Consider the following 56,638-nt stretch of genomic DNA (forward strand, 5'->3'; position numbering starts at 1 on the left):
CGCCACGGGCCAGCAACAGCAGTTGGTCGAACTGGTCGTTTTTCCAGCCGGATTCATTCCACGGCGCTGTGGACTGGAAGAACTGCGAGAAGATCACGTCGGCGTTCGGGCGCGGGTTGATGTTGCCGAAGCTCAGCGGGTGCTTCATCCAGTGGTTGGACCAGTAGCCGTCGCTTGGCAGACGGTTGACGTTGAGGGTCAGACCGGCCTGTTTGGCGGACTGTTGCAGCAGCACGGCGATGTCCACCGAGCCGGTGGCAGCAGGCGATGCCGCCACGGCCATGGTGATCTTTTCCATGCCGGCTTTTTTGAGCAGGAATTTGGCTTTTTCCGGGTCGTAGGCGCGCTGTGGCAGGTCCGCGTTGAAGTAGCGCGAGCCTGGCGAGATTGGATGGTCGTTACCGACGCGGGCGTAGCCACGGAACACCGCCGATTTGACCTGTTCACGGTCCAGCAGGTACTTCATGGCCTCGGTGAATTCCGGGCTCTTGCCGGGCATCTGGTCCTGACGAATGATCAGGTCGGTGTAGTTGCCGGACGGTGCATCGACCACGCGGTGTTTGGCGCTGGCGGCAATACGCGTGGTGGAGCGCGGGTTGACCTCGTTGATCATGTGTACGTCGCCGGAGAGCAGCGCGTTGACCCGCGAGGGTTCGTCGGCGATGGCGATGAATTCGATTTCGTCCAGGTACGGCAGGCCCGGTTTCCAGTAGTTGGGGTTGCGCGCACTGACCGAGCGCACGCCAGGGTTGAATTCCTTGACGGTGAACGGCCCGGTACCGATGCCTTTGCTGAAATCGGTGGTGCCTTCGGGCACGATCAGCAGGTGCGAAACCGCGAGGATCGACGGCAGCTCGGCGTTTGGCGAGCTGAGGGTGATCTGCACTTCCAGCGGGCCGGTGGCTTTGATCTCGGAAAACTGCGCCATCAATGGCAGGACTTTCGAGCCGGTGGCCGGGTCCTTGTGGCGCGACAGGGAGAACACCACGTCGCCAGCGGTCAGCGCCTTGCCGTTGTGGAAGGTCACGCCCTGGCGCAGGGTCACTGTCCAAACCGTGGCGTTGTCGCTTTCGATCTTCTCGGCCAGCTCCATGTGCGGCACCAGATGGCTGTCGAAACGGGTCAGGCCGTTGTAGAACATGAAGTGACGCACGTAATCGGTAGACAGCGCGCCCTTGGCCGGATCCAGCGTATCGGCGGTAGAATTGGACATGCCGGCGACCCGGATACGGCCGCCCGGCTTGCCTTTGACAGGGGCATCCGCGTCATCGGCAAACACCTTACCGGCCGCGCCGAACAGGCTGGTGGAGCCGGCCGCGACCACACCTGCAACGCCCAGCATGCGTAGCGCATCGCGACGTGACAGACCGCGATTGAGTCCTTCGAAAACCCGCAGGCTGTCTTCACCTGTGATCAACGTGGAGTCGTTTTTTTTGTCAGTCATATCAGTTCTACCTGTCGAAAAGGGGAAATTCCGAATTGCTCACGGTTGGCCGGAGCGTCCTTCAAGCACACACGACGACGGTCAGACAAACACTCAGTGGCGGCTGTCCTGATAGCGGTAATACGCGCCTACCAGCGGCAGAAACCATGGCTTGCCGAAATGGCCGGGAATGGCTGGCCAGCTCAGGTCCTTCCAGGGATTGGCCTGTGCCTTGCCTTCCATGACTTCGGCCATCATCCGCCCCATGTGCACCGACATCTGTACACCGTGGCCGCTGTAACCCATCGAGTAGAAGACCCCGTTGTGTTCGCCTGCACGTGGCAGACGGTCGGAGGTCATGTCCACCAGCCCGCCCCAGCAGTAGTCGACCTTGACGTGTGCCAGTTGCGGAAACATCTGCACCATGGCCGCCTGCAACACCTTGCCGCTCTTGGCGTCGGAGCTGCTGTTGGACATGGCGAAGCGCGCGCGCCCGCCGAACAGCAGGCGGTTGTCCGGCGTGAGGCGGAAATAGTTGCCGATCAAACGGCTGGTCACGTAAGCGCGCTGGTGGGGGAACAGTTGGTCGATCAGCGCCTGCGGCAACACTTCAGTGACGATGACGAAGCTGCCGACCGGCACGATGCGCCGGCGATACCAGCCCAGCCCGCCATGCTGGCAGGCACCGGTCGCCAACAGCAGCTGTCCGGCCTGGATCGAGCCTTTCGAGGTGTTGACCACAAAGCCGCCACGGTTGGCTTTCCAGTCCTTTACCGTCGCGTTCTGATACACCCTTGCGCCATGACGCACTGCTGCGTCGGCGAGACCCACACCGAAGCGTCCGACATGCATCTGTATGCCGTTGCGCTGCAGCAGGCCACCGTGAAACTCGTTCGAATCGATTTCAGCGCGCAGGTCCTGAGCGGACAGCAGCTCGACGTCAGCATCGACTTCACGGCGGATCAGCTCGCAGGTGCGCGCCAGTCCTTCGTAATGTCCTGGCTTGGCCGCCAGCTTGAGCTTGCCGTTACGCTTGACGTCGCAGGCGATGTGTTCCTCGTCGATCACGCTCACGACGCTTTGCACCGCACTTTCGTAAGCCTTGTAATACTCGCGTGCCTGATCGGCACCCAGGGTTGCGCTCAACGACGCATAGTCCTGGGCCACGCCGGTATTGCACTGTCCGCCATTGCGGCCCGACGCTTCGCCGATCACCCGGCCCGCTTCCAGAACCACCACGCTGGCACCTTTCAAGGCCAATGCACGCGCCGCCGCAAGGCCGGTGAAACCGCCACCGACCACTACCACGTCAGCCTGCCCCTCCACTGCGCCGTCCTGTGCGCCGGTAAAGCCTGGAGCCGTATCGAGCCAGTAAGACTCACTGCGCATCTCGTTCCCCTTGTCACTCATCGAAGAGCACCTTGAAAAATGCCGGTGTCACGCGGGTTGCCTGGTTTACAGGCCGACCAGCCCGGCCAGTCCGCCGATATCGGGAATCTGGTGGTATTCGAAGCTGCTGTTGGCTGGCTGCTCATGGCCACGCGCCACGAATGCCTTGTTCCTGATCTTCATGTCATGCGCCGAGAACAGGTCGTAACGGAAGCTTGAAGACACATGCAAGATGTCTTCCGGGCCGCAACCCAGGTTGTCGAGCATGAATTCGAAAGCAGCCAGACGCGGTTTGTAGGCTTGGGCCTGTTCAGCGGTGAACACCTTGTGGAATGGCGCGCCGAGCTTTTCGACGTTGGACATGATCTGACTGTCGCTGGCGTTGGAGAAAATCACCAGCGGGATCTTGTCGGCGATTTTCGACAGGCCGGCGGGCACATCGGCGTGTGGGCCCCAGGTCGGCACGGCGTCGTAATACAGTTGGCCTTCTTCGCGGTATTCAACGTTCCAGCGCTTGCAGGTGCGCGCCAGTGCAACCTTGAGGATTTCGTCGTATGGCATCCAGTCACCCATGACCTGATCCAGACGATACGCCGAAAAATCCTTGACGAACTGATCCATCTGTTCAGCCGCAACGCGGTCGGCAAACAGCTCGCGCGTCATGGTGCCCATGTGGAAATTGGTCAACGTGCCGTAGCAGTCGAACGTAATGAATTTTGGTCGAAGAAAGCTCATTGTGTGCGGTCCTGAAAGTTCGTTGAGGTCATGGCATGACGAGCAGTCCGGCCTGATGTTCAGGGGCGGTGATGCACGCTGCAGCACAACCTCATTACAACACCGTGAAATCAGCAGATGGCGTTAAAAGTGATGGCTGCTTGATAGAAACCACCGTTTTGAGGTGCGCGCTCAGCAGACTTTGCGGGGCGCTCCAGCCTTGGGCAGAGCCCGGTTTTCGGCGCTTTTATGACCCTTTTCAGGGCGCTCGGGCTCAAACACGCGGGTTTGCGCCGCAGAAACTGCGCCGCGCCAGTGCCTGGCTGGCGACAAATGCCGGCAGCTATATAAAGAGCTTGAACACGGGGTAAAAACCCTAAGCATTTGCTGCCGGAGGCCCGGCCGATTTAAGCAGTAACTGTGGTCTGGCGAGCGGCGCTTTGTGGAATCTGCCGAATGCGCGCAGCCCTCTTGTCACCGCCCGCAGCAGGTGGGATACAACACGCCTGACGCATCCTTTTATTGCCTGTGCATCCTTCTGGACGGAGACACGTCATGCTCGCTCAGCAACGCCCCGACTTTGAATTTCGCCCCATGACCGCCGCCGACGTCGGCAACGCTCATGAGTTATCCATCGCCTTGAAGTGGCCGCATCGACTTGAAGACTGGGCCATGCTGCAACGTGTCGCCCAAGGCTTCGTCGCGGTACACAACGGGCGGTTGATCGGTAGTGCTTTCGCCTGTCATCAGGGCGAGTTTTCCACCATCGGTCTGGTGATCGTCAGTGACGATTACCAGGGCAAGGGCATTGGTCGCAAGCTGATGGAACTGGCGGTCGGCTGCGTCGCGCCCCGCACGGCGGTCCTCAACGCCACGCTGGCGGGTGCGCCGCTTTACGCGAAGATGGGGTTTGTCAGTTTTGGCGAGATCCAGCAGCGTCAGGGGCAGGCGCAACCGACCGACATCACCGAATTGAAGTCACAGGAACGTTGCCGCGGGCTGAGCGAGGCTGACCACCCTCGCGTGCTGGAACTGGCCAACGCCGGTTCGGGCATGGACCGCTCGGTGACGCTCGGCGATGTGCTGAACAACCTTGAGCACGCCGTCGGCATCGAGCGCGACGGCCAGTTGCAGGCCTTTGCCCTGCTGCGTCCGTTCGGCCGCGGCCTGTGCATCGGCCCTGTGGTCGCCCAGAGCGTTGACCAGGCCAGGCACATGATCGAGCAACTGCTGGCCCGCGTGCCTTATGCCTTCGTACGTATCGACATCCCGACCGACAGCGGCCTGGCCGACTGGCTGGAGGAAGCCGGCCTCAAGCGCGTCGACAGCGTGACCCGCATGAGCATGGGCGCAGTCCTGCAAGCCAGCCAGGGCGTGCGCCAGTTTGCGCTGATTACCCAGGCGATCGGCTGATCGCCCGTAAGCACCTCATCGTGCCAATGCTCTCGCAGAGCGTCACGAAATGCATTACCACGCAGAGCGCTCATCGTTATACATAAGTCTTGGAGAGCCCCGAATACGTGCTTTTCAGGCTTCTGCCCGCAGGGCGTAGGAGCGAACTTGTTCGCGAAGACAGGCGATCATACCGGCCCTTTCGCGAACAAGTTCGCTCCTACGGCCTCCGGCCAGAAGCAAAAGCGGATTTGTGTATAACGCCGAGTCTGGAGCGTGGGAACGATCATCAACGCTTCAACTTCAGGAGCCCGACCCGATGCCCCAACCCACTGTTTTGCTATTGGCCCGCGCTGACCTCAGCCCGGTAGACACCGAATTCACCACTGGCCCCATCGATGCGCATGACTCGCTCGATAATGAGCGTCGCACAGCGTTCATCGATGATCAGGGCATTGCGGCCGGCCTCGTGCATTTCGGCACGTCGCTGTCAGTGGCAGCCTACCCCTACACCGAAATGCTGGTGATGCATCGCGGGTCCGTCACCCTGACCTCCGGTACCGAGAGCCTCACGATCAAGACCGGTGAAAGTGCAGTGATCGGTCGCGGCACTCAAGTACGTATCGACGCGCAACCGGACAGCCTCTGGGCGTTCTGCGCGTCCACCCAGGCCAGCGGGCCAGACAAACCCGGCATCACCGCGCTCGACCGCCTGGCCATGCTCACGCCATCTTCACCACCAGACCCGGCGATCATGATCAGCGCGTTGCCGCAATGCCGCAGCAACAACCTCTTCGAAGACAGCGCCAGCACCCTGCGCATCGGCGTATGGGACTCCACCCCCTACGAACGCATCTCGCGGCCGCACAAGATCCATGAACTGATGAACCTGATCGAAGGCAGCGTCGAGCTGAGCCTGGAAAACGGCCCGAGCCTGACCGTGAATACCGGCGATACCGTATTCGTCGCACAGGGCGCGCCCTGCAAGTGGACCAGCACGGCGTATGTGCGCAAGTTTTATGCGGTGACGTGAAGTAGAACGACGTGCTGCTTCGCCCGACGACTCTATTCAGCATGGAGCCTGGAATGGAGCGATGGGAAAACGCTATGTGGATGAATACAACGAAACCGGCAGAAGCACCCAAACACTGGTGATGCTTCTCGCCCGCTACATTATTCTTTCAAACCCAGCACGTAGAACTTGCTGTCCACCGCGATCAACGGAAAGCTCGCTGGCAGATCTTCTTTGGTGATCTCCCGAAAGCCGTGCTTTTCATAGAAGCGATGCGCAGCGTGAAATTTGTCGGTCGTGCCCAGGAAAACTTCGCTAACGCCCTTGCGAGTTGATTCCTCGATCAGGCGCTCGAGCAGTCTGGCTGCAACGGAGAGTTCCCTGCCGCGAAACGGGGCGGCGACAAACATCTTGCGCAGTGCTGCCTGCCCTGCGCCGATGTCCCTGAGGCCGATGCTGCCGATGACCTGAGCGTCTTGTACAGCGACCCAGAAATCCCCTGTGCCGGTCTGGTAAAAGTCCGGAATCGCTTTCAGGTCAGGCTGGTCTTCGGCGGTGATGGGAATACCGAACTCTTCACGCTGGATCGGCAGAATCATCGCCGATACACCTGACTCGTCGCTCGGCACGAAACGCCGTATCTGAATCCCGTTTACGCCCACAACACACCTCCTGGCCATCGTCCTCAGTGGAAATCAGTATTCCAGACAAGCAAACGCCCCGACAAGTCGAGGCGTTTGCTTGAGCATTTTCGAGGGTCACACGGGCGTGTGACCCTGAAGATGTTTAATTACAACTTCGGACCCGCAGCCTTGATGGCGTCGCTCACGTCGAACTTCTTGAAGTTCTCCACGAACAGGCCAGCCAGTGCTTTTGCCGCTTCGTCGTAGGCAGCCTTGTCAGCCCAGGTGTTGCGTGGGTTGAGCAGGCCGGTATCGACGCCGGGTACCGACTTCGGTACGTCGAGGTTGATGGTGTCGAGGTGTTCGGTTTCGGCACCGATCAGTGCGCCGCTCTGGATCGCTGCGATCACGCCACGGGTGGTCGGGATGTTGAAGCGCTTGCCGACGCCGTAGCCACCGCCGGTCCAGCCGGTGTTGACCAGGTAGACCTTGGATTTGAAGCCGCGGATGCGCTTGATCAGCAGTTCTGCGTATTCGCCCGCCGGACGCGGGAAGAACGGTGCGCCGAAGCAGGTGGAGAAGGTGGACTTGATGCCCGAACCCGAACCCATTTCAGTCGAGCCGACCAGTGCGGTGTAACCCGACAGGAAGTGGTAGGCGGCCTGTTCTTCGCTGAGGATCGACACAGGCGGCAGTACGCCGGTCAGGTCGCAGGTCAGGAAGATAACGGCGTTCGGCTCGCCACCGAGGTTTTTCGGTGCGCGTTTTTCGATCAGTTCGCGCGGGTAGGCCGCACGGCTGTTCTGGGTCAGGCTGCTGTCGGCGTAGTCGGCTTTTTTGGTGACCGGGTCGAGTACGACGTTTTCCAGTACGGCGCCGTGCTGGATGGCTTTCCAGATGACCGGCTCGTTCTTCTCGGACAGGTCGATGCACTTGGCATAGCAACCGCCTTCGATGTTGAACACCACGCCTTCGCCCCAGCCGTGTTCGTCGTCACCGATCAGGTAACGGCTTTCGTCGGCGGACAGGGTGGTCTTGCCGGTGCCGGACAGACCGAAGAACAGGGTTACATCGCCCTCTTCGCCCATGTTGGCCGCGCAATGCATCGGCAGAACGTCGGACGCCGGGAGCAGGAAGTTCTGCACCGAGAACATGGCTTTCTTCATTTCGCCGGCATAACGCATGCCGGCGATCAGCACCTTGCGGGCTGCAAAGTTGATGATCACGGTGCCGTCGGAGTTGGTGCCGTCACGCTCAGGGTCGCAGACGAACCATGGCGCGTTCTGGATTTCCCACTCGTCCTTGCCAGCCGGGTTGTACTGTTCAGGGTTGATGAACAGGCAACGGCCGAACAGATTGTGCCACGCAGTCTCGGTGGTCATCTTGACTGGCAGGTAGTGCGCAGGATCGGAGCCTACATGAACGTGAGAAACGAAGCGCTCGCGCTCGGCGAGGTACGCGCCGACACGGTTCCACAGGGCGTCGAATTTCTCGGCCGGGAACTTGCGGTTGATCGGGCCCCAGGCGATGGCGTCCTGAGTGCTCGGCTCTTCAACGATGAAACGATCGACCGGCGAACGGCCAGTACGATGGCCTGTCTCCACAACCAGTGCGCCAGTATCGGAAAGTACGCCTTCTTTGCGGGCAAGGGCTTCCTTGACCAGTTCGTCGGTGCTCAGATCGGTGTACACAGCGTTGTTGGTTTGCGTCATGAGGTTCCCCGTCGGCCTGTGGCCGAGTGCTCCAAACGGTTTTGTAGTAAAAAAACAACCACTACTACAGCGTAAAAGTGGGCCGGATTATGCCAGAAATGCCCGGAAATGGTAGGACCCTCCTGTCAGAACAGCATTACAGGGGCCCACACCGTTTTCTGAGGCCCTTTACGCGATCATTAATGGCGCGTGTCAGATGGCGAATCGACACCGCCGCCAGCAAACAGCTGCGCGACGTCAGTGGCATCGAACAGATAGCGTTGGTTGCAGAACTGGCAGTCGATCTCGATCGTGCCGTTGTGCTCGATAACCAGTTGCTGCGCGTCCTCCAGCCCAAGGCTGGCCAGCGCATTGGCCGAGCGCTCACGCGAGCAACTGCAGCGAAAGCAGATGGGCTGCTCGTCGAACAGGCGAACCGGGTCTTCGTGATACAGGCGATGCAGGATGGTCTGGTTGTCCAGCCCGAGCATTTCCTCGGCCGTGAGGGTGTTGGCCAGGGTGATGACGTGCTCCCAGCTGGCGTCGCGCTCTTCCGGATCGGTGATCTGCGCGATGGGCAGCTGTTGCAGCAACAGACCGCGGGCGCGATGACCGTCGGCCTTGAGCCAGAAACGCGTGCCCAGCTGTTCGGACATCACGAAATAGTTGGAGAGGCTTTCCGACAGGTCGACGCCGTCGAGGGCAACGATGCCCTGATAGCGCTTGCCCTTGTTCGGGTCGATGGTCAATGCCAGCGAGCCATCGGGCATCAGGTCCTGCAGACCTGCGCCTGCTGTGACCAGTGCCTCGTCATAACGGGCAATGCCACGCAGTTCACGCTCGCTGGAGCACTCGACCATCAGCAACGGCACTGCGCCGCTGGAGCGTGCCTGCAGGATCAGCAGGCCGTCGAATTTGAGGGTGCCGACGAGCAGCGCGGCAGCCGCCATCAGTTCGCCAAGCAACTGCGCGACCGGCTCCGGGTAGGGATGCTTGGCGAGCACTTCGGCGTAGCTGCGCTCCAGGGCGACCAGTTCTCCGCGAACGTCGCTTTCGTCGAAGATGAAGCGTTGGGTGAAATCGATGTTCGGGAAATCATGCATAGGTAGGCAAGGTATCTGAAGTAATGACAATGGATGGCACGCGGCTGAAAAAGCGCCGTCCGGCACTCGAAAGCGCCGTGGGCCATGCGGATTGACCGGCATTTTAGGAGCTATGCGGTGCGCTTCCAAGCTGGATGGCACGTCGGACTGATAGCCGGAGCTGCCCGGTGCTGTGTTTCAGTCGTTGTTGTGGCTGGCGCGGAAGCCGAAAAGCTCCCGGCGTTGCTTCTTGGTCGGCTTTCCGTCAGTGGTCACACCCAGGTTGCCGGCCTTGCGCTGAGCCGCGGCATTCTCGCGCATGGCGATGCTCTCGGGTGTCTCGTGATACAGCGTCTGTGCCTCCGGTGCGCCACGCCGAACGACGGACAGCGCCTCGACCACTACGGTGCGGTCGTCGAAACCCATGCGAATCTGGAACTCGTCACCGATACGCGGCTCCTTGCCGGGCTTGCAACGCTCGCCGCGACAGTGCACCTTGCCGCTTTCGATAGCCGCTTTGGCCAGCGCACGGGTTTTGAAAAAGCGCGCAGCCCACAGCCATTTATCCAGGCGGACCTTATCGTCTTCTTCCATCTTTTGTGCCATTTGAATTCCTCATCCGTATGGCAGTCTGAACGTTATCCGGCTAATCAGGAAACGTGACGGCCTGCCGTTGCCGATCTGTCGCTATCAAGAACATGAAGTAACCGATCCTTGCTTGTCAAAATCCGCTATTCATCATTTTATGGCCCTGACCTCACATGGAGTGCGATGTGACAGACTTTCCAACCTCGTTGACCGCCCCCAAAAAGGGGTGTGAGGGCTGCACCGGCAGTCCGGAACTGGGCTTTTCGTTTGATTATGCCTACCAACCCATCGTCAACCTGCACGACCAGTCGATCTTTGCCCATGAAGCGCTGGTCCGGGGCCCGAATGGCGAGGGCGCAATGTCAGTCCTGAGTCAGGTCACCGACCAGAACCGCTATCGCTTCGATCAGACCTGCCGGACCACGGCCATCGCCGGCGCTGCGAAACTGGGCATGACCGAGCGTTTATCGATCAACTTTCTGCCAAATGCCGTGTATCGTCCCGAGCTGTGTATCCGCAGCACGCTGGAAGCGGCCAAGCGGCATGACTTTCCCATCGAGCGGTTGATTTTCGAGACCATCGAAAGCGAACATGTGTGCAGCAAAGGCCATTTGAGCAATATCCTGCGCGAGTACCGGGAGTTCGGCTTCATGACCGCCATCGATGACTTCGGCGCCGGGTATTCAGGCCTGACGCTGCTGGCCGATTTTCAACCCGACCTGATCAAACTCGACATGAACCTGGTACGCGATGTTCATCGCAATCGCGCGCGTCAGGCGATTGTTCGCGCGGTTGTCACAATGTGTTCGGACTTGGGGATTAAAGTCATCGCAGAAGGTATCGAACATATTGAAGAGCGGGATTTTCTGGCAGATTGCGGCATATCCCTGATGCAAGGCTATCTGTTCGCCAAACCCGCATTCAAAGCCCTGGCTCAGGTAGCCCCCGAGGCCTGGCAGAAGTCTTGAGAAGTACGGAATCGCATTGAAGACATTCGATCATCTGACAGTCATCGGCCTGCGCGAGTGGGTGGCGCTCCCCGACCTGGGGGTGGCAGGCCTGCGGGCAAAAATCGATACCGGTGCGAGCACGTCAAGCCTGCACGCCACGGAAATCGAACCTTTTGAACGCAATGGCCAGAAATGGGTGCGCTTCAACGCGCATCTGGGCACGGTGGTTCAGTTGCGGCATCGTCGCTGCGAAGCGCAACTGGTTGCCATGAAAACCATTAAAAGCTCCAACGGTCAGGCGCAGGTGCGTTATGTCATTCGCACCACGCTGGCCCTGGGTGATCGTATCTGGCCGGTGGAATTCACACTGGCCTGCCGCAAGTCGATGCGCTATCGACTGCTGCTGGGTTCCAAGGCTCTGATTGACGGCCAGCTGGTGGTCAATCCGGGCATAACTTACGTACAAGACAAGCCGGTGTTCCCGGCCTCTACTTCCTCAGGTGTTGCATGAAGATCGCTGTGCTTTCGCGTAATCCGCGTCTGTATTCCACCCGTCGTCTGGTCGAAGCTGGCATCGAGCGTGGCCATGAGATGGTGGTGATCGACACCCTGCGCGCCTATATGAACATCGCCAGCCACAAGCCGCAGATCCACTACCGCGGCAAACCTCTGGAGGGCTTCGATGCGGTGATCCCGCGCATCGGTGCTTCGGTGACTTTCTATGGCTGTGCGGTGTTGCGTCAGTTTGAAATGATGGGTGTGTTTCCGCTCAATGAATCGGTCGCCATTGCCCGCTCGCGGGACAAGCTGCGTTCGCTGCAACTCCTGTCACGCCGGGGGATCGGCTTGCCGGTCACCGGTTTCGCTCACTCGCCCGACGACATTCCCGACCTGATCCAGATGGTCAATGGCGCGCCGCTGGTCATCAAGGTGCTCGAAGGCACTCAGGGGATCGGCGTGGTGTTGTGCGAAACGGCCACGGCGGCCGAATCGGTGATCGAAGCCTTCATGGGCCTCAAGCAGGACATCATGGTTCAGGAATACATCAAGGAAGCAGGCGGTGCCGACATTCGCTGCTTTGTGGTCGGTGACAAGGTTATCGCCTCGATGAAGCGTCAGGCCAAACCGGGCGAGTTCCGCTCCAACCTGCACCGCGGTGGCAGCGCCAGCCTGATCAAGATCACGCCTGAAGAACGCATGACTGCATTGCGGGCAGCCAAGGTCATGGGACTGAGCGTGGCGGGTGTGGATATCCTGCGTTCCAATCACGGTCCTTTGGTGATGGAGGTCAACTCTTCGCCTGGCCTGGAAGGCATTGAAGTGACCACCAGCAAGGACGTGGCCGGGATGATCATCGGGTACCTGGAGAAAAACAGCGGCCCGCACATGACCCGTACCAAAGGAAAAGGCTGACGGGACTCATACCCGTTTCAATGGCTCTGGCTGGCGTCGCGTCTGCGGACGCCGTCCAGGGCATTCAGCTACCGTACATCAGGTAAACAGGCCTGCCAGTCGAGTCCTCGTTGCAGTATCCCGGCATTAGTCCCGCATCCCTCCGTTCAGCTTAAGGCGACGTAATAGCCAGCTTCGCGCCGAATAGCCATCCTCCCGCGCGACATAAATCAACACATTTCTCCCGTATTTGTATGCCGATCATGCATGAGGTAGTCGTTTACGGCATTAGACGTATACGCGCGCCATGGGAATAGTTGCGACTTTTTTCGCCTGCTACAGAGCTGGGATGCTCGTCTGCGGTGACCTTCTCGGGACATTTCCAAAGGGAGCTCCTGCCTCGAAACTGCTGTGAAAAAGCATGCTCGGTGCACGGGTTTTGGACTTGCCCAAGCCACTTTGAACAAGGGTAATAATATGAAGAAGGCAAAGCTGAGTCTGGCCTGGCAGATTCTGATCGGACTGGTACTGGGTATCGCTGTGGGGGCGCTACTCAATCATTTCAGCGCAGAAAAGGCCTGGTGGATCACCAACATCCTGCAGCCCGCAGGCGATATCTTCATTCGTCTGATCAAGATGATCGTTATTCCCATCGTTGTCGCCTCGCTGATCGTCGGCATCGCGGGCGTGGGCGATGCCAAGAAGCTGGGACGTATCGGTCTCAAGACCATTCTCTATTTTGAAGTCGTGACCACTATCGCGATTCTGGTGGGGCTGGTGCTGGCCAACGTGTTCCATCCGGGCACCGGCATCGACATGAGCACACTGGGCACCGTCGATATTTCCAAGTATCAGCAGACTACGGCTGAAGTTCAGCACGATCATGCGTTTATCGCGACCATTCTCAACCTGATCCCGTCCAACATCTTCGCCGCCATGGCGCGCGGCGAGATGTTGCCGATCATCTTCTTTTCGGTGTTGTTCGGCCTGGGGCTTTCCAGCCTGCAAGCCGAGGTCCGTGAACCGCTGGTGAAGCTGTTTCAGGGCGTCTCGGAGACCATGTTCAAGGTCACTCACATGATCATGAACTACGCGCCGATTGGTGTGTTTGCCCTGATTGCCGTGACTGTCGCCAACTTCGGCTTCGCCTCTCTGTTGCCGCTCGCCAAGCTGGTGATTCTGGTTTACGTGGCCATCGCCTTCTTCGCCTTCGTGGTGCTGGGGCTGATCGCTCGTGCATTCGGCTTTTCGGTCATCAGGCTGATGCGTATCTTCAAGGACGAGCTGATTCTGTCCTACTCCACGGCCAGCTCTGAAACCGTGCTGCCACGGGTGATCCAGAAGATGGAAGCCTATGGCGCACCGAAGGCGATTTGCAGTTTCGTGGTGCCCACGGGCTACTCGTTCAACCTTGACGGTTCGACGCTCTATCAGAGCATCGCAGCCATCTTCATCGCTCAGTTGTACGGCATCGACCTGTCGATTGGCGCGCAATTGATGCTGGTGCTGACCCTGATGGTCACCTCCAAAGGCATCGCGGGCGTACCGGGGGTTTCCTTCGTGGTACTGCTGGCGACCCTGGGCAGCGCCGGTATTCCACTGGAAGGCCTGGCGTTCATCGCCGGTGTCGACCGCATTATGGACATGGCGCGTACCGCTTTGAACGTGATCGGCAATGCGCTGGCAGTGCTGGTTATCTCGCGCTGGGAAGGCATGTATGACGATGCCAAGGGCGAGCGCTACTGGAACTCCCTGCCGCACTGGCGCAGCAAAGAGCCCGTGCCGATGGGGCAACCGACGGCGGACTGATCTTCGCTATGTGCTGACAAGCCCCGGACCTCCGGGGTTTGTTGTTTTCAGGTCGCCGGTTAGACTGCCTGCCTTACCTGAGGAGTGACCATGACCGACGACATCGATAATGACGAAGAAGACTTTGCTGCCTCGACGCTGATCGAAGCTATCGAAAACCAGATCGAAGCCGGTAACCCGCCCGCAGCCAGAGCGGTGTTCAACATGCTGACCCTGGTGAACTATGAGCGTGAAGATATTCTTGAAATGATGGCCCATGTGCTGGCCATCGAGATCGATGCCTTGCTGGAGCAGGACCGTCCGTTCGACACGCAATGGTATGAAGCAGCGCTGCGCGCCCTGCCCGACCTGCCGCCGGAAAAGTGATCCTGCGGTCAGAGCAGGCCAGCAAGATATATGCTGCAAACACTTCAGACGCTGACTACACTGCAAATGCCCCGCTGCCGCTTGATCCTCCGGGGCCACACGCCAAACCGGCTTTAACGGTCATCCAGAACCGACGAGCGCAGATCGGACACGTCGATTCCAGAGCACACCCGCCAGCCGGCGAGGTCGTATTACTACAAAAAGTCTGGAGTACCTATGTCGTATACCCCTGAGTTGGTTGCCGAACTGGAAATCCTTGCACTGTTCAATCTGGGAAACACCCAGGAAGGCCTCAAAGTCCACCATGTAGCGGCGCCCACGGCCGTTGCAGCCGCACAAAGACTCTTCGATAAAGGACTGACGACCCAGGTCGATGGCGGTTACCTGACCAGCCTCGGGCTCGAGGCCGCCCAGCATGCCCAATCCTTGCTGACCATCCTCAACGTCTCCAGGCAAGCCGCCTGAATGTCGCAGGGCCTGCGCACAAAAAAGCGTGGCAGGCCCTTCACTTATCCGCGCGCCAGTCGATACAGGACGTTGGCGCCAGAATAACCATCCGACCGAATCCGCTTCTCTCGGCTGCAAACCTTCTCCGCCATCTTTCTCGGTAATTCCACGCCTGCACAGGCCAGATGCCTTGAGTTGCGATGACGCGTAATCCTGAAATTCGCCCCGACCTGGATGAGGGCATCGACCGCAAGGTTCTCAGCCAGTTGCGTAACCGTTTCCTGTCGCTCAATGACGGGCGGTACGCGCGTGCGCTGGAAGGTATGTCGACCCGCCAGCAGAGCGTGTTGACCCTGCTGCCGCTGTTCTTTCACGTCAACCATCCGCTGTTGCCCGGTTATGTTTCCGGCAGCACGCCTGCCGGTGTCTCGCATTACGAACCGGACACACTGGCCCTGGTCGAGGCGCAGCGGCTGACGCGCTCCTTTTCCTACAAGGCCCGGCACGGCAACCCGCCCCAGCCGATTCATGGCCTGTTTCTGATGGGCAGCCTCGGTACACTGGCCCAGGCTGAACAAAGCGATATGGATGTCTGGGTCTGCCACGACAGCGAGCTGGAGCCGGAGGCCATCGCCGAACTGCGCAAGAAATGCCAGGCACTTGAAGCCTGGGCGGCGACGATGGGCGCAGAGGCACATTTTTTTCTGATCGACCCGCAGCGTTTCAAGAGCGGCGAGCGCGATTCGCAGCTCAGCTCGGACGATTGCGGGACTACCCAGCATTACCTGTTGCTCGACGAGTTCTATCGGACCGCTATCTGGCTCGCCGGGCGCACCCCGATGTGGTGGCTGGTGCCGGTCTATGAAGAGCAGAACTATGAGGATTACACCCACACCCTGCTGAGCAAGCGCTTCATTCGCGCCAGTGAGGTGCTCGACCTCGGCCCGATGTCGCACATTCCCCCGGCCGAGTTTATCGGTGCCGGATTATGGCAGTTGTTCAAAGGCATCGAGTCGCCCTACAAGTCTGTGCTCAAGCTGCTGTTGATCGAGGTCTATTCCAGCGAGCATCCCCGCGTGCAGTGCCTGAGCCTGCGTTTCAAGCAAGCGGTGTTCGCCAATCAGCTGGACCCGGATGAGCTTGACCCCTATGTGGTCGTGTACCGGCGCATCGAGGAGCATCTGCAGGCACGCAACGAGCCGGAGCGCCTGGAGCTGGTGCGCCGCAGCCTGTACCTGAAGGTCAACAAGAAGCTCACCGGGTCGACCCGCCAGCGCAACGTCGGTTGGCAGCGCCAACTGCTGGAACGCCTGACGACGGAGTGGGGTTGGGATGAGCGTCAACTGGCGCTGCTCGACAGCCGCAGCCAGTGGAAAGTCCGCCAGGTGGCCGGCGAGCGCCGCGCACTGGTCAACGAGCTGAATTACAGCTATCGCTTTCAGAGCCGCTTCGCCAAAACGCAAAGCACTGCCGACGCCCTCAACACTCGCGACCTGATCATTCTGGGTCGGCGTCTGTATGCGGCTTTTGAACGCAAGGCGGGCAAGGTCGAGTTCATTAACCCGGGCATCGCCCCTGACCTTGCCGAAGATACGCTGACGCTGGTCCACTCCCCCGACAAGCGCGAGCCCGGCAAGCACCAGTGGGCCTTGTACAACGGCAATCTGGGCATTCACGAGTGGCCGAATTTCTCACCGCTCAAACGCAGCCGTGAATTGCTTGAGTTGCTGACCTGGTGCCATCGCAATACCGTGATCGACAGCACCACCCGTGTGGCATTGCACCCGGGCGCCAGTGACCTGAGCGAGTTCGAGCTGTTCAACCTGATGGGCGCCTTGCAGCAGAGCATTCAGCTGCCACTGCCCGAGGTCAGCGATGAGGCGTTGCTGATGCCCAGCACGCCCAGTGAGATACTGTTGTTGATCAATGTCGGCGTCGATCCGCTCAGCCATCATCGCGACCTCAATATTCTGATGACCACCGAGCGCACCGACTCGCTCAGCTACGCGGGTGTCCGGGAAAATCTGGTGCTGACGCTGGACCAGATCACCCTCAATACCTGGAACGAAACACTGGTCAGCCGCTACGACGGCCCGCACGCCCTGCTCGACTGCATGAGCGAACTGCTCGGCAGCCTGCCGCAGCGCGGTAAACAGCCGCAGATTCACGTGCGCTGCTTCTGCCATAACCGCGCGCCCGCCATTGCCCAGCGTGTTGAAGAGCTGATCGGCACGGCGCGGTTGTTGCTGGAGAGGCGGCTCAATCACCGTTACCTGATTCAGGTGCAGCAGCAGTATCACGTGCTGGAGATGAAGCCGGGGCAGATCGGTCATGTGGTGATCAACAGTCTGCCGGGGTTGTTCAAGTACCTGGGTGAAGAGCTGTCGTCGTACAGCCCCTTGCACCTGGACCCGCAGGCACTCGATGACCACGATCTGGCCCTGATCCTGCCGCTTGGTCAGCCGGAATGCATTCAGGTGTTCTACCGGGTCAACGAGCCGGACGCTGACCTGTACGTGCTCGATGAACACAATTCGCTCTGGCATCAGCGTCTGCCGTATCACGATGAACAGAGCCTGCTGGTGCCGCTGCAGCGCTTTCTTCACGCGCTGGTTTATCGCCGGGGCGCCTCATTACCGCTGGATGATCCGTCCGCGCCGGTTACGCTGGAAACCCTTTACTATCAGCTGCTGCCCTCTGGCGCGGGGCCTGCCCGACGTGTTGAGCATCGACCGGCGCCGACTGCAGCGGACAAGGCGTTTTACGACGTACAGGCAATCATCGAGGAAACCTCGCCAGGGCAACTGAACGCCACCCTGTACTGCGACAACAGCGAGTTTTCCGAACTGGAATACGGCGATCGACTGTACGCCGCCGTCGCACAGCAAATCCTCGGCAAACGCCTGGAGCTTCAGCGCTACCGCTGTTACATCACCGACCTGGACCTGTCCGGGCTGCTGGACGGCAAGCACGGGCAAAGCATCCTCTTCCTGCGCCACAAGGCCGAACTGGAAAAGCTGCTGAACGAGGCGATGGATCAGGCCTGACCTGCTGCATTGGCACGATAGGTGTTCTCTGGTGCGCCTATCGCTCCTCACGCTCCGCTTGGGAATGCAGTTCCGGACGCTCTGCGTCCGCTCTTGAATGCGGAAGCGCTCTGCGGATGCGGCGTCTTCGATTACTCGTATTCGCCCGCCGCTTCCGGCTGATACTCCACCGCCAGCAAGGTCAGTTTCAGGGTCTTGCCGCCCGGTGCAGGCCAGTCGATGTGTTGGCCGATTTGCAGGCCCAGCAGCGCCGAGCCCATTGGTGCCAGGACCGAGACGGTGCCGTCTGCGCCCGCATCCTGTGGATAAACCAGCTTGAGGTGATAGTCCTTGCCGCTGACTTCTTCGCGGCAATGCACGCGCGAATTCATGGTCACAACGCCCGCAGGCACTTCATCGTGGCCAACCACCTGGTCGGCGCGGTCCAGTTCGGCCTGCAGTGCCTGGATGCCAGGTGTGTCTTCATTCTGGTCGGCGATAAACTTTTCAAGACGCTGTACGTCGAGCCGAGTGAGGATGATCGAAGGTGCTGTGGTCATGGTCTGGGCAGACTCCTTTATTCTCCATGAATAAAACAAAACCCCACCAATTGGCGGGGTTTGACGAGCCTCTTGTCTGCAGAGGCAAGGCCTGACACTAACACAGCGCAGTAAATACACAACCCGACGCGGTTTCAGCCTGCCGCCTGGTCAACCTCGGCGCGGGCTCGACGCTGATCGGCCTCATGGCGAATCTGGCGACGGCGGTCGTCATCGGCCGAGCGCCATTCGCGGATGTCTTCGACATGACGGAAGCACCCCAGGCAAACCTTCTGCTCATCGAGCCGACACAGGCTGATACACGGCGAGGCTACTGCCGGGCTGACATTGCTGAAAAGCGGCTTGGGCGGTCGAACGGGGGACTGGCTCACGATCAGATCTCGGAGAAGTCCAGTTCGACACCGGCCTGCTCGACGGTAAAGCGCTCCAGCATCTCGCTCAGCAGTTCATCACTGGAATCGCAGGCCCAGCACTGATTCTCTTCGTCGTAGTCGAAGTGAAAACCACCCGATCTGGCCGCCAGCCAGAGCTGACGCAGGGGCTCCTGACGGCTGAAGATAAGCTGCGTGCCGCCTTCAAACTTGACCGTCAGTACACCGGCCGAGTTTTCCAGGTCCACATCCAGACCACTGTCATCGAATACGTCTTCGATATTCTGCTGCGTCGCATCGACGAGGTCGTGAAAACGGGCTTCGGTCAAACTCATTGCGGGAACCTCGATAAGTGTCTGCAAATAGCGCAGAGGGGCAAGATACGGACGCTGCCAGGCAAATGCAAAGCTTACTCATCATTGACGATGCACGAGCACTTTAATCCCGATCAACCATAGCTCTGCTGCGGCTTTCGCGCCAAAGGCCCGCCAGACGGGACGCTGCTCGCATAGGCAAGGTGCCGGGTGGTCGGTATACTCGGGCGCAATTAATGCTTTTACAAAGGATTTCGCCATGAAGCGCCTGATCTCTTCGCTTGCTGCGCTTGTCGCGGTCGCTTGTCTTGTTACAGCTTGTGGCCAGAAAGGCCCGCTGTATCTGCCGGATGACACCAAAACCCCGGACGAACAAGCCAAATCGCAATCGCACAAGCACCTTTAAGGGACTCCAATGGACGCCTTCAACTACCGCGACGGTGAGCTGTTCGCGGAAGGGGTAGCATTGTCTGCCATTGCCGAGCGCTTTGGCACGCCGACCTATGTCTACTCGCGCGCTTATATCGAAGCGCAATACCGTGCCTACGCCGACGCGCTGAGCGGCATGCCGCATATGGTCTGCTTCGCCGTAAAAGCCAACTCCAACCTGGGCGTGCTCAATGTCCTGGCGCGCCTTGGCGCCGGTTTCGACATCGTCTCGCGTGGCGAGCTGGAGCGTGTGCTAGCGGCGGGTGGCAAAGCCGAAAAGATCGTGTTTTCCGGTGTCGGCAAGACCCGCGAAGACATGCGGCGCGCCCTTGAAGTCGGCGTGCATTGCTTCAACGTCGAATCGACCGACGAGCTGGAGCGCCTGCAGGAAGTGGCTGCCGAACTCAACGTTCGGGCGCCGATATCGCTGCGGGTCAATCCGGATGTGGATGCAGGCACTCACCCCTACATCTCCACCGGCCTCAAGGAAAACAAGTTCGGTATCGCCATTGCAGCAGCGGAAGACGTGTACATTCGCGCCTCGCAACTGCCGAACCTGGAAGTGATCGGGGTCGACTGCCATATCGGCTCGCAACTGACCACGCTCGAACCGTTCATCGATGCGCTGGATCGCCTGCTGGCCCTGGTCGATCGTCTGGGCGATTGCGGCATTCATCTGCATCACATCGATCTGGGTGGCGGTCTTGGCGTGCGTTATCGCGACGAAGAGCCTCCGCTGGCGGCCGACTACATCAAGGCCGTGCGCGAGCGTCTGGCCGGTCGCGACCTGGGGCTGCTGTTCGAGCCGGGACGCTTCATCGTCGCCAACGCAGGCGCGTTGCTGACCCGTGTCGAATACCTCAAGCATACCGAGCACAAGGATTTTGCCATCGTCGATGCGGCGATGAACGATCTGATCCGGCCTGCGCTGTATCAGGCCTGGATGGATGTCACGGCGGTGCGTCCGCGTGACAGCGAACCTCGTGCGTACGATATCGTCGGGCCGATCTGCGAGACCGGCGATTTCCTCGCCAAGGGTCGCGAGCTGGCGCTGGCCGAGGGCGATCTGCTGGCCGTTCATTCAGCCGGTGCCTATGGCTTCGTCATGAGCTCGAACTACAACACCCGTGGCCGTGCCGCCGAGGTACTGGTCGACGGTTCCCAGGCTTTTGAAGTGCGTCGTCGCGAAACCGTGGCCGAGCTGTTAGCTGGCGAAAGCCTGCTGCCGGAGTAATCCCCATGCTGCTGCGTTTTACCAAGATGCACGGGCTGGGTAACGACTTCATGGTCTTGGACCTTGTGAGTCAGCACGCGCATATCTTGCCCAAGCACGCCAAACAATGGGGCGACCGCCACACCGGTATCGGTTTCGATCAGCTTTTGCTGGTCGAGGCGCCGAACAACCCGGATGTGGACTTTCGCTATCGAATCTTCAATTCCGACGGCTCCGAAGTCGAACAGTGCGGCAACGGCGCGCGCTGCTTTGCCCGCTTTGTGCTCGACAAGCGTCTGACGGCCAAGAAGCAGATACGCGTCGAGACCAAGAGCGGCATCATCGAACTGGATATCCGCAGCGACGGGCAGATCAGCGTCGATATGGGGCCGCCCAGGTTTGTCCCTGAAGAGATTCCCTTCGAAGCAGCGGAGCAGGCTACCTGTTACACCGTTGACGTCGACGGTCAGCATGTCGACATGGCGGCTGTGTCCATGGGCAATCCGCACGCTGTGCTGCGGGTCGATGACATCAATAACGCACCGGTGCATGAACTGGGGCCGAAGATCGAGCATCACCCGCGCTTTCCGGCCCGGGTCAACGTCGGCTTTCTCCACGTCGTGGACCGTCAGCGTGCGCAGTTGCGTGTCTGGGAACGCGGTGCCGGGGAAACCCAGGCGTGCGGTACCGGTGCCTGCGCGGCGGCTGTCGCGGCCATCAGCCAGGGCTGGATGGACTCGCCGTTGCTGATCGACCTGCCCGGAGGGCGCCTGTCCATCGAATGGGCTGGGCCGGGACATTCTGTCATGATGACCGGCCCTGCAGTCAGGGTCTATGAAGGCCAAGTCCGTCTTTGAGTGAGTAAGTACCATGACCGATCAACCTCCCGCTTCAACAGGCACACCCTGCGAATCGCCTGTCGATAGCGCAGCGCCAGACCTTGAAGCAGAGGCGGTCATCGCCTTCCTGCTCGAGCACCCGGACTTCTTCGCCGAGCACGACGAGCTGCTGGTGTCGATGCGCATTCCGCACCAGCGTGGCGACACCGTTTCGCTGGTCGAGCGTCAGCTCAAGCTGCTGCGCGAGCGCAATATCGAAATGCGCCATCGCCTGTCGCAATTGATGGACGTCGCACGGGACAACGACCGCCTGTTCGAAAAGACCCGCCGCCTGAACCTCGCGCTGATGGATGCGACCAGTCTGGAAGAGCTGGTCATCGCCGTCGAAGACAGCCTGCGTCAGGACTTCCAGGTGCCCTTTGTCAGCCTGATCCTGTTCAGCGACAGCCCGATGCCCGTGGGGCGCTGGGTCAGCGGTGCCGACGCACAGAAAGCCATCGGCGGCCTGATTGGCGAGAAGATCATCTGCGGCGCGCTGCGTGAGCATGAACTGGCGTTTCTGTTCGGTGCAGAGCAGGGCAAGGAGGTCGGTTCGACTGCCATCGCCAGCCTCAATCATCTGGGCCTGCATGGCGTGCTGGCCATCGGCAGCCGTGATCCGCAGCATTACAAAAGCTCGGTCGGCACCCTGTTCCTCAGTTATATCGCCGACGTGCTGAGCCGCCTGCTGCCGCGCTTCGCCCACTCATTACGCTCGGTTCGCTAGCCATGGATCAGCATCTGGACGCCTACTGCATGCACCTGCGCAGTGAGCGCCAGGTGTCGCCTCACACGCTGGAAGCCTACCGACGCGACCTGGGTAAGGTCCTGGCGTATTGCCAGAAGGCACAGGTGTCGAGCTGGAGTGACCTGGATATCCAGCACCTGCGCAGCTTCACTGCCCGCCAGCACCAGCAGGGCCAGTCTTCACGCAGCCTGGCGAGGATGCTGTCGGCGGTGCGCGGCTTCTACAAGTACCTCAATCGCGAAGGCATCTGCCAGCACGACCCGGCAAACGGTCTGTCACCGCCCAAGGGCGAGCGGCGTCTGCCCAAGACCCTGGACACCGACCGCGCCGCGCAATTGCTGGACGGCGGCGTTGAAGATGATTTCCTGGCGCACCGCGACCAAGCCATCCTGGAGCTGCTGTACTCGTCAGGGTTGCGCCTCTCCGAACTGACCGGTCTGAATCTGGACCAGCTGGACCTGCGTGACGGACTGGTGCAGGTGCTGGGTAAGGGCAGCAAGACCCGCGTATTGCCTGTGGGCAGCAAGGCGCGCCAGGCACTGGAAGTCTGGCTGCCGCTGCGCGCCCTGACCAATCCGCAGGACGACGCGGTATTTGTCAGCCAGCAAGGCAAGCGCCTCGGCCCGCGCGCCATTCAGGTGCGACTCAAGGCAGCCGGTGAGCGAGAGCTGGGGCAGAATCTGCACCCGCACATGTTGCGGCACTCCTTCGCCAGTCATCTGCTCGAATCGTCACAGGACCTGCGCGCCGTGCAGGAGCTGCTTGGTCATGCGGATATCAAGACCACGCAGATATATACACACCTGGACTTCCAGCATTTGGCTACTGTTTATGACAGCGCCCATCCCCGAGCCAAACGTAAAGGAGCTGCAGATGATTAAGCTGGTGACGTTTGATCTTGACGACACGCTCTGGGACACCGCCCCGGCCATTGCCGGTGCCGAAGTCACGCTGCGTGACTGGCTGGGCGAACACGCGCCCAGGCTGGGAGCGGTTCCTGTCGAGCACCTGTGGGAAATCCGCTCGCGTCTGGTAGCCGAAGACCCGTCCTTCAAGCACCGCATCAGCGCCTTGCGCCGCCGCGTGCTGTTCCATGCGCTCGAAGATGCCGGCTACGACCCGGACGAGGCGCAGGACCTGGCGGACCGGGGCTTTGAAGTGTTCCTGCAGGGCCGTCATCAGGTGCAGATTTTCCCTGAGGTGCAACCGATGCTGGAAATTCTCGCCAAGACCTTCACGCTCGGCGTGATTACCAATGGCAATGCCGATGTGCGTCGTCTGGGGCTGGCGGACTACTTTGCCTTCGCGCTGTGCGCCGAGGACCTGGGCATCGGCAAGCCTGATCCGGCACCGTTCGTGGAGGCGTTGCGCCGCGCAAAGGTCGATGCCGGCGCGGCGGTGCATGTCGGTGACCATCCCAAGGACGATATCGCAGGTGCCCAGCAGGCCGGCATGCGCGCCATCTGGTACAACCCGCAAGGCAAGGCCTGGGATGCGGATCGACTGCCCGATGCCGAGATCCACAACCTGTCGCAACTGCCCGAGGTGCTGGCGCGCTGGGCCTGAAGGCGCACTGACAGGCGCGCATAGAAAAGCCCGCAGCGACGGCGGGCTTTTCTCATACAGTCATGCAGCCTCAGATAGGGCGGCTACCGTATTTGTTGTCAGGCTTCTTGGGCGGATCGGCGACCACGTTGGCCTCCACTTCCTGCACCTTGCCGCCACGCGCCAGGAATTCTTCCATGGCACGTGCCAGAGCATCACGCTCCTTGTTCTTGGCTTCCACGCTGGGCAGTTCATCGACCGAGACTGCAGCCTTGGCCTTGCCTTTTGCGGCAGGTGCCGGAACGTCATCGTCTACTTCGACCGGGTCGTCGCCGGGAGCAGCTGCAAGCTCCTCACCGTCCTCTTCGCCTTCCAGGTCGTCTTCCAGATCGTCCTTAATATCGTCGTCGTCGCTCATGTTGTACCTCATGACTTGCGAAAGCTGATTAGTTATAGCCCAACCGCCCAGAATTGCTAAGGCAACCGGAAAAATTCAACAACCGCTGACCTCAGCGGTTATGTCCACTCACCCTGAAGGGTGGCCAGGACGTTGCGAGACCCACCAGCGTCTCGATGTTCGCCCAGGTAAATACCTTGCCAGGTGCCCAGCGCCAGCCGCCCTGCCGTAACCGGCAACAGCAACTGGCAGCCCAGCAGACTGGCCTTGAAATGCGCTGGCAAGTCATCAGGGCCTTCGTCGTCATGTTCGTAGCCGTCCACGCCCTGGGGCACCAGACGGTTGAAAAAACGCTCAAAGTCGCGACGTACCGCCGGATCGGCATTTTCGTTGACGGTCAACGAAGCCGAGGTATGTTGCAGCCATACATGCAGTAGCCCGACACGACAACCGCGCAACGGGGGCAACCCCGCGACTATCTCGTCAGTCACCAGATGGAACCCACGGGGCCTGGCCCGCAAGGCAATCCTGGATTGATGCCACATACCGTTCTCCGCACCTTCGGCGCGCATTCTAACTCGACTGAGAAAAAAGCAAAGCGCGCAATAAACCGGCTTCCCTGCAAGTTGACGAAGACGGTGGCAACCTCGTTACCTGCGCTGTGTCACGGTGCCGAGATCATTGACACGGGCAAGATCAATGACAGCAAAAAGCGGCGGTATATCCACAAACGTCAGACAAAAAAAATGCCCGGAGACCGGGCATTCTTTTTTGCGCAGGCCAAAGCTTACAAGTTGTAGCCACGCTCGTTGTGTTGCGCAAGGTCCAGACCGACAGACTCTTCCTCGTCGGTGACGCGCAGCCCCATGACCGCATCCAGCACCTTGAGGATGATGAAGGTCACGATTGCGGTGTAGACAACGGTGAACGCGACGCCCTTGAACTGAATCCAGACCTGAGCACCGATGTCGGTCACGGTGCCGAAGCCGCCCAGTGCAGGTGCTGCGAAAACACCGGTCAGGATGGCGCCGACGATACCGCCGATGCCGTGAACGCCGAACGCATCCAGGGAGTCGTCGTAGCCCAGCTTGCGCTTGAGGCTGGTCGCGCAGAAGAAGCAGATCACGCCTGCTGCCAGACCGATGATCAGCGCGCCCATCGGGCCGACGGTACCGGCCGCAGGGGTAACGGCAACCAGGCCGGCAACCACACCAGAGGCAATACCCAGAGCACTTGGCTTACCGTGAGTCAGCCACTCGGCAAACATCCAGCCCAATGCGGCGGCCGCGGTAGCGATTTGAGTGACCAGCATGGCCATACCGGCAGTACCGTTGGCTGCAGCGGCGGAACCGGCGTTGAAGCCGAACCAGCCGACCCAGAGCATCGCTGCGCCGATCAGGGTGTAACCCAGGTTGTGCGGCGCCATCGGCGTGGTCGGGAAGCCTTTGCGCTTGCCCAGTACCAGGCACGCTACCAGACCGGCTACACCGGCGTTGATATGTACGACGGTACCGCCAGCGAAGTCCAGAACGCCCCAGTCCCACAACAGGCCACCGACGCCGCCCCAGACCATGTGGGCGATTGGCGCGTAGACCAGAGTGAACCAGATACCCATGAACACCAGCATCGCGGAGAACTTCATGCGTTCTGCGAAGGCGCCGACAATCAGGGCAGGGGTGATGATCGCGAAGGTCATCTGGAAGGTGACGAACACCGCCTCAGGGAACAACGCAGCAGGACCGGTAATGCTTGCCGGCGTGATGCCTGCCAGGAACGCTTTACCCATACCGCCAAAGAAGGAATTGAAGTTGACGACGCCCGCTTCCATACCGGTTGTGTCAAACGCGATGCTGTAGCCGTAGACGACCCACAGGATGCTGATCAGACCGGTGATGGCGAAGCACTGCATCATCACCGACAGAATGTTCTTGGAACGAACCATGCCGCCGTAGAACAGCGCGAGACCGGGGATGGTCATGAACAGGACCAGAGCGGTCGAGGTCAGCATCCATGCAGTGTCGCCAGAGTTCAGCACCGGCTCGGCCACTGGATCAGCCGCCAGGGCAAGACCAGGTAATGCGAGGGACAACAGGGCACCGAGCCCTGCGAATTGACGCAGAGTCATATTGTTTTCTCCTGGGGCGTTGGGTTTGGCGGCTTAAATAGCGTCTGTATCGGTCTCGCCGGTACGGATGCGGATGGCCTGTTCCAGATTGACCACGAAAATCTTGCCGTCACCGATCTTGCCAGTGTTGGCGGCCTTGGTTATGGCTTCGATGACACGATCCAGATCCTTGTCATCGATGGCGACATCGATCTTCACTTTGGGAAGGAAGTCGACGACGTATTCAGCACCGCGATAAAGCTCAGTGTGACCCTTCTGACGCCCGAAGCCTTTGACTTCAGTGACGGTGATGCCCTGCACGCCGATTTCAGACAACGACTCGCGAACGTCATCCAGTTTGAACGGCTTGATGATGGCAGTGACTAGCTTCATGAAAACTTTCTCCCGAATTTGGTGGACTTGCCCCAGGAAAACAAACCCGACTCAAGTCTAAGCGCAGTGTCTGGCTTTGTAACGTGTCGGCCGCCTGATCAGGCCAGACCCACTCCAGAAAACCGCTTCTGACGAAACACTTCCCCGCTCCGCCTGCCGCACTGCATTCGTCACAGCGACTGCATCAGTGCATGGGTCATAAGCCACTAAGCAGAAAGCTTGCCATCTCGCGAATATTCATTGAATACAGGCTCTTGGGCTGGTTTTGCACAACCTTGCAGGGTCTATCATGGAGCTAATGCACAGCAATGGTGCTCATGTGCCCGTCACTGCGCTCCATAAGCGTGCATTGCGCCCTCGGGATTGACTATAGACACTGCGTGTTACACTGCCGCCCTCTGATTCAGGAAAATAACCATGCTCGCGCCCAAAGCCTTTCTCGACGCTCTCAGCGGCCACGCCTCTCGCCTGTTCAATGGCGAAACGCCTGTACCGCGCAGCGAATTCGAAACCCAGTTCAAGGCCCTGCTGCAAAGCGGCTTCAGCAAACTGGATCTGGTCAGCCGTGAAGAGTTCGACAGCCAGATGGCCGTCCTCGCCCGCACCCGCGCCCGCCTGGAAGCGCTGGAGGCCAAGATGGCCGAGCTGGAAGAGAAGGCTGGCGGGGCCGCAGGGACTGAAAAAGCCGAATAAGGGTTTCCTTGTTTTACTCAGTGCGCTGCAGCGCTGAACGTTGTCATGCACAACGGGGCAGGCACCTGACCTGCTCGCGAAGCGAGATGCTCAAACGTGTACTGGCCTTCGCGTCGCAGCCATGAATCGCTCCGGATTTCAGTGATACAGTTTCGCGCCGAAATACGCTAACGTCTCGGCGCGCCAGTCATGGGCTGGCCACTCCTCCCGGCTATTCGAACGTTCTATGGATGGAAGCATGACTGACAAACGTCCCCTTATTCACTGCTCCCTGGCCGCAACCCTGTGGTTGTGTGTCGGCACGTCGGTTTTCGCTCAGGACACGGCACTGCATTCCGGCAAGTACGAGCAGTTGATGCTGGCCGTGACGCCTGATCATCAGGTCGAGGGTTATTACTCGGAGACGCGCGGCGAAACATTCAGCTGTGCGTTCTATCTGCAAGGCAAGGTCGAGGCCGGGAAGGGCGCAGCGGTGTCGTCCTGGCTGGATGACGTCTACCCGGGAACACTAAAGGCCTCGGCTGATGGCGTGGTGCTGACGATCGAGCAAGGCCGGCAGCACCCCGGCTGCATGAACGTGTTGGCGCCGGACATCGCCACCGGCCTGGACCTGACCCGGACCGCCAGCAGGCAGTGGGTCGGTCTGCTGACCGTCACGGCGGACAAGGCCTGGCTGCAAAAAACACCGAATGCCAAGGCCACCCGAGGCGCCTATATCGTCAAGGATGACGTGGTCGGGGTTCTGGCATTCAAGGATGGCGCGGCTCAGGTCGAGTTCATCAATGCCGATGATCGCTCGTTTACCGGGTGGATCAGTCAGGACCAATATGCGCGGTTGGCTGCGCCCGGCCGCTGATGTCGGACGGGGAGGTCAGCCGATCTGCCGCACTCGGCTGAGATCTGTCGAGGGCGGGCAGCCAAACTGGCGGCTGTACTCCCTGCTGAACTGCGAAGGGCTTTCATAGCCGACGCGATAGCAGGCGCTGGAGGCGTCCAGGCCTTCATTGATGATCAGCCGTCGAGCTTCTTGCAGGCGCAGCTTTTTCTGATATTGCAACGGGCTCATGGCGGTCAGCGCCTTGAATCGGTGGTGCAGCGTCGAATTACCCAGGTTGGCCAGACGTGCCAGTTCGTCGATGCGCAGCGGCTCGGTGTAATGACTGTTCAGCCAGTCGACCGCCCGCGTAACGCGATGCGTCTGCGAATCCCCGACCGCGATTTCGTAGAGTCGCCGCCCATTGTTGCCGCGCAGCAGCCGGTAGTAGAGCTCCCGAAGTGCAAGGGGCGCGAGCATGCCGATGTCCCGGGGCGTGTCGAGCAGGCGCACCAGCCGCAACACCGTCTCAAGCAATGGCTGATCCATTGGCTCAAGAAACAGGCCCCGCTGCGGCTCGTCCGGAACGCCGTTCAATGGCGCCTCCGCAATGAGCTGGGCAATGTGCGCAGGCTCGAAATCCAGACGAATACACAGATAGGGCGCCTCGCCACTCGCTTCAAGCACGCGCCCGGCGACCGGCACCGTCACCGCGACGATCAGGTAGTTGAGCGGATCGTATACATACTGCTCATCGCCCAGCGCAACCTCCTTGCGACCTTGAGCGATCACGCAAAGGGCTGGCCGATGCAGCGCATGAATCAACTCTGACGGGGCGTCGCAGCGGATAACGTGCAGCGGCGCAACAGCGGTTTCATAAACACCGGGTGCCGCAAAGCGCTGCATCAGCAACCGGATGATTTCAGCCCGGCAAACATCGGTGCCCGGAGCACTCGCAGCATTCTGTGTATCCATGAATAACCCCGTCCCAGGTCAGTGTTGCTGTACGCCCATCCTTTGCATCGAACGCCATCATAGCGGCCATTGCGCGGCGATTCAGCGTAAGGCAGACCCACAGACAGGAATAGGCAAGTGCCGCGCAGGTATCGGCATGCACGCAGTGATGAGCGACTCGTAGCATGGCCATCGCAATCAGTTTGAGCCAAGCGCTGAAGCTGAGCCACCGATGACTTCACGAGGAAAGTCAGTCATGTCGAACATTCAAGGCAAGGTTGTACTGATCACCGGCGCCAGCAGCGGCATTGGCGAAGCTGCCGCCCGACTCATCGCCGCCAAGGGCGCATACGTGGTGCTGGGCGCTCGGCGCATCGAGCGTCTGCAGACGCTGGCGGCAGGCATCGAAGCGCAGGGCGGCTCGGCACGCTTCCGCGCGCTGGACGTGACCGAAGCGCTCGACATGCAAGCCTTTGCCGACTTCGCCACACATGAGTTCGGCAAGATTGACGTGATCATCAACAACGCCGGCGTCATGCCCCTGTCGCCGCTCGCCGCGCTGAAAATCGCAGAGTGGAACCAGATGCTCGACGTCAACGTGCGCGGCGTACTGCACGGCATCGCCGCCGTGCTGCCGAGCATGCAAGCGCAAGGGCACGGTCAGATCATCAACATCTCGTCCATCGGCGGCCTCGCCGTTTCCCCGACCGCCGCAGTGTACTGCGCCACCAAATTCGCTGTTCGCGCCATCTCCGATGGCCTTCGGCAGGAAACCGACAAAATCCGCGTCACCGTCGTCTGCCCCGGCGTGGTCGAATCAGCACTGGCCGACTCGATTTCCGACGAGACCGCGCGCGAGGCGATGAAAGCGTTTCGAAAGGTTGCCCTGGAGCCGGATGCGATCGCACGTGCGCTTGTTTATGCAATCGAGCAGCCGGACGGGGTGGATGTGAGCGAGATTGTGGTGCGGCCTACGGGGAGTGCTTATTGAGACCGGTAATGAGGACTACCACTTCCAGGCCCTTTCGGTGAACTCGGCCGTTGGAGGCAGCGCGCCGCGGAGAAACGCGAGGTATTTGTTGAACAGGACCTCGTGCTGGAAGCGGGCCTCGAAGCCAAGTGTGACGTCGGTGCGGTGCGTGATGATCATGAGGCGCTTTCGGTCGACCGTGACGAAGTTGTACTCGGCCCATGGCAGGCTTTGTTCGTGGTGGATGGGGTTTTCCCAGTTCAGCAGCTTGATCGCTGCGATAAAGGCCATGGCCACGGGGCCGATCAGGAACAGCAGCGAGCCGGTGAAGAGTGCTACAAAAACGAATATCAGGATGACGGCTATGGCGATGCCCTTGAAAAGGGATGAGGCGAAGTCGGGGTAGTGGAGGTGGTACTCAACGAGGGCGTGGTTGGTTTTGATGGTGTAGTTGTAGATGGTTTTTTGGCGGACACCCAAGACAATAAAATAAATGGCTCCGCCACTTGCACTCGCTAAAATATAAATCGCTTGCACCGGATTTTTTGAATAAAAGCTCCATCCTGCCCACAGGCCAAAGCTCAGCATCGCCGCATAGATTGAAATAATTGCCATTTCAGCAAAAAATATTTCTTTTGACGGTCTTGCAATGGTTTTTATTGACCAGCTCAGGATCTCCTTACCGTTTGGATATTGTTTGGTTATTCCAAAAGCTTCTGATTCCGAGGTGATGCCTTTGAGTTTTTTTGTAGCGATCGGGTGTGTTGGGGAGGTTGTCATAGTTTATTCCGCTACTTCGAGAGTCAAGGCAGTGCTGCGGTTTAGCGCTTTTACTTCGAGTTCAGCAGTGATCAGGCCGTCGACCTTGGTATCGCCCTCGCGATTTAGTTTAAGTTGATACAAGTATCCGATGTCTTGTTGGTCGGGTTTAATAAGGCTATCGGGGTACCATATCTGCAGCTCTAGGGAAGGTCTGAAGTAGCCGGATGTTTTCCGGCTACCGAGTCCTCAGCACTTTTCAAAAAACGATGCATGTCGAAATTTGCTCAATTTTCTTCGTTTTTCAGCTCTTTCGGCCGCTGCAAAGCCCTTTGCAGTAACCATTTCCTGCATTACACGCGCACCTCTCCTGCGCTCGCCAACAAATGTCGGCGGGCCATCCACAGGTTTGACAGGGCGAACAACGTCACCATCTGCGCGGTGTTCTTGGCCAAGCCCCGAAAGCGCACTTTTTCATAGCCAAACTGGCGTTTGATTACCCGAAACGGATGCTCGACCTTGGCGCGAACCTGGGCCTTGGCCTTCTCGATTTTGCGGATCGCCTTGTACAAAACATTGCGTTTCCCGTGTTTTTTGTAAGTGCTACGGCGGGCGGCAATCTGCCAAATGACCTTGCGCCCAGTATGTTCTTCGCGCTTCTCGACCCCGGTGTAACCTGCGTCGGCGCAGACTACGTTTTCCTCGCCGTGCAGCAGTTTGGCAACCTGCGTGACGTCTGCCACATTGGCCGCTGTTACTACCACGCTGTGCACCAGGCCTGACTCGTCGTCGGCGCCGATGTGAGCCTTGGCGCCGAAATAGTACTGGTTACCTTTCTTGGTTTGATGCATCTCAGGGTCGCGTTTGCCATCTTTGTTCTTGGTCGAACTGGGCGCGTGAATCAGCGTGGCATCGACGATGGTGCCTTGACGCAACGACAAGCCACGGTCGCCCAGATAACCATTAATTACGCCGAGAATTCCAGTCGCCAACTCGTGCTTTTCCAGCAGACGACGGAAGTTGAGAATGGTGGTTTCGTCTGGAATGCGCTCCAGGCTCAGGCTTGAAAACTGACGCAGGATGGTCGTCTCATACAGTGCTTCTTCCATCGCCGGATCGCTGTAGCCGAACCAGTTCTGCATCAGATGAACACGCAGCATCGCCATCAGTGGGTAGGCGGGACGGCCACCTTCTCCTTTTGGATAATAGGGCTCAATCAGGGCAATCAAACCTTTCCAGGGCACCACCTGATCCATCTCGATCAGGAACAATTCCTTACGGGTCCGCTTGCGCTTGCCGGCGTATTCGGCGTCGGCGAAGGTCATCTGTTTCATCATCGAAAAGCTCGGCGACTGGTGTCCGGAGATTTTGCCAAATTAGGAAGTCTTTTTCAGAGTTTCCCTAGGTATGTGGCTTCTGCCTCAAGAGGAATCCAGGTTTCCCATATCAAGTCTTCACTTTCATGGGGCATAAGCGGAAATGTGAAATCCTCGTGAGCATTGCGGGCCGCTTTGTTGCCAAGTGTTCCAAACTGGCCAGCCTGCCTGAACTGCCCTCGGTTTAGAAATGACTCATTTATCGGAGAGTCTATTTTTTCCACGGGAAGTACTCCCCATGGGCGCTTGCTGCTGATGATATTGAAATGTACGGATTGCGCGCGTACCGCGCTCGGAAAAAGAAGCTGCACGCCAGCACCGTCTTGCACTGCTGTGCTGTAATAATCCCCTTTACCAAGATAACGACTCTCAAGACGTGTGGTGATTTTTACATGAACTTGAGGGCTTAATTGTATTGTAAGAAGGTCAAGCTTTTCTGCGTGCTGGCCTCCTGCGTCTGTTGAGTACCGGTACTCAATTGATCTGGACCAGCAACATCTTCGCAGCCACCAACCTACACTGTCCTGCTTAAAGTAATTCAGAGCCGTCGTCGCGAATAGGTACACGGTACCTATGAGCAGTAAAGTTATACTAAACCATGGGCTCATCGCGACGGCAGTAAGGGGTGTGGTGGGGAAGATTCCTGCAATAAGTTGAATGGCACTGCCTGCTCCCATCATGAGCACTGACGCAAATTTTAGCTGCATCGCTATGATCTCTTCGGAAGTATTGACTCGGCTGAGATCATCCTGAATATCCAATACTTCCAGAACAGCCGCCGCTACCCCAAACGCCCCCATCGCCACCATCGAAACCCTGAACCCACGTATGGCATCACCCCATACGAGATTTCCCTTCGCCCTCCAATAACCCGCAGAGCGATCCAGAATCCCCACATTCTTGCCATCGATCAGCACCGGCGTCGCATCCCTGATAACCGCCCACGGCGCTTCAACAAATACCGCCATCAACAAGTTAAAGCTATATCCCAATCCATACGTCACCTTGCCAAGGTCCTTCGCACTGAAGTCTCCATCCCGAGTAAGGTCGCGATAAGTGAAGGCGGTGTTGATGAAGTTGAGCATGATCACGCCCCAGGTGATCGAGCCGGCAATGCCTCCCAGTCCATCGAGCCAGCGCCTGGCGCTGGTCAGCCACTCTTTGGTGATGGCTTTGCCGGACTGGAAGTGCAGGCGAATCTCGTCCTGCAACTGCCTGGCGTATTGGTTGTTCTGAAAGTCGAGCAGGGCCGGCATGCTCAGTTCGTGCAGGCGAAGTTTTTCCTCGAGCGCGCGCAGGTGGCTGGCGATGCTTTTGCGGGGGTTGTAAGCGGTTGGGTAGAGCCAGCTGCGACGGGTGTCGCTGATCTGTTTGTTGAGCACCTGCCACTCACTAATCCAGGTTTTCAGCTTCGCGAGCATGTTGTGATCGATCGCGATACGCGCCTTCGAATCGAGCAAAATCTGGCCAATCAACAGCGTGCGAATCAGTGCAACGATGTTCTGCTGCTTGCCCACCGCCATGCGGCTGTCGATGGGCACCCAGGCCAGCAGGATGCTTTCGAACGTCGCCTTGCCTGCGCTGCTGGCCAGTTGGCCGAGGGCTTTGAAGGTGTCCTGAACGGGTTGTTTCAGCGCCTTCATCCACGGCTTGTCGGCAAAACCCTGGTGATTGAGCGTGCCGTTGAGTTCGCCGATGCGGGTGGCCAGGTTGGTGATGTCGCCGAGGCCGTTCAGCAGCGCGTTGGCCTCCTGGTGCAGCGCGTGCTTGAGCGCCGGTGAGAAGCCGTAGCGCAAGGTGCCAAACAGGCTGTTGTCGCTGGCTTCCTGCTCGGCGAGCCAGGCGCTGGCGGCGTTGTCCTGAGCGTAAATGATCTGCAGATTGAGCATGAGCGTTTGCAGGTACAGCAGGCTTTCAGGGTGAGAGGTGTCGATAAACAGCTTGAGGGGTGCCGTACCCAGATGGGTCGACCATTGCCGGAAATCGCTTTGCGTGTCACGCACCTGCTGCAGCAGTGTGTCGCCGGTTGGCAGGTGCTGCTGAAGGTACTGACGCGCACCGCTCAGATCTACCTCGCGCCGCCATTTGTGGCGATCTTTCCAGGCTTGCAGGGCCTGGTCGGTCGGAGCGCTGCCGTAACGCGCCTGAAGCGATCTGCGCATCTCCGGACTCTTGAAAATATCCGGCAGCAACAGCACGCCACCGGGAGCGGTGTTGTTGCCGATCTGCTCTTGTTCAAACATGCATTGTTCAAAATAGGCTTCGACGTCGCTCAGGTACTGGTGGGTAAGCGCCGCATTGCCGCGCACTGATGCCGGCAATTGTTCCGGTTCGCCTTCAGCGCCACACAGTGCGGTGACAGTCTGGGCGATCTGGATCTTGTGTTCGTGCTCGGCTTGCCAGTTGCGGTAAGCGGCCTGATCGGCGGCCAGTTGCATGCCCAGATCGTTGAAAATGGCCAGAGGGTCATCAAGGGCGATGAGCAGGGAGCTGTTCTTGTCTTCAACGCTACCCTGCCAGAAAACGTCAGCGCCGATTGGTGAAAACAGCGGCTGGGTTTCTTCGCTGGAGGCCTTGGATGTAGGAATCGCCGAGTCTGCAAAGCGGTCATCATCGACCACATACTCGTTGTCGATGTCCGCCACCGCTTCGGCGATACAGTTCAACGGCAAGGTATCCGGCTCGGCCATGGTTATGCAGTAGCGTTTCAGATCCAGCGCTTTCATCCATGAATCGCGGCTTGCCGGGTTCGAACGCAGGTGTTCGCAGATTCGCCAGGACCACTGCTGCGCTGAAAAGGCGATGCGCAGCAGGTTGTTTCGCGGATAGAGCAGAAAAGGCTTGGCATCGCTGCCGCCACTGCGCTGGTCACTGCCAAGCTGCGCATCGGTCCAGACAATACGGCTCAGGTTGCCTGTGGCGGCTGACACCGCGTACTCATGCAACGTCTCGGCTGTTTCGTCGTAGACATACACATAACCGTCATACAGCTGGCGAAGGGTATAGCTGCGTGTTTTCAGTTTCGGCATAACCGCCCAGCGGCTGCCCTCGAGTAGCGGTTTCAGCTTCTCGGGCGCGGTATCGTAGCGGGAGCGGTCCAGCGCGTAGCGCACTGGCACGATGGCAACGTCAGGGCCGCGGAAAGGGCACAGGCTGGTGGCCGTGGCGGGTGTCTTGGCGAACGTTGCAGCACGTCGTTGAGTATGGGTGCCGGATTTGTCGGTCATGCATGGAATCTCTGCGCAGAAACGGGCGATATCGCCCGCTGTATACAGAGGTGCATTCCAAGATATGTGCCGACTGTCTATTTATCGATATAAAACAAAGAGATAGAGATTTAAAGCAAAGATATCGAGCAAAAAAAGCATGAAATAGTGCGCAAACATCTGCGCACATGCGCTGACTCGTTAATGTGTGCCGCATCGCTTTGAATATAGGGCTTTGCTGGTTAAGCCCCGGCCATCGGATGCGCAAAAATTTGCGCATCTATGTTTTGCATGCAGCCTTTAGCCGACTAAGTGTCGTGCCTGTCGACCCCACTCACACCCTGTATCCATTCCCCCCTCACCCCCACCCCGCAAATAAAGCACGATACCCGCCCATCGCTCATATCAAGGAATGATCCATGTCGCTGGCTATCGTCCATAGTCGTGCCCAGGTCGGGGTGGAAGCCCCTGCGGTTACTGTTGAAGCGCATCTGGCCAACGGCCTGCCGGCCCTGACGCTGGTGGGGTTGCCGGAGGGGGCGGTCAAGGAGAGCAAGGACCGGGTGCGCAGTGCCATTCTCAATTCCGGGCTGGATTTTCCGGCGCGGCGCATCACGCTCAATCTTGCGCCGGCTGATTTGCCCAAGGATGGCGGGCGGTTCGATCTGGCGATTGCGCTGGGGTTGCTGGCCGCCAGCGGGCAGGTGCCGCTGGTTGCGTTGCAGGATGTTGAGTGCCTGGGCGAGTTGGCGTTGTCGGGGGCGATTCGACCGATTCAGGGGGTGCTGCCTGCTGCGCTGGCGGCGCGTGCAGCGGAACGGACGCTGATCATTCCGGCGGTGAACGCCGAGGAAGCGTGCCTGGCGTCGGGGCTGCGGGTGATTGCGGTGAGTCACTTGCTGGAGCTGGTCGCGCATTTCAACGGGCGCACGGTGATTGCGCCGTATCAATCCAGTGGTCTGCTGCATCAGCCCAAGCCGTATCCGGATTTAAGCGAAGTGCAGGGCCAGACCGCCGCAAAGCGTGCCTTGGTGATTGCTGCCGCCGGGGCGCATAACCTGCTGTTCAGCGGGCCGCCCGGCACCGGTAAGACGCTGCTTGCCAGTCGCCTGCCGGGTTTGTTGCCGCCGCTGGATGAGCACGAAGCGTTGGAGGTGGCGGCGATTCAGTCGGTTGCCAGTCAGGTGCCGCTGACCAGTTGGCCGCAGCGGCCGTTTCGGCAGCCGCATCACTCGGCGTCGGGGCCTGCGTTGGTGGGTGGTGGCAGTCGTCCGCAACCTGGCGAGATCACGTTGGCGCATCACGGCGTTTTATTCCTGGACGAGCTGCCGGAGTTTGATCGCCGCGTGCTGGAGGTTTTACGTGAGCCGCTGGAGTCCGGGCATATCGTGATTTCCCGGGCGCGGGATCGCGTGCGCTTTCCGGCGCGGTTCCAGTTGGTGGCGGCGATGAACCCGTGCCCCTGTGGCTATCTTGGCGAGCCGACCGGGCGCTGCCGTTGTTCCACCGAGCAGGTGCAGCGCTATCGCAACAAGTTGTCCGGCCCGCTGCTGGACCGGATCGACCTGCACCTGACCGTCGCCCGCGAAGCCACCGCCCTCAACCCTGACCCGACCACCAGTGAAAACACTGCCAGTGCCGCAGCCGTGGTCGCTGAGGCGAGAGACCGTCAGCAACGTCGTCAGGGCTGTGCCAATGCGTTTCTCGATCTGCCGGGGCTGCGCGAGTATTGCGCGCTGTCCAGTGTCGATGAAAGCTGGCTGGAGACGGCGTGCGAGCGTCTGACCCTGTCGTTACGGTCGGCGCATCGGTTGCTGAAGGTGGCGCGAACCCTGGCGGATCTGGAGCAGGTGGACGCGATCAACCGCAGCCATCTGGCCGAGGCCTTGCAGTATCGGCCTTCAACCAATTGATGGCCGCAAACGCAAAAACTCGCCGTCAACGATCAAGTCGACGGCGAGCCTTGGGTCAGCCAAAGAAGCTTACATGCTGCTATAGAACGGGAAGATGCCCATCAGCAGTGCGGCAACCAGGATGCACATGCACACCAGAATCGCCCATTTCAGGGTGAAGCGCTGGTGGTCACCGAACTCGATACCGGCCAGTGCCACCAGCAGGTAGGTCGAAGGCACCAACGGGCTGAGCAGGTGGACCGGCTGACCGACGATCGACGCACGGGCCATTTCCACCGGGCTGATGCCGTAGTGGGCAGCTGCTTCGGACAGCACTGGCAGTACGCCGTAGTAGAACGCATCGTTGGACATGAAGAAGGTGAACGGCATGCTCACCAGCGCGGTGATCACCGCGAGGTACGGGCCCAGCGCGTCAGGGATCACGGCCAGCAGGCTTTTCGACATCGCGTCGACCATGCCGGTGCCGGACAGGATGCCGGTGAAGATGCCCGCAGCGAAGATCAGGCCGACCACCGCCAGCACGCTACCGGCGTGGGCCGATACGCGGTCCTTCTGGTCCTGCAGGTTCGGGTAGTTGATGATCATCGCGATACTGAACGCGATCATGAACAGGACCGGCAGGGGCAGCAGGCCCATGATCAGGGCGACCATCAGGGTCAGGGTCAGGGCAGCGTTGAACCAGATCAGCTTTGGACGGCGCGCATCAGGGAATTGCGAGACGCTGATTTCGCTGTGGTCGACTTCATCGCCCTGCAGGTGCAGTTCACCCAGTCGGGCACGTTCGCGCTTGCCGTAGAAATAGGCAATCGCCAGGATCGCGATCACACCTGCCAGCATGGCCGGGATCATCGGCACGAAGATATCGGAGGCGTCGACATGCAGGGCACTGGCCGCACGAGCGGTCGGGCCGCCCCAGGGCGTCATGTTCATCACGCCGCCGGCCAGAATGATCAGGCCGGCCATGATGCGCGGGCTCATGCCGATGCGGCTGTACAGCGGCAGCATGGCGGCAACGCAGATCATGTAGGTGGTCGCGCCGTCACCGTCGAGGGACACCACCAGCGCCAGTACGGCGGTGCCGACCGAAATGCGCATCGGGTCGCCCTTGACCATTTTCAGGATCTTGCGCACGGCCGGGTCGAACAGACCGGAGTCGATCATCAGCGCAAAGTACAGAATGGCGAACATCAGCATCACGCCGGTCGGCGCCAGCTTGGTGATACCTGCCAGCATCATCGGGCCGATCTGCGACGCGAAGCCACCGAACAGGGCGAAGATGATCGGAACCAGGATCAGGGCGATCAGCGCAGTCAGGCGCTTGCTCATGATCAGGTACATGAACGCAATAACCATGGCAAAGCCAAGGAAAGTCAGCATGGGAATACTCCAGACGTAATACGGCTACAGAACGTGAAATGAACGAGTCAGCTCAGCAGATCGGTACGTGGAGTGGGGGCGCAAGGAGAGTGTGGAACGAGAAGTCAGGAAGCATCGGAATCACCATTATTGTTGTTAATTGGGCCTGAAACACCTCGGAATCCGTTCCTGGCTAACCGGTCTTTTTGCCGGAAGTGGACTGATGCTAATTGGCCAAGCTTTCACCGAGCTTTCATTCGGCAGTTGCGGGAATTTTATTGTCACAGGGTTTATGGGCATGAACAGGAGAGGCACGGATGAGCGAGATACACTCGGGTGGCTGCCATTGCGGCGGGCTGCGTTAGCAATCGGCTTCCGTGGCTACGCCTGGATGAGCACCTGCCAGGGGTTGAAGGCGAGCCTTTCTGAGGTTCGAGGGGAGAGTGCCAAGGTCGGAGCCTTCGGCACTATTCGTACGTTACATCCGCAGGTTACTTGCTGAACTGCGACGCCAGTTCGCGCAGCAGCACTTCGGCCTCGAGCACTTTTTTCACCGATTCGTTGGCTTTTTCGCGCGTCAGGCCCAGGCGTTCGAACAATTCGTCCGGGATATCCTGTTCGGGACCGGAGCCGATACCGTTGGCACGCAGCAGGCGCACCGCCAGATAGACCAGGTTGGCATAGACGTGATGCTCACCCTTGTAGTGAGGGTCGTGCTGGAAACGCAATGCGATGGCGAGCTCATCCGGCATGTCCCAGTAGCGCATCAGCCAGGCCCCGATCTGCTCGCGGCTGATACCCAGCAGGTGCTGCTCGATGAAGCTGTGGTGCAAATGCGGGTTCACTTCCAGCTGGCGGCAAATCAGGGTGAAGTGCGGTGGAAACACGTGCGCCAGCAGCAGGTAGCCGAAGTTGTGCAGCAAGCCGGCGAGGTAGCTCAGGCCACCCTCCGGCCGGCTGGCGCGCGGAATGGCACGGGTCAGGCCTTCGATGACGGCAGCGGTGTAGATGGACTGTTGCCAGTACGGCGTGGTCTGTTGTGGCTGATCCTTGGGCAGGCTCAGGGTTTTGCCCAGTGCGAGCCCCAGTGCCAGATTGATCACCAGATCGAAGCCCAGTACACGGACGATTGCGTCTTCGACCGAACGAATCTTGCCGGTCGACGCGTAATACGGCGAAGCGGCCCAGCTGACGACTTGAGCAGCCAGTGCGGGATCGGTTTCGACGACGCCGGTGATGTCATCGATGGTTGCATCGGGGTCGACACGCAGTTTGATGATTTTCTGCGCAGTGCCAGCCAGCGGCGGAATCTCCAGAGTCGCTTCCAGACGCTGCTGGATGCGGCGCGCCGTGAAGGCATGCATGGCCTGAGTGATTTCTGCAGGATCGTCGTCAGGACGATCGAGGTTCGGCCGGATCGCCGCCACAGACTGACCAAAGTGCGCGGCGCTGGCCTTGCTCAGCATGCCCTTGAAGTCCTCGCTGCTGATTTCCAGCAGAACACCAGGCTCGCCCGAACCCACCAGCAGTGTTGGCTCCTGAAGCAGGCGCTCGTCGTAAAGGCAGGGTGAGCTGGTCAGCGCCGGGAGACCTGGCAGTACGCGCAGGTTGTGCTTGGTCAGCATGCGCGCCAGCCGCTCGTGCGGCACGGCGGTCAGTTGGCGACCGGTCAGCTCGGTAATGCGGGAGAGGTCGAGCAGCTGGCTTTGCGGAAACAGGATAAGCAACGCACCGACAGCATCCTCGACCAGCACGGCCTGCACCTTGCGCGCTGGAGGGAGGTTCTTTTCGTCCACGACTTCGTTGTAGCTGATAGCCAACTTTTCAAGCAACTGCCGGATTACCAACGGCGCATGGTGCGGATCATTGACGTGGGCGACTTCTGTCATGAGCTATGTCCAAATTCCTACATTTTCTGAAGTATAACCACGTTATTCGATTTGGGTCGCACGCGGTTTGCAAAGCATAGTCTGCATCACACCTGGCCATACTGCTGGCCATGACGCAGCCACCTGTCGAGCAGTGGGCTGACGTGTTGCGGCCAGCGCTCCAACAGGGCCTGAGCCGCGTCGCGTACGGCCGGTAGCAGGTCTGCGTCGCGCATCAGGTCGGCGACCTTGAATTGCAGAAGGCCCGTTTGTCGGGTGCCGAGCATTTCGCCGGGGCCACGCAGTTCAAGGTCTTTTTCGGCGATGACGAAACCATCGTTGGTTTCGCGCATGATGCCCAGGCGCTGCCGTCCGATCTGTGAAAGCGGCGGATGGTAGAGCAGCACACAATGACTCACCGCGCTGCCGCGCCCGACGCGGCCGCGCAACTGGTGCAATTGCGCCAGGCCGAGGCGCTCGGGGTTCTCGATGATCATCAGGCTGGAGTTCGGCACGTCGACACCGACTTCGATGACCGTCGTTGCCACCAGCAATTGCAGCGCACCTTGCTTGAACTCGGCCATGATCGCGGCCTTTTCTGCAGGCTTCATGCGCCCGTGAATCAGCCCGACGCGCACGTCACCCAACGCGCTGCTCAACTCTTCGTAGGTGGTTTCAGCGGCCTTGCAGGTCAGCTCTTCGGATTCTTCGATCAGCGTGCACACCCAGTAGGCCTGGCGCCCTTCTGCGCAGGCGGCGCGCACCCGCTCCACGACTTCCAGGCGGCGACTGTCGGCAACCAGCACGGTATTGACTGGCGTCCGCCCCGGCGGCAGTTCGTCGAGGATCGAAGTGTCCAGGTCGGCGTAGGCACTCATGGCCAGCGTGCGCGGGATCGGTGTGGCGGTCATGATCAACTGATGCGGGCACATCAGACCGCCAACGCCCTTTTTGCGCAGCGCCAGGCGTTGCTGAACGCCGAACCGGTGCTGCTCGTCGATGATCACCAGTGCCAGGTTCTTGAACTGCACTTCGTCCTGAAACAGCGCATGGGTGCCGACCACCATGGGTGTGCCGCCGGCGATCTGCTCCAGAGACGCGACGCGCGCCTTGCCTTTGAGCTTGCCCGCCAGCCACGCCACACCCACGCCCAGGGGCTCAAGCCAGCGCTGGAAGTTGATGTAGTGCTGCTCGGCGAGAATCTCGGTGGGCGCCATCAGCGCCACTTGATAACCCGCTTCCAGTGCCTGCAATGCAGCCAGCGCAGCAACCACGGTCTTGCCCGACCCTACGTCGCCCTGAATCAGCCGCAGCATCGGCTCAGGCTGACTCAGGTCATAGGCGACTTCCTTGCCGACACGCTGCTGCGCGCCGGTGGGGGCAAAGCCGAGGTTGGCGAGAAACTGTTTCGGCAGTTTTTTCGCAACGGGCAATGCCGGTGCGCGCTGTGACCGCAGGCTTTCACGCAGGCGTTGCTGGGAAAGCTGGTGAGTCAGCAGTTCTTCGAAAGCCAGTCGGTGCTGCGCCCAATGATGCCCGAGGGCCAGCTCCTCCACGTCGGCATCGGCCGGCGGGTGATGCAGGTAACGGATCGCATCATCCAGCGGGGCCAGCTGATAATCGCGGGCCAGCTCTTCAGGCAGCCAGTCCGGCAGACTTTTGGGGCCGAGCATCGCCAGGCTTTGCTGGCACAGCTGGCGCAGACGCTGTTGGGTCAGGCCTTCGGTCGTCGGGTAGATCGGCGTGAGGGTCTGTTCGACGGGCGCGGGCTCATCACCGGTAATCGCCCGATATTCCGGGTGATAGATCTCCAGTCCGGAAGCACCCGGGCGCGCTTCGCCGAAGCAACGCAGGTGCGTGCCACGCTTCATGCTTTCTTTCTGGGCGTTGCTGAAATGGTAGAAGCGCAGGCTGACGACCCCGGTGCCGTCGCCCAGCCGCACCAGCAGGCTGCGACGCTTGCCCATCACCACATCGGCACCGCTGACCACGCCTTCGATAACGGCATCCTGACCGGGACGCAGCGCACCGATCGGTACGATGCGCGTGCGGTCCTGATAACGCAGCGGCAGATGGAACAACACGTCCTGCAGGGTTTCCAGGCCGACCTTGGCCAGCTTTTCTGCCATCGCTTCGCCGACACCCTTGAGCGCCGTGACCGAGACCCTGGAAAGCTCGCTCATTTCTGTTCTGCCTAGCTAGCGACTGTTTTCGGACGTGCCACCGAGCACAGACGTGCAGAGTCAGCGAGGATTTCGATGGCTTTGGGTCTCGGGAAGCTTGCACGCCAGGCGATGGCGACCGTGCGGAAAGGCACGGGCGGCGTCAGCGGGCGGACTTCGATCACGCCGGGTGCGTAATGGTGGCTGTCGACTGCCGACAGCGGCAGGATCGAAATGCCCAGCCCGGAGGCGACCATGTGCCGAATGGTTTCCAGCGAGCTGGATTCTACCGTCGTGTGCTTGGCACCTTCGTTGCCTTTGCCCAGCGTCGGGCAGGCTTCCAGGACCTGATCACGGAAGCAGTGACCTTCGCCCAGCAATAACAGGCTCTTGTCGTTGAGCGCCGAGGCATCGATGGTCTCTTTCTGAGTCCAGGGATGGTCGGCCGGCATCAGCACAGAGAACGGTTCGTCGTAAAGCGGCAGGGTCAGCACGTCGGCTTCGTTGAACGGCAAGGCAATGATGACGGCATCCAGCTCACCGTTACGCAGCTTGTCGCGCAGCACATGCGTGAAGTTTTCTTCGATGTACAACGGCATCTGCGGGGCGACCCGGTGCAGTTGTGGGATCAGGTGAGGAAACAGGTAAGGACCAACGGTGTAGATCGCGCCGACTTTCAGCGGGGCGGTCAGCTGGTTCTTGCCGGCCTGGGCCAGCTCGCGAATACCCTGGGCCTGCTCCAGCACTTTCTGCGCCTGCGCCACGATGCCTTCACCGACCGGTGTCAGGCGCACAGCACTTTTGCTGCGCTCGAAAATGAGCACACCGAGTTCGTCTTCGAGTTTTTTGACACCCACCGACAGCGTTGGCTGGCTGACATGGCAGCGTTCCGCTGCATGGCCAAAGTGCTGCTCCTGGGCGAGCGTAACGATGTAGCGCAATTCTGTAAGAGTCATAACGTGCGTCCATGAAGTTGCGACCCCAGCATAGCGGGTGCGATCGATAGACGCACGTTATCAGAAGTACTTATGGGTAACAAAAGTACAATTCAGCGTTTATCCAGCGAATAAACGAACGGTGCGAGGATTTCAATGGTGCCGTTGTTGAGGATTTCCTTCGGCGGCTTGGGCAAGGGTTGAGCGCGACGGATCATTTCCATGGTCGCTCGATCCAGCGCCGGGCTGCCTGAACTGTTGGCAATCGAGTAGGAAAGCACGTTGCCGTCAGCGTCCACCACGAAGCGCAAGCGAGCAACACCTTGCATGCCACGACGGCGTGCATCCTCAGGGTACTTCTTGTACTTGCTCAGATGACCGAGCAAATCGCCCTGCCAATTCGGCAATGCGTTGCTGGGTGGCGAAGGTGCAGGAGCAGGCTTGGGAGCCACCGGCTTTGCCGGTTGCGCCGTGGTCGGCGGTGTATCGACCGGCTTCTCGTCGGCAGGCTTTTCCTTGGGCGGCTCAGGCTTCTTCTGCGGCTTTGGCGGCTGCGGTTTGGGCTTGGGCTTCTCGACCTTCTTGGGCACGACGATTTCCGGCTTCGGCGCCTGCACGACTTCCGGCACCGGTGTCGGCTCCTCCGGGGCTGGCGGCGGGGGCGGCTGAACGACCTTGGGCGGTGGCGGCGGAGCGGGTTCGGGCACTGGCGCAAGTTCGACCATCATGGCGGCCGGTGGCAATTCGACAGGCTGAGGGGCAGGCCAGCGAACGGCAACAATGATTGCGATGGCGTGCACGGCCAGCACCAACAACAGACTACCGCTATAGCGCGTCAGTTTTTGGCGCGTACTGATCATTTCTTACCAGCCGTCTCAAGACCTACCAGACCGACCTTCAGGTAACCCGCACCCCGAAGCGTGTTCATGACTTCCATCAGATCACCGTAATCCACGCCCTTGTCGGCCTGGAAGAAGATCGTGGTGTCTTTCTTGCCCTTGGTGCGGGCGTCCAGCACCTGACCGATCTGCTCGCGAGCAACCTTCTCCTCGCCCAGGTACAGGCTCTTGTCGGTTTTCACGCTGAGAAAGATCGGCTTCTCGGGTCTGGGCTGCGGTGTGGCGGTGGACGCTGGCAGGTCGACCTTGATGTCCACGGTCGCCAGCGGTGCAGCCACCATGAAGATGATCAGCAGCACCAGCATGACGTCGATGAACGGCGTCACGTTGATTTCATGGTTCTCGGCGAGATCGTCGCCGCCTTCGTTAAGATGCAGGCCCACGTTTTAGCCCACCTTGACCATTTGCGGTTGTTGTTGATTGCGCTCGGACGGCTCTGGCAGATGATCCAGATCGCGGCTGACCAGCAGCAGGACGTGTGCCGAGGCATCGGAGACCTGAGCCTTGTAACCGGCGATGGAGCGGGCGAAGACGTTGTAGATCACTACCGCAGGGATCGCCGCGACCAGGCCCAGCGCGGTGGCCAAAAGGGCTTCGGCGATGCCGGGTGCGACTACGGCGAGGTTGGTGGTCTGGGTCTTGGCGATGCCGATGAAGCTGTTCATGATGCCCCAGACCGTACCGAACAGACCCACGAATGGCGCGGTCGAACCGATGGTCGCCAGCACGCCGGTGCCCATGCTCATGTTGCGGCCACAGGCGGCGACCAGACGCTCGAGACGGAAGCTGACACGCTCCTTGATCCCTTCGCGCTCGCGGCTGTTGGCGGACAGGCGCATCTCTTCGAGGGCGTCATGCACCAGCAGGTGGGCGAGGGTGCCTTCCGTGCTGGCGGTGGCGCTCGCTTCAGTCAGGGAGCGGGCTTTTTTCAGATTGACGATTTCGCCGCGCAACCGGCGCTTGGCACCCAGCAGCTCGAAACCCTTGGAGATCCAGATGGTCCACGTCATGATCGAGGCGATGGCCAGACCGATCATCACCGCTTTGACCACGACGTCGGCATTCTGATACATGCCCCACGGCGACAGGTCATGCGCCATGCCCAGGCTGTTGTCTTCGGTGGCGGGCTCCATGGCCTGCACCGGGGCTGCTGCGTCAGGTGCGGCAGGTGCCGTTGCCGCAGCTGATGCAGGTGCTGTGGAAGTCGCAGGGGCAGCGGTCGGAGCCGATTGGTCCGCGAGCGCCATGGGGACGAACATCAGGCTCAAGACAAGGGCTGCGATACTGCGCCATGCACGAGGCAGGCGAGGCATCTGGGTAGGCGAAGCGATTGATTGAATGCGTTTCATGCTGGCCGGACCTGAGAGGAAAAAAGGGGATGGTTCCAGTGCGTCGCTCGGTGCTGTCGACGCTTACGCGGAACGAATGGGCCGCCATTATTGCAAATCGTTCTTGTTAACAAAAGTAATACAGTATCTTTTTTACATATTCGGCCGAATGCTTGCCTGTCGATGAGCGTTTTTAACGATACTGACACCGCCTTTTCTGGAGATACCGAATGACTGCTCCTTCGCTTCTGATCGCCGGCTGTGGCGACATTGGTTCGCGACTCGCTACTCGCCTGCTGCCTCACGGCTGGACCGTGCATGGGCTGCGGCGCACTGTTTCCGAGCTTCCTGCCGGTGTTCACGGTGTGGCGGGCGATCTGTTCGAGACGCAAAAACCTGCCCAATGGCCTGCTGCAGCATTGGATTACGTGGTGTATTGCGCGACCCCCTCACAACGTGACGAAGCGGGTTACCGGATGGCTTACGTCGAGGGCCTGCGTAATGTGTTGAGCTGGCTCGAGCAGACCGGGCAGCGGCCAAAGCGCTTGATCTTCGTTTCAAGCAGCGGTGTTTACGGTCAGCAGAATGGGGAATGGGTGGATGAAACCTCCGCCACCGAGCCCGGCAACTACACCGGCACGGTGATGCTGGAGGCCGAACAGGTCGCGCTGAACAGCGGGCTGCCGGCCACGGCGGTGAGACTGACCGGTATTTACGGCCCGGGCCGCAGTGACCTGTCGAACCGCGTCCGCCAAGGGCACAGCGTGAGGATCGATCCGCCGGTCTACGCCAATCGTATTCATGCCGACGATGCGGCCGGTCTGCTGGAGCACCTGCTGCTGGCGGATCAACGCGGCGTTGCGCTGGAGAGTTGCTACCTGGGCGTCGATGACGATCCGGCCGCGCTGGCCGATGTGGTGGCGTGGATCCGTGAGTATCTGGGAGTGACCGAATGGTCGGAGGAGGTCAGCGTGCAGCGCGTGGGCAGCAAGCGTTGCAGTAATGCCAGGGCGCGAGCATTGGGATGGGCGCCGATGTACCCGGACTTTAGGGCAGGTTATGCGGCTTTACTGGGCTAGAGCAGTGATTGATCAGGAGCGCCGTAAAGGGCGCTCCTGATGCCTGAATCGCTTACTGCTGTTCGAGCAACCAGCGACGTGGGCCGGGACGCAGCTCGGGCATCTGGTCCGCACCAGCATTGTTCACCGCCTGGAATATTTCCAGCTGCTTGCCTTTGCGGGCAAAAATCCACGGGTTGCCTTTCTCGGCTTTCTCCAGCCACATGCTGTCGTATTCGCCGCTCATGGCGGCACAATCGCCAGCCAGACACAGCGCGTAACGATCGTTTTCCGGAAGACCCTGCACACTGCCGTCAGGCATGAATTGCACGGTGCTGCCCTGACCATCACCCTCTACGACTGTCCACTTACCGCCCATGTAGGCGCCATACAGAGCTTTCTCGAAGCTGCTGCCTGGCTGAGCGCCGTCCGGGGCCGGATCTTCGGGTTTCTGGAAGTGCTGTTCAGGGCCTGACTCGCTGGCCGCCTGGACCAGTTCGTCACCCTTGACGCTCAGGTCTTCGAAGAAGTTGCCATAGAAATCGACATGCAGCTTGCCTTCGGCAGCGCTGACGATCTTGCCTTCGCCGAGCTCGAAGCCATTGGAGTAAATGGCCTGATTGGCCTTGGAGTTGATTTTCCACTCCAGATTGGGGCCATTGGCGAGCAGCGCCTGACGCAAGTTGCCTTGCTTGACGGCGGCGTCGATGGCGGTCTGGTTGATCCAGGTGCCGTCCGGATTGCGGTCGGCGTGGCTGGCGCAGCCGCCCAGAATGACGGCGAGCAGCGAGATGGCGAGCGCGGAGCGCATAACGGATTCCTTCCTTCAGGGAGAACGGAGCGCAAGGCACGCTCCGTCGGGGATTTATTCGATGACGAGAATCGCGTCCATTTCAACCTGGGCGCCACGCGGCAGGGCCGCAACGCCGATGGCTGCACGAGCCGGATAAGGCTGAGTGAAGTAGGTGCTCATCAGCTCGTTGACCTTGGCGAAGTGGCCCAGATCGGTCAGAAAGATGTTCAGTTTGACGATGTCCTTGAACGATCCGCCCGCTGCTTCGGCAACCGACTTGAGGTTTTCGAAGACCTGAGTGATCTGGGCTTCGATGCCCTCGACCAGTTCCATGGTGCTCGGGTCCAACGGGATCTGTCCGGACATGTAGACGGTATTGCCAGCTTTGATGGCCTGTGAGTAAGGGCCAATGGCCGCAGGGGCTTTATCGCTGGTGATGACAGTCTTGGTCATGAGAACTCCTGATAGTGGGATGGCCTACGCGCGCATCCGGGTGATGCGTGTGACACCGGTCAGGGCGCGCAGTTTCTTGATCACACGAGCCAGGTGCACGCGATCGTGCACGCTGACCACCAGTTGGACCACGCTGATGCGACCATCGCGTTCGTCCATGCTGATTTTTTCGATATTGCCGTCCGCCGCGTTGACGCTGCTGGCCAGCAGCGCGATCAGGCCGCGCTGATGCTCGAGTTCGACGCGCAGTTCGACGTTGAATTCGCCCGTCACGTCCTTGGCCCAGGACAGCTGGATGCATTTTTCCGGGTTGTGGCGGATTTCGCTGATGTTGCGGCAGTTGTCCAGGTGCACAACCATGCCCTTGCCTGCAGACAGGTGGCCGACAATCGGGTCGCCCGGGATTGGCGTGCAGCACTTGGCGTAGCTGAGCACCAGACCTTCGGTGCCACGAATCGCCAGCGGGCCTTCAGGGCTTGGCAACTGATCGCCTTCGCCCAGCAGGCGGCGGGCAACGACATAGGCCATACGATTACCCAGGCCAATGTCTTCGAGCAGGTCTTCCAGCACTTCGACCCGGTATTCGTTGAGCACCAGTTGAATGCGCTCCTGACCGATCTTGTCGAGGCTGCATTCGAAGCCGTTGAGGACCTTGTTCAGCAGGCGCTCGCCCAGATTGATCGACTCGGAACGGCGTTGCAGCTTGAGTGCGTGACGAATGTGGGTGCGCGCCTTGCCGGTGACGACGAAGTTCAGCCAGGCCGGATTCGGACGTGCGCCGGGCGCGCTGACAATCTCGACGGTCGAGCCACTTTGCAGCGGTTCGGAAAGCGGCGCCAGCCGGCGGTTGATCCGGCAGGCAATGCAGCTGTTGCCGACATCGGTGTGTACCGCGTAGGCGAAATCCACCGCTGTGGAGCCTTTGGGCAGCTCCATGATCCGGCCTTTGGGCGTGAAGACGTAAACCTCGTCCGGGAACAGGTCGATCTTGACGCTTTCGATGAATTCCAGCGAGTTGCCGGCGCGCTGCTGCATTTCCAGCACGCCCTTGACCCACTGTCGGGCCCGGGCGTGAGTGCCCTTGGGCTGCTCGTCGTCACTGGACTTGTACAGCCAGTGTGCCGCGATACCGTTGTTGGCCATTTCTTCCATTTCGCGGGTGCGAATCTGGATCTCGATCGGCACGCCATGCATACCGAACAAGGTGGTATGCAGGGACTGATAGCCGTTGGCCTTGGGGATCGCGATGTAATCCTTGAAGCGACCGGGCAGCGGCTTGTACAGATTATGTACAGCGCCGAGCACGCGATAGCAGGTGTCGACCTTGTCGACGATGATGCGGAACGCGTAGACATCCATGATCTCGTTGAAGGCGCGACGCTTGCCGCGCATCTTCTTGTAGATGCCGTACAGATGCTTCTGCCGCCCACTGACGTCGCCTTCGATGCCATCGACGGCAAGGCAATGACTCAGGGACTCTTCGATCTTGTTGACCAGTTCCTTGCGATTGCCCCTGGCGCGCTTGACCGCCTGGTTGATTCGCGAGGAGCGCATCGGGTACATCGCCTTGAAGCCCAGGTCCTCGAATTCGATGCGCACACTGTGCATGCCCAGCCGATTGGCGATGGGGGCATAGATTTCAAGGGTTTCCTTGGCGATGCGCCGACGCTTTTCGCCGGACAGGACTTCCAGCGTGCGCATGTTGTGCAGGCGATCGGCGAGCTTGACCAGGATGACGCGAATGTCGCGCGCCATTGCCATGGCCATTTTCTGGAAGTTTTCCGCCTGGGCTTCGGCCTTGGTCTCGAAATTCATCTGGGTCAGTTTGCTGACCCCGTCGACCAGTTCCGCGACGGTCTCGCCAAATTGGGCGCTGAGCGCTTCCTTGGCAATCCCGGTGTCTTCGATGACGTCATGCAGCATCGCGGCCATCAGGCTCTGATGGTCCATGTGCATGTCGGCAAGAATATTCGCCACCGCGAGAGGATGGGTGACGTAGGCTTCACCGCTGCGACGGCGTTGGCCATCGTGGGCTTGTTCGGCGTAGAAATACGCTCGGCGGACCAGATTGACCTGGTCCTTGCCGAGGTAGGCCGACAGTCTGTCGGCGAGGGCGTCTATGCTCGGCAAGGCGCTACCCCTTGCCAATGGCTTTTACCCTGCGCCGTACTACGTCGACCTGGCATAGGCTTAGACGGCCTCGTTGGACTCGTCCTCGAACGCTGCGAACAATGGCTCATCTTCAACGATTTCAGCTTCTGCGATTACAGAGTAATCCATCACGCCAGCTGCGATTTCACGCAGGGCCATGACGGTAGGCTTGTCGTTTTCCCAGGCCAGCTTTGGTTCTTTGCCGCCGGTTGCCAGTTGACGGGCACGCTTGGTAGAGAGCATGACCAGCTCAAAGCGGTTATCCACGTGTTCTAGGCAGTCTTCAACGGTTACGCGGGCCATGGGTATTCCTCGTAGCAAATGCGGATGCGCGATGCCCGGATGGGCGAGCGGACTCGGTAGTTTACAAGCGTACAGCACCAGTCATCAAGCGGCATGCCAACAACGGCATGCTTTTAACCTGTTGCCTGATGTCTGGAAACGATTCGATCAGGCCAGCAACTCCTGAAAAAGCTCGCTGTATTGCTCTTGCTGGTGCTGTTGAGTCAGGCGATTGGCGCGGAAAATCGCCTTGAGGTCTTCCAGCGCGCCGGCAAAGTCGTCATTGACCACGACGTACTCATACTCGCTGTAGTGGCTCATTTCGCTGACGGCTTCACGCATGCGGGCTTCGATGATCTCGTCACTGTCCTGGCCGCGATTGGTCAGGCGCTGGCGCAAGGCCTGCTGGGTCGGCGGCAAAATGAAGATGGAACGGGCCTGCGGCATCTGCGCACGAACCTGGCGCGCACCCTGCCAGTCGATTTCCAGAATCAGGTCGTGGCCTTCGTCCAGCGTCTGCTGCAAGTGGCTCTGCGACGTGCCATACAGGTTGCCGAAGACCTCGGCCTGCTCGAGAAAGTCGCCGTGCTCGATCATGCTCAGGAACGTGGCACGATCGACGAAGTTGTAGTTCACACCGTCCACTTCGCCGGGGCGCATGGCGCGCGTGGTGTGCGAGACAGAGACGCGAATCTTTGCCTGAGCGCCGTGCTGAGGCTCTTGCTGAGCGTCCATCAGCGCCTTGACCAGACTGGTCTTGCCCGCGCCGGACGGAGCGGAAATGATGTACAGGGTGCCAGTGATATGGGTCATGTCAGGTTTAGCCTTACTCAATATTCTGCACTTGCTCACGCATCTGCTCGATCAACACTTTGAGGTTGACGGCAGCCTGCGTGCTGCGTGGGTCAAAGGCCTTGGAGCCCAGTGTATTCGCTTCGCGGTTAAGCTCTTGCATCAGGAAATCAAGACGGCGTCCTGCCTGGCCGCCAGCCTTGAGTACGCGACGCACTTCGGTGACGTGGGTGCTGAGGCGGTCCAGTTCTTCGGCGACATCGCTTTTCTGTGCCAGCAGAACCATTTCCTGCTCCAGACGCTGAGGGTCGAGCTCGGCTTTCATGTCGGCAAAGCGATCCAGCACCTTCTGCCGCTGGGTTGCGAGCATCTGTGGCACCAGCGTGCGCAAGGTGGCGACTTCTTCGACGATGGAGGACAGACGCTCGTCGAGCAGCCGCGCCAGGTCTGCGCCTTCGCGCCCGCGCCCGCTTTTCAATTCGGTCAGCGCATCATTGAACAGTTTCAGGGCCTCGGTGTTCAACACCTGCGGATCGTTGGCATCGGCGACCAGCACGCCCGGCCAGGCCAGCACCTCGAGCGGGTTCAAGGCAGCAGGCTGTTTGATCAAGCCGGCAACCGACTCGGCTGCGGCGATCAATTGGCCTGCGCGTTCAAGATCCACCTGCAGCGGCTTGCCGGCGGTTTCCTCGACAAAGCGCAGTGTGCACTCGACCTTGCCGCGCGACAGGCCCTGACGCAGCGCTTCGCGAATCGCGCCTTCCAGATCGCGGAACGACTCCGGCAGGCGCAGGTGTGGCTCAAGATAGCGGTGGTTGACCGAGCGCAGTTCCCAGCTCAGTGTGCCCTGGGCACCGGCCCGCTCTACTCGGGCAAAGGCAGTCATGCTGTGCACCATGGGAAATACCTCTTGGTTCGCTTTCAAAGCGTGGTTCGGTTCATGAACGCGCAGAAATGGCGGTCATGGGCGTCGTGAAAGCCGGCTGGCTGTAGAGGCGCAGGATTGTAGCGCAGTGCGGCGCAGGCTCCCAATCCGACAGTGTGACAGGTGACGCAAGGCGTTGTTTTACCCCGTATCTGCGCGTCGAAAGCCTTGATCCAGGGCCTTCTGGTTGCGCGGGATCGGCATTGACGGCTTTTAGAGATGCCCAGCGGCAGCTGTGGCCTCTATAATGCTCAGCAGTTTTCCGTCTCAGTACAGGTATCCCAGATGAAACGTCCAAGTGGTCGCGCCGCCGATCAGCTCCGCTCGATCCGCATCACCCGCAACTACACCAAACACGCCGAGGGTTCTGTACTGGTCGAGTTTGGTGATACCAAGGTGATTTGCACCGTCAGCGTCGAAAACGGCGTACCACGCTTTCTCAAAGGCCAGGGCCAGGGTTGGCTGACTGCCGAATACGGCATGCTGCCACGTGCTACCGGCGAGCGTAACCAGCGCGAAGCCAGCCGTGGCAAGCAGGGTGGCCGTACACTCGAAATCCAGCGCCTGATCGGTCGTTCACTGCGCGCTGCGCTGGACATGTCCAAGCTGGGCGACGTCACCCTGTACGTCGATTGCGATGTCATTCAGGCTGACGGTGGCACTCGTACGGCTTCTATTACCGGTGCGATGGTGGCCCTGGCTGATGCGCTGAAGGTGATCAAGAAGCGTGGCGGCCTGAAAGGCGGCGACCCGCTCAAGCAGATGATCGCGGCCGTTTCGGTCGGCATGTATCAGGGCGAGCCGGTGCTCGACCTGGACTACCTCGAAGACTCGGCTGCCGAGACCGACCTGAACGTGGTCATGACCAGTGCAGGCGGTTTCATTGAAGTTCAGGGCACTGCTGAAGGCGCGCCATTCCAGCCTGAAGAGCTGAACGCGATGCTCGCGCTGGCGCAGAAGGGCATGACCGAGTTGTTTGAATTGCAGCGCGCCGCGTTGGCCGACTGATACCCAGAAGGGGGTCCGATAATGAGTGACAGCTTGCAACCGTTCAGCAAACCGCCGCAAAGCGCTCGCCAGTGGGCGATGTTCTGTCACTTGTCGGCGTTTGCCGGACTGATGTTTCCATTCGGCAATCTGCTGGGCCCGCTGATTATCTGGCAGTTGAAGAAAGACTCCGATCCGTTTATCGACGCGCAAGGCAAGGAAGCGCTGAATTTTCAGATCACAGTCGCCATCGCGGCCACCGTCAGCATGCTGCTGGTGCTACTGATCATCGGCTTTGCGTTACTGACGCTGGTGGGCATCGGTGCCGCAGTGCTGGCGATCATTGCCGGGATAAAAGCCAATGACGGCGTCGATTATCGCTATCCGTTCACCTTGCGCCTGATCAAGTAGCATCACTTCAGGCAACGCAAAAAGCCGACTTCAAGTCGGCTTTTTCGTGTTCGCTGCCTTGCCTGGCTATCAGATAGTCAGGGTCCAGTCGTAATCCACGATCAACGGCGCGTGCTGCGAGAAACGCGGCTGGCGTGGCAGACGGGCGCTGCGCACGAAGCGGCGCAGGCCAGGGGTCAGGATCTGATAATCGAAGCGCCAGCCCAGGTTCAGCATCTCTGCCTGTTCGTTATCCGGCCACCAGCTGTACTGGTCGCCTTCACGGCTGACTTCACGCAGGGCATCGACGTAGCCCATGGTGCCGACGATTTCGTCCATCCAGGCGCGTTCGGGCGCGAGGAAGCCGGGTGACTGCTGGCTGTCGCGCCAGTTCTTGATATCGAGCTTCTGCTGCGCCACATAGAGCGATCCGCAGTAGATGTATTCGCGACGCTTGCGGCGCTGCTTGTCCATGTACTTGCCGAAATCGTCCATGAGCTTGAATTTCTGATTCAGGTCTTCATCGCCATTCATCCCCGACGGAAAGAGCAGGGTAGCGATACTGACCTTGTCGAAATCTGCTTGCAGGTAGCGCCCGTAGCGGTCGGCTGTCTCGAAGCCGAGGCCGCTGATTACCGCCTTCGGCTGCAACCGCGAATACAGCGCCACACCACCCTGAGCGGGAACCTCGGCTTCGCAGGCATAGAGGAAGTAACCATCCAGCTGAAAGGCTGGATCGTCCAGTTCAAAGGTGGAGGCGCGGGTGTCCTGTAAGCAGATGACGTCGGCATTCTGAGCTTGCAGCCAGCTGAGCAAACCACGCTCGACCGCAGCCTGAATGCCATTTACGTTCACACTGATGATCCGCATAAATGGCCCCAAAAATCACGTGCGTGTATGATACCCGAGCTCTACCTAATTAGCTAAATCCGTGGTATTCGGAGCTTTTTTCATGCAGGCGTATCAACGCGATTTCATTCGTTTTGCCATCGATCGCGGTGTTCTGCGCTTCGGTGAGTTCACTCTCAAGTCCGGGCGCACCAGCCCGTACTTCTTCAATGCGGGGCTGTTCAACACCGGTTCCGCACTGGCACAACTGGGGCGTTTCTACGCAGCCGCCGTGGTTGAAAGCGGTATTGCCTTCGACGTTCTGTTCGGTCCGGCCTACAAGGGCATTCCGCTCGCATCGGCCACTGCCGTGGCGCTGGCCGAGCATCATGACCGTGATCTGCCGTGGTGTTTCAACCGCAAGGAAGCCAAGGCGCACGGCGAGGGCGGCAGTCTGGTGGGCTCGCCGCTGGCGGGGAATGTGCTGATTATCGACGACGTGATCACTGCGGGCACCGCGATCCGTGAGGTCATGCAGATCATCAAGGACCAGGATGCGACAGCTGCGGGCGTGCTGATCGCGCTCAATCGTCAGGAGCGCGGCAATGGCGAGCTGTCGGCGATTCAGGAAGTCGAACGTGACTTCGGGATTCCGGTGGTGAGTATCGTGTCGCTGAATCAGGTGCTCGAGTTCCTGGCCGACGACCCGCAGCTCAAGCAGCATCTGCCTGCTGTCGAAGCCTATCGCGCGCAATTCGGAATCTGAGGACGAGCCTATGGCAGTCGGCAGCAGGGCACGGTTTTCGGTTTCAGGCACGCTGAGCGCTTTGCGGGCCTTGCTGGCTGTCGTCATGCTTGTGCCCATGCTCGCTCAGGCTGCCGACGCACCTGAGCCACGGCTTTATCGCTACGTCGATAGCCGCGGGGTGACGGTGATCGACACGCAAGGCGTGCCGCCCGACTACGTTGCCAAAGGTTATGAAGTGCTCAACAGTCGTGGCCGGGTGGTTCAGGTTGTGCCGCCCGCGCCTACGGCCGAGCAGATTCGCCAGTCCGAAGCGGACAAACGCCAGGCCGCCGCCGATGCGCAACTGCTGAGCCTGTACAGCAGCGTCGCTGAAGTGGATCGCATGAAGGCCCGCAAACTGGCCGAGCTGGACGCGCTGGTTGGCGTTGCCCTGGGCAACATTCAGGGGCTGGCGGCGCAGCAGCGCAGTCTGCAGGGCCAGGCCGCCGACCTTGAGCGTGCAGGACGTCCGGTTCAGCAGGCGCTTGTCGATCAACTGAACGACTTGCGCGATCAGCAGCAGAAACTGCAAGCCGATATCGCCGGGTATCAGGCCGCACGCGTAAAGGCCGAAGCAGACTTCGCCGTGGACCGCGCCCGCGTCCAGCGGCTGACTCAATGACAGGACGCAGAGCGTCCAGAGCGGCATACCCACGCGAAGTTTGGTCGGACACTATCGTCATGCCCGGGTCTGTTTTTGATTCTGGCCGAAGGCCGTAGGAGCGAACTTGTTCGCGAAAGGGGCCGCCGCCAGACACCGATCGTTCCTCACGCTCCAGCGTGGGGATGCCTGTCGTGACGCTCCGCGTCACAAATCTGCGCCGCGCCACACATTCAGGACAGGACGCAGAGCGTCCAGAAATGCATACCCACGCGGAGCATGGGCACGATAGTGTTCTCCACGCGCTCTCCCGGCCACCTATCGTTCCTCACGCTCCAGCGTGGGAATGCCTGTCGTGACGCTTCGCGTCACAGATCTGCGCCGCGCCACACATTCAGGACAGGACGCAGAGCGTCCAGAAGTGCATACCCACGCGGAGCATGGGTACGATAATGTTCTTCCGAGCCCGTTACGCTCCGCGATCTCCCGGACACCTATCGTT

The 56,638-nt window shown here is 59.8% G+C and carries 56 protein-coding genes (1 of these 56 running past the window's edge); 24 read left to right on the forward strand and 32 right to left on the reverse strand.

Features of this window, described 5'->3' with window-relative positions:
• From AC54XV_RS00785 to AC54XV_RS00795, 3 genes are all read right to left on the reverse strand, one after another.
• Positions 1-1,444: the 5' portion of an ABC transporter substrate-binding protein gene (locus tag AC54XV_RS00785; protein WP_496717626.1), read on the reverse strand. 194 nt of this gene lie to the left of the window's left edge; the window shows 1,444 of its 1,638 coding nt (coding positions 1-1,444); its start codon is at positions 1,442-1,444; the stop codon falls past the left edge of the window.
• 93 nt (positions 1,445-1,537) lie between these two features.
• Positions 1,538-2,812, reverse strand: coding sequence for an NAD(P)/FAD-dependent oxidoreductase (locus AC54XV_RS00790; RefSeq protein WP_003401721.1), 1,275 nt, complete (start codon positions 2,810-2,812; stop codon positions 1,538-1,540).
• A 66-nt stretch (positions 2,813-2,878) separates the two neighbouring features.
• Entirely contained in the window at positions 2,879-3,547 is a 669-nt protein-coding gene (locus tag AC54XV_RS00795; protein WP_003401723.1) for a haloacid dehalogenase type II, read from the reverse strand.
• A 534-nt stretch (positions 3,548-4,081) separates the two neighbouring features.
• Between AC54XV_RS00795 and AC54XV_RS00800 the strand changes: the two genes are divergently transcribed.
• Both AC54XV_RS00800 and AC54XV_RS00805 read left to right on the forward strand, forming a co-directional pair.
• Entirely contained in the window at positions 4,082-4,939 is an 858-nt protein-coding gene (locus AC54XV_RS00800) for a GNAT family N-acetyltransferase (RefSeq protein WP_496717628.1), read from the forward strand.
• A 298-nt stretch (positions 4,940-5,237) separates the two neighbouring features.
• Positions 5,238-5,951, forward strand: coding sequence for a cupin domain-containing protein (locus AC54XV_RS00805; protein WP_024652126.1), 714 nt, complete (start codon positions 5,238-5,240; stop codon positions 5,949-5,951).
• 140 nt (positions 5,952-6,091) lie between these two features.
• Here the strand turns inward: AC54XV_RS00805 and AC54XV_RS00810 are convergent, their stop codons facing one another.
• From AC54XV_RS00810 to AC54XV_RS00825, 4 genes are all read right to left on the reverse strand, one after another.
• Entirely contained in the window at positions 6,092-6,592 is a 501-nt protein-coding gene (locus tag AC54XV_RS00810; RefSeq protein ID WP_177411177.1) for a GNAT family N-acetyltransferase, read from the reverse strand.
• A 128-nt stretch (positions 6,593-6,720) separates the two neighbouring features.
• Positions 6,721-8,265 carry a phosphoenolpyruvate carboxykinase gene (locus tag AC54XV_RS00815; protein WP_003367573.1) on the reverse strand — a complete coding sequence of 515 codons (1,545 nt, stop codon included), beginning with the start codon at positions 8,263-8,265 and terminating at the stop codon, positions 6,721-6,723.
• A gap of 179 nt (positions 8,266-8,444) precedes the next feature.
• Positions 8,445-9,347: an Hsp33 family molecular chaperone HslO gene (gene hslO / locus AC54XV_RS00820; RefSeq protein WP_003408317.1), complete on the reverse strand. Its 903-nt coding sequence runs from the start codon at positions 9,345-9,347 to the stop codon at positions 8,445-8,447.
• Between the two features lie 177 nt (positions 9,348-9,524).
• Positions 9,525-9,932: an RNA-binding S4 domain-containing protein gene (locus tag AC54XV_RS00825; RefSeq protein ID WP_496717632.1), complete on the reverse strand. Its 408-nt coding sequence runs from the start codon at positions 9,930-9,932 to the stop codon at positions 9,525-9,527.
• A 167-nt stretch (positions 9,933-10,099) separates the two neighbouring features.
• Between AC54XV_RS00825 and rimA the strand changes: the two genes are divergently transcribed.
• The 7 genes from rimA to AC54XV_RS00860 all read left to right on the forward strand — a co-directional run bounded on the left by rimA (position 10,100) and on the right by AC54XV_RS00860 (position 17,925).
• Positions 10,100-10,882 carry a S6 modification regulatory phosphodiesterase RimA gene (rimA, locus tag AC54XV_RS00830; protein ID WP_003401743.1) on the forward strand — a complete coding sequence of 261 codons (783 nt, stop codon included), beginning with the start codon at positions 10,100-10,102 and terminating at the stop codon, positions 10,880-10,882.
• A 16-nt stretch (positions 10,883-10,898) separates the two neighbouring features.
• Positions 10,899-11,375 (forward strand): retropepsin-like aspartic endopeptidase RimB, encoded by a 477-nt coding sequence (gene rimB / locus AC54XV_RS00835; protein ID WP_003401758.1) that lies wholly within the window; start codon positions 10,899-10,901, stop codon positions 11,373-11,375.
• Positions 11,372-12,277: a 30S ribosomal protein S6--L-glutamate ligase gene (gene rimK / locus AC54XV_RS00840; protein ID WP_003401760.1), complete on the forward strand. Its 906-nt coding sequence runs from the start codon at positions 11,372-11,374 to the stop codon at positions 12,275-12,277. Before rimB ends, rimK begins: the two co-directional genes overlap by 4 nt.
• A 456-nt stretch (positions 12,278-12,733) precedes the next feature.
• Entirely contained in the window at positions 12,734-14,065 is a 1,332-nt protein-coding gene (gltP, locus tag AC54XV_RS00845) for a glutamate/aspartate:proton symporter GltP (protein WP_003401762.1), read from the forward strand.
• Positions 14,066-14,155: 90 nt separating this feature from the next.
• The gene (locus tag AC54XV_RS00850) at positions 14,156-14,431 is read left to right on the forward strand and encodes a hypothetical protein (RefSeq protein ID WP_003344493.1); all 276 of its coding nucleotides are present in this window, start codon (positions 14,156-14,158) and stop codon (positions 14,429-14,431) included.
• Positions 14,432-14,647: 216 nt separating this feature from the next.
• Positions 14,648-14,896 (forward strand): TIGR02647 family protein, encoded by a 249-nt coding sequence (locus AC54XV_RS00855; RefSeq protein ID WP_003344490.1) that lies wholly within the window; start codon positions 14,648-14,650, stop codon positions 14,894-14,896.
• Positions 14,897-15,078: 182 nt separating this feature from the next.
• Entirely contained in the window at positions 15,079-17,925 is a 2,847-nt protein-coding gene (locus AC54XV_RS00860) for a class I adenylate cyclase (protein WP_496717636.1), read from the forward strand.
• A gap of 131 nt (positions 17,926-18,056) precedes the next feature.
• On the opposite strand, the gene rnk is transcribed toward AC54XV_RS00860, so the two are convergent.
• The 3 genes from rnk to cyaY form a co-directional block, all read right to left on the reverse strand.
• Complete coding sequence (rnk, locus tag AC54XV_RS00865; protein ID WP_003384923.1) at positions 18,057-18,464, reverse strand: nucleoside diphosphate kinase regulator; 408 nt, start codon at positions 18,462-18,464, stop codon at positions 18,057-18,059.
• A gap of 134 nt (positions 18,465-18,598) precedes the next feature.
• Positions 18,599-18,835, reverse strand: a complete 237-nt coding sequence (locus tag AC54XV_RS00870) for a DUF1289 domain-containing protein (protein WP_003318094.1) — start codon at positions 18,833-18,835, stop codon at positions 18,599-18,601.
• Positions 18,836-18,837: 2 nt separating this feature from the next.
• Positions 18,838-19,170, reverse strand: a complete 333-nt coding sequence (cyaY, locus tag AC54XV_RS00875; protein ID WP_003318093.1) for an iron donor protein CyaY — start codon at positions 19,168-19,170, stop codon at positions 18,838-18,840.
• Positions 19,171-19,408: 238 nt separating this feature from the next.
• Between cyaY and lptM the strand changes: the two genes are divergently transcribed.
• From lptM to AC54XV_RS00905, 6 genes are read left to right on the forward strand one after another with little or no spacing between them, the layout of a single operon-like run.
• Positions 19,409-19,555, forward strand: a complete 147-nt coding sequence (lptM, locus tag AC54XV_RS00880; RefSeq protein ID WP_002555817.1) for an LPS translocon maturation chaperone LptM — start codon at positions 19,409-19,411, stop codon at positions 19,553-19,555.
• A gap of 9 nt (positions 19,556-19,564) precedes the next feature.
• A complete protein-coding gene (gene lysA, locus AC54XV_RS00885) occupies positions 19,565-20,812 on the forward strand; it encodes a diaminopimelate decarboxylase (RefSeq protein WP_496717640.1) in 1,248 nt (415 codons plus the stop codon).
• A gap of 5 nt (positions 20,813-20,817) precedes the next feature.
• Entirely contained in the window at positions 20,818-21,648 is an 831-nt protein-coding gene (gene dapF, locus AC54XV_RS00890) for a diaminopimelate epimerase (protein ID WP_003401768.1), read from the forward strand.
• A gap of 13 nt (positions 21,649-21,661) precedes the next feature.
• Positions 21,662-22,396 carry a DUF484 family protein gene (locus tag AC54XV_RS00895; protein WP_011266243.1) on the forward strand — a complete coding sequence of 245 codons (735 nt, stop codon included), beginning with the start codon at positions 21,662-21,664 and terminating at the stop codon, positions 22,394-22,396.
• Between the two features lie 2 nt (positions 22,397-22,398).
• Positions 22,399-23,298, forward strand: a complete 900-nt coding sequence (gene xerC, locus AC54XV_RS00900) for a tyrosine recombinase XerC (protein WP_003401781.1) — start codon at positions 22,399-22,401, stop codon at positions 23,296-23,298.
• Positions 23,291-23,983, forward strand: coding sequence for an HAD family hydrolase (locus tag AC54XV_RS00905; RefSeq protein ID WP_011266245.1), 693 nt, complete (start codon positions 23,291-23,293; stop codon positions 23,981-23,983). The genes xerC and AC54XV_RS00905 overlap by 8 nt, the downstream gene beginning before the upstream one ends.
• A 70-nt stretch (positions 23,984-24,053) precedes the next feature.
• Here AC54XV_RS00905 and sutA read toward each other — a convergent pair whose 3' ends face one another.
• The 4 genes from sutA to glnK form a co-directional block, all read right to left on the reverse strand.
• Positions 24,054-24,380 carry a dormancy-specific transcriptional regulator SutA gene (gene sutA, locus AC54XV_RS00910; RefSeq protein WP_011266246.1) on the reverse strand — a complete coding sequence of 109 codons (327 nt, stop codon included), beginning with the start codon at positions 24,378-24,380 and terminating at the stop codon, positions 24,054-24,056.
• Between the two features lie 98 nt (positions 24,381-24,478).
• Positions 24,479-24,904, reverse strand: a complete 426-nt coding sequence (locus AC54XV_RS00915) for a secondary thiamine-phosphate synthase enzyme YjbQ (RefSeq protein WP_003318084.1) — start codon at positions 24,902-24,904, stop codon at positions 24,479-24,481.
• Positions 24,905-25,146: 242 nt separating this feature from the next.
• Positions 25,147-26,484 (reverse strand): ammonium transporter, encoded by a 1,338-nt coding sequence (locus AC54XV_RS00920; protein WP_003344468.1) that lies wholly within the window; start codon positions 26,482-26,484, stop codon positions 25,147-25,149.
• A 33-nt stretch (positions 26,485-26,517) separates the two neighbouring features.
• Entirely contained in the window at positions 26,518-26,856 is a 339-nt protein-coding gene (gene glnK / locus AC54XV_RS00925) for a P-II family nitrogen regulator (RefSeq protein WP_002555808.1), read from the reverse strand.
• 417 nt (positions 26,857-27,273) lie between these two features.
• Here glnK and AC54XV_RS00930 point away from each other — a divergent pair, with 417 nt between their 5' ends.
• Together AC54XV_RS00930 and AC54XV_RS00935 are read left to right on the forward strand one after the other, a co-directional pair.
• The gene (locus AC54XV_RS00930) at positions 27,274-27,549 is read left to right on the forward strand and encodes an accessory factor UbiK family protein (RefSeq protein ID WP_003437363.1); all 276 of its coding nucleotides are present in this window, start codon (positions 27,274-27,276) and stop codon (positions 27,547-27,549) included.
• A gap of 238 nt (positions 27,550-27,787) precedes the next feature.
• Positions 27,788-28,405 (forward strand): hypothetical protein, encoded by a 618-nt coding sequence (locus tag AC54XV_RS00935; protein ID WP_024660784.1) that lies wholly within the window; start codon positions 27,788-27,790, stop codon positions 28,403-28,405.
• A gap of 15 nt (positions 28,406-28,420) precedes the next feature.
• Here AC54XV_RS00935 and AC54XV_RS00940 read toward each other — a convergent pair whose 3' ends face one another.
• A complete protein-coding gene (locus AC54XV_RS00940; protein WP_104683569.1) occupies positions 28,421-29,338 on the reverse strand; it encodes an AraC family transcriptional regulator in 918 nt (305 codons plus the stop codon).
• 235 nt (positions 29,339-29,573) lie between these two features.
• Here AC54XV_RS00940 and AC54XV_RS00945 point away from each other — a divergent pair, with 235 nt between their 5' ends.
• A complete protein-coding gene (locus AC54XV_RS00945) occupies positions 29,574-30,308 on the forward strand; it encodes an SDR family oxidoreductase (RefSeq protein WP_103359432.1) in 735 nt (244 codons plus the stop codon).
• 15 nt (positions 30,309-30,323) lie between these two features.
• Here the strand turns inward: AC54XV_RS00945 and AC54XV_RS00950 are convergent, their stop codons facing one another.
• From AC54XV_RS00950 to AC54XV_RS00960, 3 genes are all read right to left on the reverse strand, one after another.
• A complete protein-coding gene (locus AC54XV_RS00950) occupies positions 30,324-31,067 on the reverse strand; it encodes a permease (protein WP_496717656.1) in 744 nt (247 codons plus the stop codon).
• Between the two features lie 332 nt (positions 31,068-31,399).
• Positions 31,400-32,380, reverse strand: a complete 981-nt coding sequence (locus AC54XV_RS00955; RefSeq protein ID WP_111522125.1) for an IS5-like element ISPsy2 family transposase — start codon at positions 32,378-32,380, stop codon at positions 31,400-31,402.
• Between the two features lie 56 nt (positions 32,381-32,436).
• Positions 32,437-35,649, reverse strand: a complete 3,213-nt coding sequence (locus AC54XV_RS00960; RefSeq protein ID WP_496717658.1) for a toxin VasX — start codon at positions 35,647-35,649, stop codon at positions 32,437-32,439.
• A gap of 398 nt (positions 35,650-36,047) precedes the next feature.
• Between AC54XV_RS00960 and AC54XV_RS00965 the strand changes: the two genes are divergently transcribed.
• On the forward strand, positions 36,048-37,541 hold the full coding sequence (locus AC54XV_RS00965) for a YifB family Mg chelatase-like AAA ATPase (protein ID WP_003413980.1): 1,494 nt from the start codon (positions 36,048-36,050) through the stop codon (positions 37,539-37,541).
• 69 nt (positions 37,542-37,610) lie between these two features.
• Here AC54XV_RS00965 and AC54XV_RS00970 read toward each other — a convergent pair whose 3' ends face one another.
• The 7 genes from AC54XV_RS00970 to exbB all read right to left on the reverse strand — a co-directional run bounded on the left by AC54XV_RS00970 (position 37,611) and on the right by exbB (position 46,110).
• Positions 37,611-38,918: a CitMHS family transporter gene (locus AC54XV_RS00970; protein ID WP_003313973.1), complete on the reverse strand. Its 1,308-nt coding sequence runs from the start codon at positions 38,916-38,918 to the stop codon at positions 37,611-37,613.
• A gap of 470 nt (positions 38,919-39,388) precedes the next feature.
• The gene (locus AC54XV_RS00975) at positions 39,389-40,786 is read right to left on the reverse strand and encodes an aminoacyl-tRNA deacylase and HDOD domain-containing protein (protein WP_032656938.1); all 1,398 of its coding nucleotides are present in this window, start codon (positions 40,784-40,786) and stop codon (positions 39,389-39,391) included.
• 86 nt (positions 40,787-40,872) lie between these two features.
• The gene (gene recG / locus AC54XV_RS00980) at positions 40,873-42,948 is read right to left on the reverse strand and encodes an ATP-dependent DNA helicase RecG (RefSeq protein ID WP_003425918.1); all 2,076 of its coding nucleotides are present in this window, start codon (positions 42,946-42,948) and stop codon (positions 40,873-40,875) included.
• A gap of 11 nt (positions 42,949-42,959) precedes the next feature.
• A complete protein-coding gene (locus tag AC54XV_RS00985) occupies positions 42,960-43,883 on the reverse strand; it encodes a hydrogen peroxide-inducible genes activator (RefSeq protein WP_002551493.1) in 924 nt (307 codons plus the stop codon).
• A gap of 92 nt (positions 43,884-43,975) precedes the next feature.
• Entirely contained in the window at positions 43,976-44,722 is a 747-nt protein-coding gene (locus AC54XV_RS00990; protein ID WP_003404009.1) for an energy transducer TonB, read from the reverse strand.
• Positions 44,719-45,144, reverse strand: a complete 426-nt coding sequence (exbD, locus tag AC54XV_RS00995) for a TonB system transport protein ExbD (RefSeq protein WP_002551495.1) — start codon at positions 45,142-45,144, stop codon at positions 44,719-44,721. The genes AC54XV_RS00990 and exbD overlap by 4 nt, the downstream gene beginning before the upstream one ends.
• A gap of 3 nt (positions 45,145-45,147) precedes the next feature.
• On the reverse strand, positions 45,148-46,110 hold the full coding sequence (gene exbB / locus AC54XV_RS01000; RefSeq protein ID WP_496717663.1) for a tonB-system energizer ExbB: 963 nt from the start codon (positions 46,108-46,110) through the stop codon (positions 45,148-45,150).
• A gap of 209 nt (positions 46,111-46,319) precedes the next feature.
• Here exbB and AC54XV_RS01005 point away from each other — a divergent pair, with 209 nt between their 5' ends.
• Positions 46,320-47,168 (forward strand): SDR family oxidoreductase, encoded by an 849-nt coding sequence (locus tag AC54XV_RS01005; RefSeq protein WP_011266255.1) that lies wholly within the window; start codon positions 46,320-46,322, stop codon positions 47,166-47,168.
• Between the two features lie 52 nt (positions 47,169-47,220).
• On the opposite strand, the gene AC54XV_RS01010 is transcribed toward AC54XV_RS01005, so the two are convergent.
• The 6 genes from AC54XV_RS01010 to AC54XV_RS01035 form a co-directional block, all read right to left on the reverse strand.
• Positions 47,221-47,958, reverse strand: a complete 738-nt coding sequence (locus AC54XV_RS01010; RefSeq protein WP_003313983.1) for a lipoprotein — start codon at positions 47,956-47,958, stop codon at positions 47,221-47,223.
• Positions 47,959-48,012: 54 nt separating this feature from the next.
• Positions 48,013-48,393 carry a RidA family protein gene (locus tag AC54XV_RS01015; protein ID WP_003367486.1) on the reverse strand — a complete coding sequence of 127 codons (381 nt, stop codon included), beginning with the start codon at positions 48,391-48,393 and terminating at the stop codon, positions 48,013-48,015.
• Positions 48,394-48,417: 24 nt separating this feature from the next.
• Positions 48,418-50,523 (reverse strand): bifunctional GTP diphosphokinase/guanosine-3',5'-bis pyrophosphate 3'-pyrophosphohydrolase, encoded by a 2,106-nt coding sequence (gene spoT / locus AC54XV_RS01020; protein WP_003404001.1) that lies wholly within the window; start codon positions 50,521-50,523, stop codon positions 48,418-48,420.
• Between the two features lie 60 nt (positions 50,524-50,583).
• A complete protein-coding gene (gene rpoZ, locus AC54XV_RS01025; RefSeq protein ID WP_003320174.1) occupies positions 50,584-50,847 on the reverse strand; it encodes a DNA-directed RNA polymerase subunit omega in 264 nt (87 codons plus the stop codon).
• 147 nt (positions 50,848-50,994) lie between these two features.
• The gene (gene gmk / locus AC54XV_RS01030) at positions 50,995-51,639 is read right to left on the reverse strand and encodes a guanylate kinase (RefSeq protein WP_003392601.1); all 645 of its coding nucleotides are present in this window, start codon (positions 51,637-51,639) and stop codon (positions 50,995-50,997) included.
• A gap of 13 nt (positions 51,640-51,652) precedes the next feature.
• Entirely contained in the window at positions 51,653-52,516 is an 864-nt protein-coding gene (locus AC54XV_RS01035; RefSeq protein ID WP_003344441.1) for a YicC/YloC family endoribonuclease, read from the reverse strand.
• Between the two features lie 312 nt (positions 52,517-52,828).
• Here AC54XV_RS01035 and rph point away from each other — a divergent pair, with 312 nt between their 5' ends.
• Together rph and AC54XV_RS01045 are read left to right on the forward strand one after the other, a co-directional pair.
• Positions 52,829-53,551 (forward strand): ribonuclease PH, encoded by a 723-nt coding sequence (gene rph / locus AC54XV_RS01040; protein ID WP_003313989.1) that lies wholly within the window; start codon positions 52,829-52,831, stop codon positions 53,549-53,551.
• Between the two features lie 21 nt (positions 53,552-53,572).
• Complete coding sequence (locus tag AC54XV_RS01045; RefSeq protein WP_003313990.1) at positions 53,573-53,941, forward strand: DUF4870 domain-containing protein; 369 nt, start codon at positions 53,573-53,575, stop codon at positions 53,939-53,941.
• Between the two features lie 69 nt (positions 53,942-54,010).
• Here the strand turns inward: AC54XV_RS01045 and crc are convergent, their stop codons facing one another.
• Positions 54,011-54,790: a catabolite repression control protein Crc gene (crc, locus tag AC54XV_RS01050; protein ID WP_002551505.1), complete on the reverse strand. Its 780-nt coding sequence runs from the start codon at positions 54,788-54,790 to the stop codon at positions 54,011-54,013.
• An 82-nt stretch (positions 54,791-54,872) separates the two neighbouring features.
• Here crc and pyrE point away from each other — a divergent pair, with 82 nt between their 5' ends.
• Positions 54,873-55,514: an orotate phosphoribosyltransferase gene (gene pyrE / locus AC54XV_RS01055; protein WP_003403990.1), complete on the forward strand. Its 642-nt coding sequence runs from the start codon at positions 54,873-54,875 to the stop codon at positions 55,512-55,514.
• 10 nt (positions 55,515-55,524) lie between these two features.
• Entirely contained in the window at positions 55,525-56,157 is a 633-nt protein-coding gene (locus tag AC54XV_RS01060; RefSeq protein ID WP_011266258.1) for a hypothetical protein, read from the forward strand.
• The last annotated feature ends 481 nt before the right edge of the window (positions 56,158-56,638 follow it).

The organism is Pseudomonas fragariae (ex Marin et al. 2024) (assembly GCF_059621105.1).

Coding starts and splice junctions, on each gene's coding strand:
- AC54XV_RS00790 (WP_003401721.1), bottom strand. CDS start 2,812: ATGCGCAGTGAGTCTTACTGGCTCGATACGGCTCCAGGCTTTACCGGC.
- AC54XV_RS00795 (WP_003401723.1), bottom strand. CDS start 3,547: ATGAGCTTTCTTCGACCAAAATTCATTACGTTCGACTGCTACGGCACG.
- AC54XV_RS00800 (WP_496717628.1), top strand. CDS start 4,082: ATGCTCGCTCAGCAACGCCCCGACTTTGAATTTCGCCCCATGACCGCC.
- AC54XV_RS00805 (WP_024652126.1), top strand. CDS start 5,238: ATGCCCCAACCCACTGTTTTGCTATTGGCCCGCGCTGACCTCAGCCCG.
- AC54XV_RS00815 (WP_003367573.1), bottom strand. CDS start 8,265: ATGACGCAAACCAACAACGCTGTGTACACCGATCTGAGCACCGACGAA.
- hslO (WP_003408317.1), bottom strand. CDS start 9,347: ATGCATGATTTCCCGAACATCGATTTCACCCAACGCTTCATCTTCGAC.
- AC54XV_RS00825 (WP_496717632.1), bottom strand. CDS start 9,932: ATGGCACAAAAGATGGAAGAAGACGATAAGGTCCGCCTGGATAAATGG.
- rimK (WP_003401760.1), top strand. CDS start 11,372: ATGAAGATCGCTGTGCTTTCGCGTAATCCGCGTCTGTATTCCACCCGT.
- gltP (WP_003401762.1), top strand. CDS start 12,734: ATGAAGAAGGCAAAGCTGAGTCTGGCCTGGCAGATTCTGATCGGACTG.
- AC54XV_RS00850 (WP_003344493.1), top strand. CDS start 14,156: ATGACCGACGACATCGATAATGACGAAGAAGACTTTGCTGCCTCGACG.
- AC54XV_RS00855 (WP_003344490.1), top strand. CDS start 14,648: ATGTCGTATACCCCTGAGTTGGTTGCCGAACTGGAAATCCTTGCACTG.
- AC54XV_RS00860 (WP_496717636.1), top strand. CDS start 15,079: ATGACGCGTAATCCTGAAATTCGCCCCGACCTGGATGAGGGCATCGAC.
- rnk (WP_003384923.1), bottom strand. CDS start 18,464: ATGACCACAGCACCTTCGATCATCCTCACTCGGCTCGACGTACAGCGT.
- cyaY (WP_003318093.1), bottom strand. CDS start 19,170: ATGAGTTTGACCGAAGCCCGTTTTCACGACCTCGTCGATGCGACGCAG.
- lptM (WP_002555817.1), top strand. CDS start 19,409: ATGAAGCGCCTGATCTCTTCGCTTGCTGCGCTTGTCGCGGTCGCTTGT.
- lysA (WP_496717640.1), top strand. CDS start 19,565: ATGGACGCCTTCAACTACCGCGACGGTGAGCTGTTCGCGGAAGGGGTA.
- dapF (WP_003401768.1), top strand. CDS start 20,818: ATGCTGCTGCGTTTTACCAAGATGCACGGGCTGGGTAACGACTTCATG.
- AC54XV_RS00895 (WP_011266243.1), top strand. CDS start 21,662: ATGACCGATCAACCTCCCGCTTCAACAGGCACACCCTGCGAATCGCCT.
- xerC (WP_003401781.1), top strand. CDS start 22,399: ATGGATCAGCATCTGGACGCCTACTGCATGCACCTGCGCAGTGAGCGC.
- AC54XV_RS00905 (WP_011266245.1), top strand. CDS start 23,291: ATGATTAAGCTGGTGACGTTTGATCTTGACGACACGCTCTGGGACACC.
- sutA (WP_011266246.1), bottom strand. CDS start 24,380: ATGAGCGACGACGACGATATTAAGGACGATCTGGAAGACGACCTGGAA.
- AC54XV_RS00915 (WP_003318084.1), bottom strand. CDS start 24,904: ATGTGGCATCAATCCAGGATTGCCTTGCGGGCCAGGCCCCGTGGGTTC.
- AC54XV_RS00920 (WP_003344468.1), bottom strand. CDS start 26,484: ATGACTCTGCGTCAATTCGCAGGGCTCGGTGCCCTGTTGTCCCTCGCA.
- glnK (WP_002555808.1), bottom strand. CDS start 26,856: ATGAAGCTAGTCACTGCCATCATCAAGCCGTTCAAACTGGATGACGTT.
- AC54XV_RS00930 (WP_003437363.1), top strand. CDS start 27,274: ATGCTCGCGCCCAAAGCCTTTCTCGACGCTCTCAGCGGCCACGCCTCT.
- AC54XV_RS00935 (WP_024660784.1), top strand. CDS start 27,788: ATGACTGACAAACGTCCCCTTATTCACTGCTCCCTGGCCGCAACCCTG.
- AC54XV_RS00940 (WP_104683569.1), bottom strand. CDS start 29,338: ATGGATACACAGAATGCTGCGAGTGCTCCGGGCACCGATGTTTGCCGG.
- AC54XV_RS00945 (WP_103359432.1), top strand. CDS start 29,574: ATGTCGAACATTCAAGGCAAGGTTGTACTGATCACCGGCGCCAGCAGC.
- AC54XV_RS00950 (WP_496717656.1), bottom strand. CDS start 31,067: ATGACAACCTCCCCAACACACCCGATCGCTACAAAAAAACTCAAAGGC.
- AC54XV_RS00955 (WP_111522125.1), bottom strand. CDS start 32,380: ATGAAACAGATGACCTTCGCCGACGCCGAATACGCCGGCAAGCGCAAG.
- AC54XV_RS00960 (WP_496717658.1), bottom strand. CDS start 35,649: ATGACCGACAAATCCGGCACCCATACTCAACGACGTGCTGCAACGTTC.
- AC54XV_RS00965 (WP_003413980.1), top strand. CDS start 36,048: ATGTCGCTGGCTATCGTCCATAGTCGTGCCCAGGTCGGGGTGGAAGCC.
- AC54XV_RS00970 (WP_003313973.1), bottom strand. CDS start 38,918: ATGCTGACTTTCCTTGGCTTTGCCATGGTTATTGCGTTCATGTACCTG.
- AC54XV_RS00975 (WP_032656938.1), bottom strand. CDS start 40,786: ATGACAGAAGTCGCCCACGTCAATGATCCGCACCATGCGCCGTTGGTA.
- recG (WP_003425918.1), bottom strand. CDS start 42,948: ATGAGCGAGCTTTCCAGGGTCTCGGTCACGGCGCTCAAGGGTGTCGGC.
- AC54XV_RS00985 (WP_002551493.1), bottom strand. CDS start 43,883: ATGACTCTTACAGAATTGCGCTACATCGTTACGCTCGCCCAGGAGCAG.
- AC54XV_RS00990 (WP_003404009.1), bottom strand. CDS start 44,722: ATGATCAGTACGCGCCAAAAACTGACGCGCTATAGCGGTAGTCTGTTG.
- exbB (WP_496717663.1), bottom strand. CDS start 46,110: ATGAAACGCATTCAATCAATCGCTTCGCCTACCCAGATGCCTCGCCTG.
- AC54XV_RS01005 (WP_011266255.1), top strand. CDS start 46,320: ATGACTGCTCCTTCGCTTCTGATCGCCGGCTGTGGCGACATTGGTTCG.
- AC54XV_RS01010 (WP_003313983.1), bottom strand. CDS start 47,958: ATGCGCTCCGCGCTCGCCATCTCGCTGCTCGCCGTCATTCTGGGCGGC.
- AC54XV_RS01015 (WP_003367486.1), bottom strand. CDS start 48,393: ATGACCAAGACTGTCATCACCAGCGATAAAGCCCCTGCGGCCATTGGC.
- rpoZ (WP_003320174.1), bottom strand. CDS start 50,847: ATGGCCCGCGTAACCGTTGAAGACTGCCTAGAACACGTGGATAACCGC.
- gmk (WP_003392601.1), bottom strand. CDS start 51,639: ATGACCCATATCACTGGCACCCTGTACATCATTTCCGCTCCGTCCGGC.
- AC54XV_RS01035 (WP_003344441.1), bottom strand. CDS start 52,516: ATGGTGCACAGCATGACTGCCTTTGCCCGAGTAGAGCGGGCCGGTGCC.
- rph (WP_003313989.1), top strand. CDS start 52,829: ATGAAACGTCCAAGTGGTCGCGCCGCCGATCAGCTCCGCTCGATCCGC.
- AC54XV_RS01045 (WP_003313990.1), top strand. CDS start 53,573: ATGAGTGACAGCTTGCAACCGTTCAGCAAACCGCCGCAAAGCGCTCGC.
- crc (WP_002551505.1), bottom strand. CDS start 54,790: ATGCGGATCATCAGTGTGAACGTAAATGGCATTCAGGCTGCGGTCGAG.
- pyrE (WP_003403990.1), top strand. CDS start 54,873: ATGCAGGCGTATCAACGCGATTTCATTCGTTTTGCCATCGATCGCGGT.
- AC54XV_RS01060 (WP_011266258.1), top strand. CDS start 55,525: ATGGCAGTCGGCAGCAGGGCACGGTTTTCGGTTTCAGGCACGCTGAGC.